Origin of the sequence: Polynucleobacter sp. MWH-Adler-W8, from assembly GCF_001889925.1 — a bacterium.
GTDB lineage: Bacteria > Pseudomonadota > Gammaproteobacteria > Burkholderiales > Burkholderiaceae > Polynucleobacter.
In genome coordinates, this window is sequence record NZ_LZFI01000002.1 from 172,453 (window position 1) to 229,121 (window position 56,669).

A 56,669-nucleotide genomic window follows, 5' to 3' on the forward strand; every position below is an offset into this window, starting at 1 on the left:
GGGAGAGATGCAACTCCCGCCGAAGTTTCTGCATGGGACATTGATGTGCGTCCGGACTTTAAGGGGTTGCCCAAGGGGTCTGGTTCGGTAGAAAAGGGTCAGCAACTATGGGAGGCTAAGTGCTCCGTTTGTCATGGTACGTTCGGCGAGTCTAATGAAATTTTTACGCCTATTATTGGTGGCACCACTGCTGACGATATTAAAACGGGACGTGTAGCATCACTCTCAGATAGAAAACAGCCGCAGCGAACGACTATTATGAAGGTCGCTACGGTATCTTCTTTATGGGACTACATCTATCGTGCAATGCCATGGAATGCGCCTCGCTCCCTTACGCCTGATGACACCTTTGCCTTAGTGGCATACCTTTTAAGTTTGGCTGAAGTTGTACCTGATGACTTTGTGCTTAGTGATGCCAATATTGCAGAAGTGCAAAAGCGGATGCCAAATCGCAATGGTATGACTTTGAAGCATGGTTTGTGGAGCTCAAAAGGGAATCCTGACGTTCATGCAACAGCATGTATGACTAACTGCGTGCAGTTTGTGCAGATTGGTTCAGAGTTGCCTGCATACGCTAGGAATGCCCACGGCAATATTGCCGAGCAAAATCGTCAATATGGCCCATTCCGTGGATCTGACTCTACAAAGCCGCCGCTGACTAAGTTACCAGGTGCTTCAGCAGAAGGGTTGGCTCATGCTTCTGAAACGCATGCTGCTGGCAAAGGACCTGCAGCGCTGTTTAAGAGTGAAAACTGTGCAGCTTGTCATGCGATGAGCGGCAAGCTAGTAGGCCCCTCTGTTACGGATATTGCTGCGAAGTATCAGGGGCAGGCTGGGGCATTAGATAGGTTGATGGCAAAGGTAAAGAATGGTGGCTCAGGAGTTTGGGGCTCCATACCAATGCCTGCTCAGTCTCAATTATCTGAAGAAGATCGCAAAGCGCTAGTGACATGGGTGCTTTCCGGAGGCAAATAAGATGTACCCAATAAATGAATTGCATGGTTTATTGGGTGGTAGATAATATATTCACGTTAAGAGCTAATAAAGGAGTTTTTATGAATCAGCAGCGACGCAGTTTATTGAAATACTCGGCCGTTTTTGGCTTAATGGCTTCTGCCGGCCTCATTAGTGTGGCTCAAGCAGAAGAGTGGAATAAGGCAGCATTTGAGGGTAAGAGCTTAGATGATGTCTTCAAGTCATTGGGCACATCTTCGCCAGATAAATCAGCTGCCGTGACTTTAAATGCCCCTGATATCGCTGAAAATGGTGCGGTAGTTCCCGTTGGTATTTCATCAACTCTGAAGGCTGAGCAGATGGCAATTTTGGTTGAAAAAAATCCAAGCACATTGGCTGCTCAATTTTTCTTGCCTGCTGGCACCGAGGCATTTGTCACGACCCGTATCAAGATGGGTCAAACATCGAATGTTTATGCTTTGGTGAAGGCAGATGGTAAATGGTCAATGGCAGTGAAAGAGATCAAAGTGACTCTCGGTGGTTGTGGCGGTTAATTGACCATAGCAAATATCTATTTATAAATTATTAAGGAAGAAAAATGTCAGATCCAATGCGCGTTAGAGCAACCGAAAAAGACGGTATCGTTGATGTCAAAATTTTGATGAAGCACGATATGGAATCGGGTCAACGTAAAGATGCCTCTGGAAAAGTGATTCCAGCATGGTTTATCAATATGCTGAATGTAAAAGCAAATGGCAAGGATGTATTTAATGCTCAGTTTGGCTCGGCCGTTTCTAAAGATCCTTTTTTGAATTTCAAATACAAGGGCGCTAAAGGTGATAAGTTGGTAGTGAACTGGATTGATACCAAGGGCGATAAGCGAACTGATGAAGCAACAGTTTCTTAATTTTTGAAGAACATAGGCATATCCATGGCTCCAATATCAGTAGTTTTAAAGAGATCTCTAGTGCTATCGCTTTTATTGATGGGTGCGCAAAGCATTCATGCTCAGAGTGCAGCCGACGAGATTGCAAAATATCGAGAGATGATTGCAGATGGAAATCCATCAGAGCTCTATGAAATGTCTGGAGAGGAGTTATGGAAAAAACCAGCCGGCCCTAAAAATGCTTCCTTAGAAAAATGCGACTTAGGTCTTGGGCCGGGCATTGTTGATGGGGCTGCAGCTGCTTTACCAAAGTACTTTAAAGATACCAATCGAGTCCAGGATCTGGAGTCTCGTTTGATGACTTGCATGGAGAAGCTTCAGGGAGTTCCGTCCGAAAGCATTATTGATGCCAAGTTTGGTGTTGGCCCTAAGAAGGATATGGACGCTATTGTTGCTTATGTAGTGACGCACTCTAAAGGCAAAAAAATTAACGTAAGCACGACTCATCCAAAAGAAAAACAGATGTATGAAATGGGTAAGCGTGCCTTCTTCTACGAAGGTGGCCCATTTGATTTTTCATGCGCCTCTTGTCATGGGTCATCTGGTAAACGTATCCGTTTGCAAGACTTACCAAACCTAACAACTCATGATGGCGCGGTTGCAGGGTGGGGTTATTGGCCTGCGTATCGAGTTTCGAGTGGCCAATTCTGGACGATGCAGCAAAGACTGAATGATTGCTTTAGGCAGCAGCGTTTTCCTTATCCAATTTATGGCTCAGATGTGACGATTGCTTTATCAATGTATATGGCTAAGAATGCCAATGGTGGAATTATTCAAACCCCTGGACTAAAGCGCTAAGACTATGAAGACATCTACGATGACATTAATTAAGTTTTATCACCTTCTGTTTCTTGGTTGTGGCGCTATTGCTATGGTGGCCAATGTTTCAGCTCAGCAGAGACCTGATTCGCAGTTCCAAAAAATGATGAATAGCAGCTTCCGTACTGAAGGCATTGCTAATATTGATCGTATTGATCAGGATCCTACCCAGAAATTTTGCTCTGATCCTCAATTTGCATCCAGTAAGGCGGGAGCAGCTAGGGCGCTAGAAATTCAGAAGCAAAACATGGCTTCTATCAAGCCACCTTCGGATGGTAAATACATTGGTGATTGGAAAAGTGGCGAGGCGATTGCGCAAAGTGGGCGTGGTGCTACTTGGACGGATACGGCTTCAACACCTATCGGTGGTGGCTGCTACAACTGTCACGAGATAGATAAAAAAGAAATTTCATATGGAAATATTGGGCCAAGCTTATGGAATTACGGTAAGACGCGGGGTAATTCTCAGGAATTGATCGTCTACACCTGGAACCGTATTAACAACTCTAAGGCATATAACGCCTGCAGCAATATGCCTCGATTTGCTCACTTTAAGCTCTTAAATGAAAAGCAAATTCAAGATTTAATGGCATTGTTGCTAGACCCAGCTTCGCCAGTTAATCAATAAATGAAAGACAGGCCGACAGGTCTGTTTTCTGAAGGGGAATCTTTATGTCTTTAAGTCGTCGTGATTTCTTGCAGGCGCTTGCTTTTGCTTCGGCTGGTGGCATGGCTTTGCAATCCAATTTTGCAGGTGCACAGGTCTCAGCACAAAGGTTTTACGATCTTCCTAAGTTTGGCAATGTTCACTTGTTGCACTTTACTGACTGTCATGCCCAGTTGTTGCCAATTTATTTTCGTGAGCCAAATGTAAATCTAGGGATCGGTACTCAGGAGGGCAAGACCCCTCATTTAGTTGGCGAATATTTCCTCAAGGGAAATGGTGTAGCGCCGGGTACCCGCGATGCTCATGCTTTTACCTATTTAGATTTTGTAGCAGCAGCTCAGAACTACGGCAAGATGGGCGGCTTTGCTCACATGGCAACGCTAATAAAACAATTAAAGTCAGGGCGTCCAGGCGCACAACTGCTTGATGGGGGAGACACTTGGCAGGGTTCTGGTACCGCACTATGGACCAATGGTCAAGATATGGTTGATGCAGCATTGGCTTTAGGTGTTGATGTCATGACGCCTCACTGGGAGATGACTCTTGGTGAAAAGCGTGTTATGGAAATTGTCAATGGTGACTTTAAGGGCAAGGTTTCCTTTATTGCTCAAAATATTAAGACCTCTGACTTCGGGGATATGGTTTTCAACCCCTATGTCATGAAGAATATGAATGGCGTACAAGTTGCAATCATTGGTCAAGCTTTCCCATATACACCGATTGCCAATCCTCGTTATTTCACCCCGGATTGGACCTTTGGAATTCAGGAGGAAAATCTTCAAAAGACCATTGATGAAGTGAAGACTAAGGGTGCCAAAGTGGTGGTACTTCTATCACATAATGGTATGGATGTGGATTTGAAGATGGCATCACGTGTCAGTGGTTTGCATGCTATTTTGGGCGGACATACCCATGACGGCGTTCCAGTTCCGGTGCAAGTGAAGAACCGCGGTGGCATGACCTTGGTGACTAATGCTGGGTCAAACGGTAAGTTTTTGGGTGTTTTAGACTTCGATGTAAAAGGCGGAAAGCCAGTGGACTTCCGTTATAAGCTCTTGCCAATTTTCTCGAATATGATTCCCGCTGATCCAACGATGTCAAAGTTGATCGCTAAGGTACGCGCTCCATACGAGGCAAAGTTAAATGAAAAATTAGCCACAACTGATGGCTTGCTTTATCGCCGAGGCAATTTCAACGGTAGCTTTGATCAATTGATCTTAGATGGGCTAATGTCTCAAAAGAATGCTGAGATTGCCTTTTCGCCAGGTTTCCGCTGGGGGACAAGTTTGCTGCCAGGTCAAGCCATTACTCGCGAAAATTTACTTGATCAGACGGCAATTACCTATCCGTACACCACTGTGACGAGTATGACGGGTGAGACTATCAAAACCATATTAGAAGACGTAGCAGACAATTTATTTAATCCCGATCCTTATTATCAGCAGGGTGGTGACATGGTCCGTGTAGGTGGCATGCAATACACGATTGATCCTGCTCAGAGTGCTGGTAATCGCATTTCTGATATGCGCTTAAATGGTAAATCGATTGAAGCCAGCAAGAGTTACAAGGTGGCGGGATGGGCGCCCGTTAGTGAGGAAGCCAGGAATGCCGGTGGTGAACCTATATGGGATGTGATTGAACGTCATCTCAAGGATGTGAAGGTTGTAAAGGCCGTTAAGCTCAATGAGCCCGTGATAAAAGGCGTTTCTAATAACCCTGGCATGGCGCCAATCTAAATCTTTAATAGAAAGTGATTGAGATGAAAACAGTCTTTAGCTTAATATTTGTAACTTTGCTTGCCTTCGGTTTTAGTTCGGGTGTTCTCGCGCAAAAATCAGGAACAACAAAAGTTGTTTATCACATCGATGATGCTGAAACTCAAGGTCTCAAAGGATTGCGTAATATCCGCAATCACTTAGATACCTCACCCGATACAACGATCATCGTTGTCACTCATGCCAATGGGGTTGATATGCTGATGGAAGGTGCTAGAGACAAAAAAAATAATGTTGAGTATGCGCCATTAATTGGAGCATTAAAGTCTCGTGGCGTAAAGTTTGAAGTATGTGAGATTACCCTGAAGAACCGCAACCTCAAGAAAGATCAATTCATTCTGGATGCGGACTTTACGCCATCAGGCGTGGTTCGGGTGGCCGATCTTCAATATAAAGATGGCTTTGCCTATATCAAGCCATAGTGATTGATTGAAGTGATTTGTTTTGTGAGAAATCTTCTGGGGATCCTTATGGGGTCCCTTGTCTTGTTAGGTATCAGCTATTCTCAGGCAGCTTCATTGCCTGACAATGTTCTTATAAAGCCAGTTCAAGTAGCACCACATACTTATTTTGTTCAAGGTCGTCCAGAAATGGGGAGTAGCGCCAATCAAAACTTCATTTCGAATGCAGGTTTTGTCGTTACTTCTGACGGTGTAGTTCTGGTTGATGCGTTGGGCTCGCCAATTCTTGCGCAAAAGCTAATTGCTGAAATTAAGAAAATTACAAATCAAAAGATTGTTGCGGTAATTGTGAGTCACTATCACGCAGACCATGTATATGGACTGCAGGAGTTTAAGAAGATTGGCGCTAAGATTTACGCACAAGGTGAGGGCAGAAATTATCTATCATCAGAAACTGCTAAGCAGCGATTGATAGCCTCCCGCGTGGATTTTGCTCCTTGGATTAATGGACAAACCAAGTTGATTCCTGCAGACGTTTGGATTGACCAAAAAAGTAAACTCAACATAGGAGGTGTGGAGTTTTTCATTAATCGCGTAGGCCCTGCTCATGCCCCAGAGGATTTAATGGTGTATGTGCCCTCTGAAAAGGTATTGTTTGCGGGTGATTTAGTTTTTAGGGGGCGCATCCCCTTTGTAGGTAACGCTGACAGTAAGGGGTGGTTGCTTGCCTTGGATGAAATTGAGAAACTCAATCCAAGCGTTGTGATTCCTGGTCATGGAGCATATTCGGCAAAACCAGCTGAAGATATAACCTTTACTAGAGCCTATCTCAAATATTTACGCGAATCCATGTCAGCTGCGGCGCTCAATATGGACCCCTTTGAGGATGCGTATCAGCATACAGACTGGTCCGAATACGAAGGTATGCCGTTGTTTAGGGCGGCTAATCGTATGAATGCCTACAACGTCTACCTATCGATTCAGGCTGAATAGGATCGAAATGGTAACTTGGCTCTAAAATGGCTGTTTATGTCTTAAAGTACTGATTTGCAATGAAATTCGCTGCATTGATTCGTAAACCTCTTGCCTTGGCCATTTTTGGCTTAAGCGCAAATGTCTTTGCGTCTCCAAGCCTCGAGAATGGCAAAGACATTGACCAGACTAAGTGTTATTCCTGCCATGCAAAGAAATCAGGGTTTGGTAATGGTGACATGATTTATACCCGTGGCGATAGCAAGGTGAGGTCAATGGCTAATTTGAAGAAAATGGTCGGCCTTTGCAACACTGAGCTACGTTTAGATCTTTTCCCGGATGATGAGGTCGATGTTGTTGCCTATCTTAATCATCAGTTTTATAAATTCAAACCCTAAATATTAGATATAGGCCCCATGGAAGTCGTTGATATTCACTCGTTAGGTAAGTCCGTCCTTTGGGCCACTTTTGCTATTACTTTTACTCTTGGCGCAGTAATGCAGAAAACTGGATTTTGTAGCATGGGCGCTATATCTGATGTATTCATTGTTTCTAGTTGGAATCGATTAAGGCAGTGGTTTTTGGCAATTGGTGTGGCTATTTTAGGGTTTACATTCTTGTCTCACTTTGGGTTGATTGATTCCCTTAAGACCATCTATACCAGCAATAAGTTTCTTTGGCTCTCCACTTTGGTTGGTAGCATCATGTTTGGTTTTGGAATGGTGCTGGCATCAGGCTGTGGCAGTAAGACCTTGGTTCGTATTGGTGGTGGAAATTTAAAGTCTGTCATTGTCTTTATGGTCTTGGGTTTAACAGCTTATATGACCTTGCGCGGATTTTTAGGGGTTATTCGCATCAACACTCTAGATACAGTTTTCATTACATTTGCTACATCACAAGACTTACCAAGTTTGCTGGCTGCTCCTCTTGGGGTTGAAAGGGCAAATCTGCATTTAATCCTTGGCCTGATTATTGGTTGTACGTTCATCGCTTATGCTGTATCCAGTAAAACTTTTAGAACTGCAGAAAATCTTTTCGCTGGTATTGCCGTTGGCTTAGCGATTACAGCTGTTTGGTGGGTATCTGGCAGCCTTGGGCATTTGGCAGAGGATCCCAATACCCTTGAAGAAGTATTTCTCTTAACAAATTCTGGCAAGATGGAGAGTCTTTCCTTTGTTGCGCCATATGCTTACTCATTAGATTGGTTAATGATGTATAGCGACACCTCTAAGGTTCTGACGATTGGTATTGTTGCGTTAGTGGGAATGATTTTGGGATCAGCAACAGTCGCTCTCCTTACCAAAACTTTTCGTTGGGAGTCATTTCGTAATACCGAAGATACGGCTAACCACTTGTTGGGTGCTGCGCTCATGGGTTTTGGTGGAGTTACTGCCTTGGGTTGCACTGTAGGGCAGGGGCTCAGTGGCATATCCACCCTTGCTCTTGGCTCCATATTGGCTTTGCCTGGTTTTATATTGGGTGGATACCTTGGTGTTCGCTACCTTCAACTGCGCTTAGTACCAAATCCTTGCGCTTAATCACCAACTCGGATTCTTAAATGCATATTGATTGGCTTTCCTTTACACCTATTCCATCATTGCTTGGTGGAATGATTTTGGGCATCGCTGCCGCACTCTATGTATTACTTCATGGCCGAATTTTAGGAATTAGTGGCATTGTCTCAGGACTACTACATTCCAAAGCAGGGGATATCGCTTGGCGACTAAGCTTGGTTCTAGGTTTATTGTCGGCCCCAGTATTGGCTGCTCTTTTTTTTGGAATTCGTCCAATAGTAGATATTGAATCGGATTGGTACGCAATCCTATTGGCGGGTTTATTGGTTGGATTTGGGGCCCAATATGGCTCCGGCTGTACTAGTGGTCATGGTATTTGCGGTCTATCTAGACTCTCACCTAGATCATTGGTTGCTACAGCAACATTTATGAGCGCGGGCTTCTTGACTGTCTTTGCAATACGACACATCCTTGGAGCTTAAGATGAGAAAACATATCGGCCTTTTAAGTCAATTTGCAATCGGGGCACTCTTTGGTTGGGGTCTCATCATTTCCGGCATGAGCAATCCCCAGAAGGTCCTGGGATTTTTAGATCTTGCTGGGCTATGGGATCCCTCGCTCATTTTTGTTATGGCTGGCGCAATTTTGGTTGGACTGGCAGGTTTTTATGTCGTCAGCAAACGAAGCGAAGCATTTTTTGGTGGTGCATTACATATTCCAACTAGAAGAGATATTTCAAAGCCTTTAATTATTGGTAGCTTTATTTTTGGTATTGGTTGGGGTATTGCAGGCATTTGCCCTGGTCCAGCCCTTGTTGCTTTAGGTGCTGGCTATTTAAAAGCCTTTGTTTTTGTTGTGGCAATGTTAGTCGGCATGAGAATTTGTGAGAAGTTCTTCACCGCCCATAAACAAAAGCCAGAACAGCCTTAATTTAAACTCTTATTAATTTTTAAAAAACCTATTTAAAGAAGAGGGTGCAATGAGTCTTCCTATTACTTGTCATAACGATCAATTCGGCACTCTTGGCCAGATTGATCCCAGTCATTTAGCTGAAATTGCTCAGCAAGGCTATAAAAGCGTTATTAATAATCGTCCCGATGGTGAGGGCGGCCCTGATCAACCAAGCAGTGCCAGCATTCAAGCTGAGGCAGAGAAGTTAGGTTTGAACTATGCCTATTTACCAGTTGTGCCTAGCGCTATGACAGTTGAGCAGGTACGAGAAATGGCGCTCTTATTAAAAACGATGCCTGGTCCAGTGCTGGCATTTTGTCGCTCTGGTGCGCGCTCAAGCAATCTGTATCAACTTGCATTGCAAGTGAAATAAAGCAGCAGCACTCAATCGTAATGCGCATCACCATTCCTGAAGAACGTAAGCTAGTTCATGAAATGATCATGCCAATTCGTTGGGGTGATATGGATGCATATGGTCACGTCAATAACACCGTGTACTTTCGGTATATGGAGCAAGCGCGTGTTGAATGGATTACCTCTATTGGTTATGACGTAGCTCCCGGTCGTGAATCCATGTTGATGATGAATGGCTTCTGCAATTTCTATAAACAGCTCTCTTATCCTGGAGAGTTGATTCTGAAAACCTCGATTGGTGTTATTGGTAGGACCAGTATGGATGTCTACACCAGCATGGCTTTGGCGGCTACGCCTGATGAAGAGGTGGCAATTGGTGGTGCAACTATGGTGTGGGTAGATCTGACTACCAATAAATCCGCACCTTGGCCCGAGCATATTTTGCAGAAGATTGTCTAACCCTGCGGTATGCAACCTAGCAATCCACACATTCTTAAGCTAGATCAATTTCTGTCAGAGTTAGATCGCTTTGATCTCATTATTGATGTGAGGTCTCCTGCTGAGTTCGCTCTAGACCATATACCGGGTGCAGTGAATTTCCCCGTTCTCGATAATGAAGAGCGCGCGAAGATCGGCACACTATACAAACAAGTTTCACCATTTGCTGCAAAGAAATTAGGCGCTGCTTTGGTTTCTCGTAACATTGCGAACCATCTTGAAAATAATCTACTCGAGCTGCCACGTGAATGGCGACCTCTCATTTATTGCTGGCGTGGTGGCGAGCGAAGCGGGGCGTTTACACACATCCTCAACCGCATTGGCTGGAAAGCCATGCAACTAGAAGGCGGTTACCAAGGATTCAGGCGCACTGTGATTGATGGTCTTGAGGAGGCTGCTCAGCAGTTCTCCTTCCAGGTAGTTTGCGGCATGACCGGCAGTGGCAAAACCAGGATTCTTCAAGAGGCTCAAAAGCTAGGCGCCCAAGTCTTGGATTTAGAGGCTTTAGCCATTCACCGTGGTTCTGTGTTGGGTAATGAGCCTAACATCGAGCAACCCTCGCAAAAAGGATTTGAGACTGAGTTATGGAATGCCCTGCGCTCTTTGGATCCCTCTAAGCCTGTGCTAGTGGAGTCAGAAAGTAAGAAGGTAGGCGGTGTTCATATCCCCGATGCCTTGATGGAAAAGATTCGCAATGGTGCTTGTATTGAATTGAGGTCAAGCACTCAAACGCGAGTGTCATGGCTTATGCGTGAATATCATCACTTTTTGAGCGATACCGATAACTTTAAAAGCAAGCTTGCTTTGCTAACAGCGCATTATGGAAAAGTCCAAATTGCTAAATGGAATGATGACATTGATGCAGGTCGGTTTCCAGAACTGGTGGAAGAGTTATTGGTCAAGCACTATGACCCATCCTATCAGTCTTCGATTGTGCGTAATTTTCCTCAATACAAGATTGAGCACTTTGTCCTGCTTGAGGATGATAGTGACAACGCCTTCGCCAAGGCGGCAAAGGCTATCGTCGATAAGCTAAAAGCGTAATCAGCTAAAAGCCTGTATTCCTGTTTGTGCACGACCCAAAATCAGGGCGTGAATATCGTGAGTGCCCTCGTAGGTGTTTACAACCTCTAAGTTCATCATGTGACGAACGACACCATACTCGTCAGAGATGCCGTTGCCGCCGTGCATATCACGCGCCATTCGTGCGATGTCCAAAGATTTTCCACAAGAATTACGTTTCATGATGGAGGTAATTTCAGGAGCAGCAATGCCTTCATCTTTCATTCGACCTAAGCGCAGGCATCCTTGCAATGCCATGGTGATCTCAGTTTGCATATCAGCTAACTTCTTTTGAATGAGTTGATTGGCGGCTAATGGCTTACCAAACTGTTTACGATCTAAGGTGTAGTGACGTGCTGCATGCCAGCACCACTCGGCAGCACCTAATGTGCCCCATGAAATTCCGTAGCGAGCAGAGTTTAAACAAGTGAACGGACCCTTTAAGCCGGAGACTTCAGGAAATTCGTTTTCGGCGGGGATGAATACTTCATCCATCACGATTTCACCGGTGATGGAGGCGCGCAGACCCATCTTGCCACTGATTTTTGGGGCGCTTAAGCCTTTCATGCCCTTTTCAAGGATGTAGCCACGAATGACTCCTTCATCATTTTTGGCCCACACTACAAATACGTCGGCAATTGGAGAATTTGAGATCCACATCTTTGAACCCGTCAAAGAAAAGCCGCCGGGAACTGTCTTAGCGCGAGTAATCATGCCGCCAGCATCAGAGCCATAGTTTGGCTCAGTCAAGCCAAAGCATCCGATCCACTCGCCACTGGCCAATTTAGGCAGGTACTTCTGTTTTTGCGCCTCTGTGCCAAATTCGTTAATTGGAACCATGACCAATGAGGATTGCACGCTCATCATGGAGCGATAACCGGAATCTACGCGCTCGATTTCACGGGCAACCAATCCATAGGAAACATAATTTAAATTTGAGCCACCATATTGCTCGGGGATGGTGATGCCTAAAAGGCCAAGCTCACCCATTTCGCGAAAGATGGCTGGGTCGGTAGTTTCATTACGATAGGCATCTTGAATGCGCGGCATTAAACGGCCTTGGGCATATTCTGCAGCTGCATCACGAATCATGCGCTCGTCTTCGGTTAACTGTGTATCGAGGAGAAGTGGGTCTTCCCAATTGAAGCTGGCTTTACTCATGGTTTTTGCTCATCCTGTCATAAATTTTGCCTGCATCCTGCGTAATTTCAGGAATGCAGATATTCTTCTTTCTATTATCCATTTTTCTAGACTTATGGACTCACCAAGACGTCACCATCGCTATTACGACCTGATTCTGGCTGCCTTTGTGGTTGTTCTCCTGTGCTCGAACTTTATTGGGGCAGGGAAGGCTGCCGTAGTCGACCTGCCTTATTTTGGACGGGTACCTTTTGGTGGCGGTATCTTGTTCTTTCCCATCTCTTATTTCTTTGGCGACATCCTGACTGAGGTCTATGGCTACGCGTATGACCGTCGAGCCGTATGGGCTGGTTTTGCAGCCTTGGCATTTGCGGCCATCATGGCACAAATTGTGATTGCCTTGCCGGTTGCGCCTGGGGCCTATATGGCGAACTATCAACAAGGCTTAGAGACTGTTTTTGGAAACTCTTGGCGTATTGCCCTGGCCTCAATGTTTTCTTTCTGGTGCGGCAGTTTTGCCAATAGCTTTGTATTGGCGAAGATGAAGATATGGACTCAAGGCCGCTTCTTATGGATGCGCACTATTGGATCAACCGCAGTAGGGGAGTTGGTGGACTCCTCATTCTTTTATATGCTCGCTTTCTACGGTCTATGGCCTACCCATGAGGTTATTCAGGTGGCTTTAGCTCAATACGCCCTGAAAACAGCCTGGGAGATCCTAGCTACGCCTTTGACCTACTGGGTTGTGAATTTCCTCAAGCGTAAAGAAAATGAGGATTATTACGATATTCATACGAATTTCACGCCATTTCGGGTCAAACTCTAATCAGTTCCTAATTTCAGGCTTTCCCCGCCCTAAACCGTTAAAATAACGGTCTTTGCCCCCAGTCTAGGGGGTATCTATTGAATTGAATTTCAGAAAGCTAGAAAACATCCGTGCTGTCCGCATCTAATATCACCATGCAGTTTGGGGCAAAGCCTCTGTTTGAAAATATCTCCGTGAAGTTTGGTGGCGGTAATCGTTATGGCCTCATTGGAGCAAACGGTTGCGGTAAATCTACCTTCATGAAAATTCTGGGTGGCGAATTAGAGCCCACCAGCGGCAACATCAGTCTAGACCCAGGCGTTCGTCTAGGTAAATTGCGTCAAGATCAATTCGCATACGAAGATGTGCGTGTTCTGGATGTGGTGATGATGGGTCACGAAGAAATGTGGAAAGCTGCTGCTGAGCGCGATGCGATCTATGCAAATCCAGAAGCGACTGACGAAGACTATATGAAGGCTGCAGAGCTCGAAGGTAAGTATGCCGAGTACGGTGGCTACACCGCAGAAGCAAAAGCAGGCGAGTTGTTATTAGGAATTGGTATTCCAATCGAACAACACAATGGACTAATGAGCAATGTTGCTCCTGGTTGGAAGCTCCGTGTATTGCTTGCTCAAGCCTTATTTTCAGATCCAGATGTTTTGCTCTTAGACGAGCCAACCAATAACTTGGATATTCACTCTATCCATTGGTTAGAAGACATTCTGAATCAGATTAAAAGCACTATCATCATCATTTCCCATGATCGCCACTTCTTGAATGAAGTCTGTACGCATATGGCTGATATGGACTACGGAACACTGAAGGTCTATCCAGGCAACTACGACTCCTACATGCTTGCCTCTGTACAGGCAAGAACGCAACAACTTAGTTCTAATGTGAAGGCCAAAGAAAAAATTGCTGAATTGGCTGCTTTCGTAGCCCGCTTCTCGGCAAATGCTTCCAAGGCGCGTCAAGCAACTTCACGTCAACGTCAGTTAGAGAAGATTGAAATCGTAGAGGTAAAACCTTCATCACGTCAAAACCCATTTATTCGTTTTGATACTGAGAAAAAATTGCATAACATGGCAGTAGAGTGCAATGCGCTTACCAAAGCCTATGACCGTGTGATCTTTAAAAACTTCAAGCTCGGTGTTCGTGCTGGTGAAAAAATTGCCATTATTGGTCAGAACGGTGCTGGTAAGACAACACTTCTAAAAACGATTCTGAGTAAGCGTTTTGACGGTATCGCTGCTGATAGTGGCGATGTGAAGTGGGCTGAGAATGCTAACGTTGGTGTTATGCCACAAGACAATACTGAGATGTTTGCAAAAGACGAATTGCTCATGGATTGGATGAATAACTGGCGCAACACTGGCGATGACGATCAAGTAATCCGCGGTACCTTAGGACGCCTTTTGTTCTCCGGTGATGACATTGGTAAGTCTGTTAAGGTTCTCTCCGGTGGTGAAAAGGGTCGCATGATTTGGGGCAAGTTAATGCTCCAGAAATATAACGTCCTAGCAATGGACGAGCCAACCAATCACATGGATATGGAGTCGATTGAGAGCTTGCAAATCGCTCTTGAAAAGTTTGACGGCACTCTCATCTTTGTTTCTCACGACCGTGAGTTTGTTTCTGCTTTGGCTAATCGCATCTTGGAAGTTAAGATGGATGGCACTATCGTTGATTATTCTGGAACTTATGAGGAATACTTAAGAAGCCAGGCTTTGGCTGGATAAATCAGTTAATGCAGTGAAGTGAGTTAAAAAATAAGCCCATCAAATGGGCTTATTTTCTTTAGCTTGTCGCTGAAAACGGGTTGCCGTTCCATCCTCGCGAATACGCTTCCAAACAGAAGCCTTTTCTTCATCCGAGAAAAAGACCCAATTACTCACCTCATTTAAAGTGCGGCCACAACCTTGGCAAATCTCATCGTATAGAGTCGTGCAGACGCCGATACAAGGAGAATCAGATTCGTCATCTCCAGTAGAGAGTGAATGTGAGCCGTCTTGTGATGCTTGATTGTTATTGCTTCCAGAATTCATGGGAGTACTTTAGTCGATTTCAGCGGACTATGCTCGGCGAGCTCATCAACATAAGCCCCAATGCCTTGGTGCTCACGTTCCAGGAAATGAGCAATCGCCTTTGAAAACCTAGGGTCTTTAATTAAATGGGCCGATCGGATTGTGGTTGGCAAGAATCCTCGCGCCATTTTGTGTTCACCTTGCGCACCGCCTTCAAAGGTTTGAATGCCTTCTTTAATGCAGTATTCAATCGCTTGGTAGTAAGCGGTTTCAAAGTGTAAACAGGGCACATGTTCAAGCGCACCCCAATATCTGCCATAAACCTTAGATGATTGTTTATCCACCAACAGTAGGGAGGCGGCAATAGATATCCCGTTACGCTCAGCAATAATGAGGTGCAAATTGTTTGGGATTCGTTTGGCCAATAGTTTGAAGAATGAGTCATTGAGATATGGACTTGATTGATGCTCTAGGTAGGTATTTTGATAGCAATCGAAAAAGAATTCCCAATCCTGATCTTTGGAGTCTTCTCCAGGAACATGCCTAAATGAAATTGCTTCCCTTGCAACCTGTTCTCGTTCACGACGAATATTCTTGCGACGCTTCATCGTTAATATTGATAGAAACTGTTCAAAGCTCTGAAAATTTTGGTTGTGCCAATGAAACTGCACAGAATCTCTTAGCAATAGGCCTTGTTCCCTGAGAAATTCTGCTTCATCCGTTATGGGAAACAAGATATGTGCAGAAGAGAGATCGTTATCTATCATCAAGGATTTCAGTCCGCTGAGGAGTGCTTTCTGAATCTCGAGCGCATTGCATTGTGGTGCGCTCAAAATACGCGAACCCTGCACAGGCGTAAACGGAATGGCGCATAGTATCTTTGGATAATAATTCATGCCTTGCTGCTCGTAGGCTTGTGCCCAAGACCAGTCAAAGACAAACTCACCATAGGAATGTTTTTTTAAGTACAAAGGCATTGCACCAACCAACTGCTTGCCTTGCCTTAAAACAAGATGGGCCACTTGCCATCCTGTATTGCCGCCAACACACCCGGTCTCCTCAAGAGAGCTTAAGAACTCATATGTGAGAAAAGGGCCGGCGTCACAGGTGAGCAGGGTATTCCAGTCTGAAGCAGATACATCCGATAGGCTATCGAGAATTTCTAGATGGAATGTATCTGAGCTTGTCACTTTAGCGCTGAATTAATTCAATTTTGTAACCGTCTGGGTCGGTCACAAAGGCAATGATGGTGTCGCCACCCGCAACCGGGCCTGCTTCACGCGTGACATTTCCGCCGGATGCATTAATTTTGTCGCATGCCGCATAAGCATCAGAAACGCCGATGGCGATATGACCATAGGCAGTACCTAAATCGTAAGAATGAACTCCATGGTTATAGGTCAACTCAATCTCTGCTTGCCCATCGGCATTACCTTTGCCAAAGCCAACAAAGGCTAAGGAATATTTTTGCTCTGGGCGCTCAGTAGTGCGCAAAAGATTCATACCGAGCACTTTGGTGTAGAAATCAATCGAGCGCTGGAGATCTCCAACGCGCAACATTGTGTGTAGCATCATCATGGCTTACATTGCTCCATAGTTGGGGCCACCGCCGCCTTCAGGTGTCACCCAAACAATATTCTGGCTTGGATCTTTAATGTCGCAGGTTTTGCAATGGACGCAGTTTTGTGAATTGATTTGTAAACGTGGCTGACCATCCGCTTCAACGTACTCATAAACACCAGCAGGGCAGTAGCGTTGCTCAGGCCCTGCATAGGTTTTGAGATTCAAGCTAACTGGGATTGCCACATCTTTTAAAGTGAGATGAATCGGTTGATTCTCGGCATGGTTCGTATTAGAGATAAACACGGAAGATAGGCGATCAAAGCTGATCTTGCCGTCGGGTTTGGGATAGTTAATCGGTTTGTGCTGGGCTGCGGGCTCCAGGCACTCGTGATCAGCATGCTTGAGATGTACTGTCCAAGGCATATTGCCACCCAATACCTTTTGCTCCAATCCAACCATCAGGGTGCCGATATATAAACCTTTAGACATCCACGGCTTGAAATTACGTGCTTGATTTAGTTCAGTATGTAACCAGCTATTTTGGAAAGCAGTTGGGTAGCCGGCCAAGACATCGGCAGAGCGATTGTCATTGAGGGCGGATACTGCTGCTTCTGCAGCTAGCATGCCAGTTTTAATGGCGGCATGACTGCCTTTAATACGTGAAGCATTTAAGAATCCTGCATCACAACCAATCAATGCGCCCCCTGGAAACACCATTTTTGGAAGACTATTTAATCCGCCCGCGGTGAGCGCACGTGCACCATATGCAATACGTTTGCCACCTTCAAAAGTTTCACGAATTTTTGGGTGCAACTTATAGCGTTGGAATTCTTCAAAAGGAGAAAGGTAGGGATTCTTATAGGACAGTCCAACAACCAAGCCCACCGCAACCTTGTTATCGCCAAGGTGATACAGGAATGAGCCGCCATAAGTATCGCTCTCTAAGGGCCAACCAGCGGTATGAACCACCAGGCCAGGCTTACTCTTAGAAGGCTCTACCTCCCACAACTCTTTGATCCCAATAGCGTAACTTTGTGGATCGGCATCTTTATCTAAGTCAAACTTAGCAATGAGCTGCTTACCTAGATATCCGCGAGATCCTTCGGCAAAGAGTGTGTATTTACCGCGCAACTCCATACCCAATTGAAATTGATCGGTAGGATTCCCTTCTTTATCCAGGCCCATAGACCCAGTAATAACTCCGCTAACTACGCCTTGCTCGTTATACAAAATATCTGCCGCAGGGAAGCCTGGAAAAATTTCTACTCCAAGTGCTTCAGCTTGTTCGCCCAACCAACGAGTCACATTGGCCAAGCTCACAATAAAGTTGCCTTCATTCTTAAAACAGTGTGGCAGCATCAAATTAGGAACTTGATACGAATTATCGGAAGTTAAAAACAGAAATTGATCTTGTGTCACTTCAGTATTCAGTGGTGCACCCATTTCTTGCCAGTTCGGAAAAAGCTCGGTGAGTGCTTTAGGGTCCATGACAGCGCCAGACAGAATATGGGCGCCGATTTCTGAACCCTTTTCTAAAACACAAACGCTGATTTCTTTGCCTGAATCATGAGCAAGTTGTTTGGCTTTGATGGCAGCAGCGAGGCCAGCAGGTCCGCCCCCAACAATGACCAGGTCGTAATCCATGGATTCCCTGGGTCCAAATTGTTCTAGTAGCTGCTCCTGATTCATGCAATTTCTCCGAGATTTCTTAAAAAAGAGGGTATTTCAGCCTTGATAGTTTAGTTCTAACTGCCAAAAACCAATTTAGTGCCGAGACACCCTAGGCTATAGGATCTAAGGCGTTATGATTACTTTTTTACCTTTTTTGGCAATCTTAGGACAAAAGTTATGAATAAAACTTACCCATCGGCAGTCGATGCCCTGCGGGACATCTTAAAAGATGGACAAAAACTGGCTGTCGGCGGTTTTGGTCTGTGTGGTATTCCTGAGGCGCTCATTCAGGCGGTGAAAGATCTCGGCGCACAGAATTTGACTGCTATTGCGAATAACGCTGGTGTAGATGGATTTGGCTTGGGCCTTTTATTGAATTCCCGTCAAGTCAAAAAGATGATTGCCTCTTATGTAGGTGAGAACAAAGAATTTGAGCGCCAGTTTTTAGCAGGTGAGTTGGAATTGGAATTCACACCACAAGGCACCTTAGCTGAAAAATTACGCGCTGGTGGCTGCGGTATTCCTGCGTTCTATACCAAGACTGGTGTTGGAACATTGGTAGCTGAAGGCAAAGAAGTAAAAGAGTTTGATGGTGAAAAATACATCATGGAGCGTTCTATTGTCTCTGATATTTCTTTGGTGAAGGCATGGAAAGCAGATAAGTCAGGAAACTTAGTCTATCGCTACACTGCACGTAACTTCAATCCTGTTGTGGCAATGGCTGGCAAGATTACAGTTGCCGAGGTGGAAGAGATTGTGGAAAACGGTCAACTCCATCCAGATGAAATTCACACTCCGGGCATTTATGTACATCGCCTGGTGCTTCACAAAACGCCAGAGAAGCGCATTGAACAGCGCACTTTGACTGCAAAAGCTTAATTTAGGAAGATCGAGATGCCTTGGACAAGAGATGAGATGGCAGCACGTGCTGCTAAAGAATTAAAAGATGGCTATTACGTCAATCTTGGTATTGGTATGCCTACTTTGGTGGCCAACCATGTACCAAAAGATATGGAAGTGTGGCTTCAGTCTGAAAATGGTTTGCTGGGCATTGGCCCATTTCCCACCGAAGAAACCATTGATGCCGACTTAATTAATGCTGGCAAACAAACCATCACAACATTGCCTGGCTCTTCCATTTTTTCATCTGCCGATTCTTTTGGAATGATTCGCGGTGGAAAAATCAACATTGCTATTTTGGGCGCAATGCAAGTGAGCGAACATGGTGACCTAGCCAACTGGATGATTCCAGGAAAAATGGTGAAGGGTATGGGCGGTGCAATGGATTTGGTTGCTGGTGTAAAACACGTCGTGGTATTGATGGAGCATGTAGCCAAGAAAAAAGATGGCACAGAAGAGCTCAAAATTTTGCCTAAGTGCACATTGCCACTCACTGGTGTAGGTGTCATTAGTCAGATCATTACTGATCTTTGCGTTCTTGACATCACTCCTAAGGGCTTGAAGTTGGTCGAATTAGCTCCTGGTGTAAGCAAAGAAGAAGTGATTGCCAAAACAGGTGCCCCTGTTGATACAACGGGTTTCTAACCAGCGTCATCAATTAATGGAATAATGGGTTCACCATGTCGGGCTCCCATCATTTCCATTCTCATTCAAAGCCATCAAAGCCCCAGAATCACTCTGGAGCAGATCATTCACTGCATGCCCACAAAAAAGGGGATGCAAAGCACTCCCATAGTAAAGAAGTCTCAAATCAGAACTTGCTATTAATTGCATTAGTGCTCACCCTAGGATTTTCTGGGGTTGAAGGTGCGGCAGCCTACTTCGCTAATTCCTTAGCGTTGATCTCCGATGCTGGTCATATGATCACTGATGCTGCAGCACTTGGATTGGCACTCTTAGCGCAAATTATTTCTCGCCGCCCACCATCACCAAAACATTCATTTGGATTCGGAAGAGCTGAAGCGTTGGCGGCATTTGTCAATAGTATTGCAATGCTTGGGCTGGTGTTGTGGATTGTGATTGAGGCTATAAGCCGCTTTGCTAATCCGCACAAAGTAGATGGCCTCACTGTCACCATCGTAGCGGCGATTGGTCTGTTAATGAACATCGTAGTTGCCTATGTGCTCTCACGTGATAAGAAGAGCGTCAATACCCGTGCAGCCTTAGTGCATGTGATGGGTGACTTATTGGGATCAGTTGCTGCTTTGATTGCGGGTGTGGTGATTCAGCTTACTGGCTGGATGCCAATCGATGCCATCCTTTCTATTTTGGTCTCTTTGCTCATCCTGAAGTCGACAATCTCGATCCTGCATGAGTCCTATCACTTTTTGATGGAAGGCGTCCCACTCCATATTGATTATTTAGAAGTGGGTAAAGATCTCAAAAGCATTCCAGGTGTTTTAGCAGTTCATGATCTGCATGTCTGGGAGATGACACCGAGTTTTCCTGCATTAATCGGCCATATTGAAATTGCGGATATTCAAGAATGGCCAGGAATCATGGCCAAGATCAATAGCATGCTGCTTGATAAGCATGGAATTGATCATGTTACTTTACAGCCAGAAGAGGTTGGCGACGCACATGAACATAATGAGTCTTGTGATGATGTAGGGCCTGCCGATGTGATGCATGATGGTGATACGTTTTATGTGCAATGCTCGAGTGGCAAGACTGTGCATCGGATGGCCTATCACGCCTGGGGTAATCCTAATAATGCAAAAGTATTGTTCTGTGTTCATGGTTTAACCCGTCGAGGCAGCGATTTCATGACTCTGGCAAAAGCCTTGTGTAAAGATTATTACGTTGTATGTCCAGACGTAGTGGGTCGGGGAGATTCTGATCGCTTGAGCAATCCAATGCAGTATGCCGTTCCACAATACGTTGCGGATATTGCAGGGCTTGTAAAACAGTTGGGGGTGTCGCAGATTGACTGGTTTGGCACCTCGATGGGTGGATTGATTGGTATGGTCTATGCAGCTATGCCAAATTCTCCCATTCGCAGAATGCTGATTAATGATGTGGGTCCAACAATTGAGCCTGAAGCAATCAAGCGCTTAGGCTCTTATGTAGGCCAACCCTTTACCTTTGCCAATCGAGCTGATGCACTTACTCGCCTTAATCAAATTTGCGCTACCTTTGGGGAACATACCCCCGAGGAGTGGGAAATTTATAACGGTCCCATGTTAGTTCAGCGTGATGGAGCGTGGGTCATGCATTACGACCCGAATATCTCAGTGCCATTTGCTGCTGTTAACCCCATCATGGCTAAGGCCTGTGAGATGGCGATGTGGCATGCCTTTAAACAAATTCATATTCCCATGCTGATTGTGCGCGGAGGTGATTCAGATTTATTGTCTGCAGCAACAGTAGCGGAGATGTGCAAAGTCAATCCTTATGCACGTAGCATTGAAATTCCGAACGTAGGGCATGCACCTGCATTTGTGAAACCAGAGCAAATCGCTTTAGCAAAAGAATTCTTTAGTTAATTTCATAAGTAAATTTTGCCAATGGCAAATACTCCTAGCAAATCAGCAGCGTTAGAAAAACCCGCGATCTTTGCGGATGCTTGGTATGGCGAATCAGCTGAGTTACACGCTGCCGGGGTTGCTCAGGTTCTGCAATCTCTTAATCTGGATGAAGCCACTTTAGTTGCCGCTAAGAATATCGCTCGAACACATGGCAAAGAAGCTCTGATTAAACTCATTGATGAAGAGCCAGCCAAGCTTTTAATTGGTTATCGCGGCTTAAGACAAGCTCAAGCAAAGCTGGTGCGCGAGGATGGAGGTCTGAGCGTATCTGGTCAAGAAGAGATGCTGCGTAAGATGCTCTTAGCGTTTGGTGATGACCTGCGTGTTGTTCTGATTTATCTGGCATCACGTCTGCAAACCTTGCGTTGGGTGACCCAAGAAAAAATGGAGATGCCCGCAGCATGGGCTCAAGAGATTCTGGATATCGATGCCTCTTTGGCTAATCGCCTGGGCATCTGGCAGATGAAGTGGGAGATGGAGGATTTAGCCTTTCGGGTACTGTCGCCAGTGCTTTATCGCGATATTGCGCAGATGCTCGATGCCAAGCGTATTGAGCGCCAAGCTTTTATTGAGCGCATCGTTCGAGAGCTCGAAGCAGAATTAAAGACGGCACATATTGGTGGTGACGTATTAGGACGACCAAAGCATATCTATAGCATCTGGAAAAAGATGCAGGGTAAGTCCCTCGACTTTGCTAACTTGTATGACGTAAGAGCATTTCGGGTTTTGGTGGAGGACGTTAAAACTTGTTATGCCGTATTGGGAATCGTCCATAACGTGTGGCAGCCGGTCCCACGTGAGTTTGATGATTACATTGCAAGACCTAAACCTAACGGATATCAATCGCTTCATACCGTTGTTATGAATGAAGACGGCACGGCATTTGAAATTCAAGTACGTACCCATGAAATGCATCAACAAGCTGAGTATGGTTTAGCTGCACACTGGCGCTATAAAGAGGGCGCTTATCTTGGCATGGCCACGCCACCCAATCCAGCCAAATCCAATAAGCCAAGCGTTGGTCATCAGCAGGGTACTCATAGCGCTGAAGTAGCTTACGAGCGCCAGATAGCTTGGGCGAGGCAACTGATCTCCTGGAAAGAGGATGCCTGGGAACAACTCAAGCACCATGAGATTGATGACCACATCTATGTCCTTACCCCTTTGGGGAAAGTGATCTCTTTAGAGAAGGGATCGACGCCCATTGATTTTGCTTATGCAGTGCATACCAACCTCGGTCATCGCTGTCGTGGTGCGCGTGTTGATGGCGCCATGGTTCCGCTTGAGACGGCTTTGCAAAATGGGCAAACCGTTGAAATTATCGCTGTCAAGCATGGCGGGCCATCACGGGATTGGATTAGTCCGGATAAAAATTATTTGCGCTCACAACGAGCGCGTCAACGAGTGCGCGCTTGGTTTAATGCGCTTGATGATGAAGAGACGGGGCAAGTTGTAAAAACTCCAGAGGCTAAGCCAGAGATCAGTGCTGAGGCTAAACCAATAAACCCAGAGATCATATTGCGTGACAGTAGTCGCAAAACAGGTCAGGGTGGTGATGTCTTGGTTGTTGGGGTTGATTCTTTATTGACTCAACTAGCGCGTTGTTGCAGACCTGTTCCACCAGATTCGATTGCGGGCTTTGTAACGCAAGGTAGGGGTGTATCGATTCATCGCCGATCCTGTAAAACATTCAGAGGCCTTCTCGATCGCGCGCCTGAGCGTGTGATTCAAACCGCATGGACTGCTTCTGCGGCAAATCCAATAGTCAGTTCTGAACAAAAAAGGGTATTCCCAGCCGATTTGGTGGTAACCGGCCTTGATCGACCTGAACTCATGAGAGAGTTATTTGAGATTCTGACTCGCCAAGGGGTGCATGTGACTGATTTGCGTAAATCCGCCAAAAAAGGCCTGACTCAGATCCTTTTAACGGTTGAGGTTAAGGATTCTGAAGTGTTACGAGTGGTTCAAAACAGCTTGGAAGAGGTCAAAGGGGTCACCCAAGTGCGTCGCCGGTGATAAACTCTATGGCTGTATAGGCTCGTAGCTCAGCTGGTTAGAGCACCACCTTGACATGGTGGGGGTCGTTGGTTCGAGTCCAATCGAGCCTACCAACGAATAATGACCCAAAAAGGGAGGCCCAAAGGCCACCCAAGAGGCGCGGATGCCCTAAAGCTACCGCGCTTTCTTTTTAGGTCAATGAAGTGAAACTGAAGTTCAGTTAATAAGATGGAGTTGTTATGCCAGTAGTTACTCTGCCCGATGGATCAAAACGAGAGTTTGAAGCTCCCGTTCGTGTAGCGGATGTTGCCCAAAGCATCGGCAGTGGTCTCGCTAAAGCTGCCTTAGGTGGCATTGTTGATGGCAAGATGGTCGATACCAGTTTTGTGATTGATAAAGATAGTCAGCTCGCCATCATCACTGATAAAAGTCCTGAGGCTTTAGAGATTGTCCGTCACTCCACAGCGCACTTATTAGCCTACGCTGTGAAAGAATTATTTCCAGAAGCGCAAGTCACAATCGGCCCAGTAATTGATAACGGTTTCTACTACGACTTTTCTTATCACCGTCCATTTACGCCAGACGACTTAGTTGCTTTAGAAAAGAAAATGACTGAGCTCGCTAAGAAAGATGAGCCTGTTACTCGCACTGTAATGGCGCGCGATGATGCGGTTGAGTTTTTCAAGAAGCAGGGCGAAAACTACAAAGCAGAATTGATTGCCAGTATTCCGCAGGGCGAAGATGTTTCTTTATATGCTGAAGGTAAGTTCACCGATTTATGCCGTGGACCCCATGTGCCATCCACCGGTAAATTAAAAGTGTTTAAGCTAATGAAGCTTGCTGGTGCTTATTGGCGTGGCGATAGTAAGAATGAGATGTTGCAGCGAATCTACGGTACTGCTTGGCTGCGCAAAGAAGATCAAGATGCGTATCTGCATATGCTTGAAGAGTCTGAGAAGCGCGATCATCGCCGCTTAGGCAAACAGCTCGATTTATTTCATTTTCAAGAAGAGGCGCCTGGCCTTATTTTCTGGCATCCAAAAGGCTGGTCAATTTGGCAGGAAGTTGAGCAGTACATGCGTCGCGTGTACCAGCAGGAAGGCTATCAAGAAGTCAAAGCCCCGCAGATATTGGATCGCGCCCTTTGGGAAAAATCGGGGCACTGGGAAAACTATAAAGAAAATATGTTCACAACCGAGTCAGAGAATCGCGCTTATGCATTAAAGCCGATGAACTGCCCTGGACACGTACAAATTTATAACTCAGGTTTACATAGCTATCGCGAATTGCCATTACGTTTTGGTGAGTTTGGTCAATGTCACCGTAATGAACCATCGGGAGCATTGCATGGTTTGATGCGTGTGCGTGGCTTTACGCAAGATGACGGTCATATTTTCTGCACCGAAGATCAGATTCAATCTGAAGTGGCCCAGTTCGATAAAGCAGTACGCGCTGTGTACCAAGATTTTGGTTTTACTGAGGTTGCGGTGAAGTTGGCTTTGCGTCCTGCTAAGCGTGTTGGTGATGATGCAATTTGGGATAAAGCGGAAGAGGCTCTCCGTGGCGCCCTCAAAGCCTCCGGCCAAGAGTGGGAAGAGTTACCGGGTGAGGGCGCTTTTTATGGCCCCAAGATCGAATATCACCTAAAAGACTCTATTGGGCGGACATGGCAGTGCGGCACGATTCAGGTCGATTTTTCTATGCCAGCCCGTCTCGGGGCGGAATATGTGGCCGAAGATAACAGCCGTAAGACTCCAGTCATGCTCCATAGGGCGATTGTGGGCTCTTTAGAGCGTTTTATCGGTATTTTGATCGAAAACCACGCTGGAAACATGCCTGTTTGGCTGGCTCCAACCCAGGCTGTAGTCCTTAATATCTCCGGAAATTCTGCTGCATATGCACAACAAGTGCAGCAATTGCTGAAAAAACAAGGGTTTAGAGTGGAATCCGATTTGCGGAACGAGAAAATTACGTATAAAATACGCGAGCACGCATTACAGAAGACTCCATTTTTGCTAGTTGTAGGTGATAAAGAGTCTGAAAGCAATACGGTGGCCGTTCGTGCCCGTGGCGGAGTGGATTTAGGTGTAATGCCTCTTGATGCCTTCGTTGCCCGACTCCAGCAGGATATATCCCAGAAAGTCGGACCCGAGCTTAGCTAGGGTTAGAACGGTTTTTATTGTTTTTTTAAAGGAATTAAGAAGATCGCTACTGAAAAATTGCAGCGCATTAACCGGGAAATTACTGCTCCTGAAGTGCGTTTGATTGGAATTGATGGAGAGCCCATCGGTGTAGTTAAGTTGAGTGAAGCCTTGGCTTTGGCGGAAGAGAAAGAGACCGATTTGGTTGAAATTGCTCCGACGGCTGTGCCACCTGTAGTCCGCATCATGGACTTCGGCAAATTCAAATACCAAGAAGCCAAGCGGATGCATGAAGCTAAGCTGAAGCAAAAAGTCATTCAGGTGAAGGAAGTGAAGTTCCGCCCTGGTACTGATGATGGTGACTACGGTGTGAAGCTACGCAATCTAATCCGCTTTTTGGAAGATGGCGATAAGACAAAGATTACGCTGCGGTTTCGGGGTCGTGAAATGGCCCACCAAGAAATCGGAGTCAGAATGTTGGAACGTTTGAAGTTGGATCTCGTTGAATACGGCCAAGTCGAACAGTTTCCAAAGATGGAAGGCCGCCAGATGGTGATGGTATTGGCCCCCATTCGTAAGGCTAAGTAATCAGGCTAAACCTGGTTCTTATGTAGGGAGGTATCTGAGGTGAATAACTGAGGATGCCGGTAGTTTGAAGTGCTTCTGGGTACAGGAAGAGTAACCGTCGGTTACCACCTATGTTGCACAAGTAATTGAAGGGGTGCTTTATGCCCAAGATGAAGAGCAAGAGTAGCGCTAAAAAGCGCTTCACGGTTCGCGCAGGCGGAACGATTAAACGAGGACAGGCTTTCAAACGCCACATCCTCACCAAGAAGACCACAAAGAATAAGCGTCACCTACGTGGTACTACCGAAGTTGCGAAAGCTGACGTTAAGTCAATTCGCTCCATGCTTCCATACGCTTAACCTCAGACTAGATTAGGAGAAATAAATGCCAAGAGTCAAACGTGGGGTTACAGCAAGAGCCCGTCATAAGAAAATTACCGATGCCGCTACAGGTTACCGTGGCCGTCGTAAGAACGTATTCCGTATTGCTAAGCAAGCGGTTATGCGTGCTGGTCAATATGCATATCGTGACCGTCGCAATAAGAAACGTGTATTCCGCGCATTGTGGATTGCTCGTATCAATGCGGCAGTACGTCAACATGACATGACCTATAGCGTATTCATGAATGGTATGAAGAAAGCTGCGATCGAACTCGACCGCAAAGTACTTTCTGATATGGCCATTGCTGACAAAGCGGCTTTTGCTGCTTTGGTTACTCGGATCAAATCCGTAGTAAACGCTGCAGCTTAATCTTAGTTTTCTAAACTAAGCTGCAATGGTTTCTCTCGACCACATTGTCGAGGATGCTAAACGTGATTTCCTCGGGGCTGCCGATGCGGCAGCTCTAGAGGACGCGAAAGCCAAGTATCTCGGTAAGTCAGGTGTTCTCACTGAGCGTTTAAAAGCGCTTGGTGGAATGTCGCCTGATGAACGTAAGAGTGCTGGCGCCCAAATTAATCAAATCAAAACCCAAGTAGAAGCTGCATTACAAGAGCGTCGTCAAGCTTTAGCTGATGCCATCTTGTTGCAACGTCTTGCAGCGGAGTCTATTGATGTGTCCTTGCCTGGCCGTGGTCAAGCAGTAGGTAGCTTGCATCCGGTGATGCGCACCTGGGAACGTGTTGAAGAGATCTTCCGCTCAATAGGTTTTGATGTAGCAGATGGTCCTGAGATTGAAACCGATTGGTTTAATTTCACAGCCTTAAATAGTCCTGAGAATCATCCTGCACGTTCAATGCAGGATACCTTTTATATCGATGGCAAAGATTCTAACGAGAAGCCCTTGCTATTGCGTACGCATACCAGCCCCATTCAGGTTCGTTATGCGAGCGAGCATGTTAAGAAGTACACTAATGCAGATGTAATGCCGCCAATCAAAGTGATTGCGCCAGGCAGAACCTATCGTGTTGATAGCGACGCAACCCATTCACCAATGTTCCATCAAGTTGAAGGCTTGTGGATTGCTGAGAGTGTTTCGTTTGCAGACCTCAAAGGCGTATATACAGATTTCTTAAGAACCTTCTTTGAAACAAACGAGCTTAAGGTTCGTTTCCGACCTTCATATTTCCCATTCACTGAGCCATCGGCTGAGATTGATATGGCCTTCGGTAGCGGCAAACTTGCCGGCCGTTGGTTAGAGATCTCTGGAGCAGGGCAGGTTCATCCAAACGTCTTACGTAATATGGGTATCGACCCAGAGCGCTATACCGGCTTCGCATTTGGATCTGGTCTAGAACGCTTAACAATGCTGCGTTACGGCGTAGATGACTTGCGCCTCTTCTTTGAAAACGATCTGCGTTTCTTAGCGCAGTTCCCTGCATAAAAATATTATTACTACTTAACCTTAGATCGCGCTATGCAATTTTCTGAATCTTGGCTTCGTCAGTATGTAAACCCATCACTCAATAGTGATGCGCTTGGTCATGCAATGACAATGGCTGGTTTAGAGGTTGAAGAGCAACATTCAGTAGCGCCTGCATTTACTAAGATCGTGATTGCGCAGATATTATCTGCAGAGCAGCATCCTGATGCAGACCGTTTACGTGTTTGTAAGGTAGACGCTGGTACTGGTCAAGAGTTACAAATTGTTTGTGGTGCGCCTAATGCGCGTGCCGGGATCAAGATTCCGTGCGCTATGGTTGGCGCTGAATTGCCTCCCGCTGAAGCCGGCGGTAAGCCATTCATGATCAAAGTAGGTAAGCTACGCGGTGTTGAAAGCCAAGGCATGTTGTGCTCTGGCCGTGAGATTGGTCTCGGCGATGATCACGAAGGCATCTTAGAGTTGCCAGCCGATGCGCCAGTTGGAAAAGATATTCGTGAATATCTGGATCTTGATGATCAAATCTTTGTTATTAAGTTAACCCCGAATAAAGCCGATTGCCTCTCATTAATGGGTATGGCAAGAGAAGTCTCTGCAATCACTGGCGCTGTGCTCTGCGCGCCTAAATGGACTCCACCAGCGGTATCAATAGAAGACAAGCGCAAAGTTACTGTAGAAGATAAACAGCTCTGTGGACGTTTTGCTGGTCGTGTGATTCGTGGCGTTAATCCTCAGGCTAAAACACCCGAGTGGATTGTGCAGCGTTTATCCCGCGCAGGTCAAAGAAGTATTTCTGCATTAGTAGATCTCTCTAACTATGTGATGTTAGAAATGGGTCAGCCAACACACGTATTTGATATTGATAAGTTAACTGGCGATATCACTGTTCGTTGGGCTAAAGCAGGCGAAACTCTTGAATTATTAAATGGTCAGACCGTGACTTTGCAGGGCCCCGACTCTGCAGGCAAGATGCAGGAAGCTGGCGTGGTTGCTGATCAGAATGGTCCGGTAGCTCTTGCGGGAATTATGGGCGGCAATCATTGCGCCGTATCTGATGACACCAAGAATATCTATGTTGAGGCTGCTTATTGGGTGCCATTAGCTATTCAGGGGCGTGCGCGTCGCTTTAATTTCAGTACCGATGCAGCTCATCGCTTTGAGCGCGGTGTAGATCCACAAAATACGGTTAATTGTCTAGAGTATCTCAGCGCCTTAATTATTGAGGTCTGCGGTGGCCAAGCTGGTCCAGTGGATGATCAAGTTTTAAATGTGCCTGAACGTAATCCAGTCAAAATGCGTTTGGCTAGAGCAGAAAAAGTAATTGGTATTCCACTGACAAATGAAGTGGTTGCCGATGTATTTCAGCGCCTTGGTTTTCAGTTTAAGCAAGAGGGTGATACTTTTGTCGTCACACCCCCAAGCTATCGTTTCGATATTGAGATCGAAGAAGATTTAATTGAAGAAGTCGCACGTATGTACGGCTTTGAAAACATTCCCGATCAACCGCCAGTAGCCTCATTGAAGATGAGTGCTAAAGCAGAAGCAAAACGCGGTGTGCATTTATTGCGCCAGCGTTTGGCTCTCCAAGGTTATCAAGAGGCGGTAAATTTTGGTTTCACAGATCTCGAAAGTGAAAAGCGTTTAACTGGCGCCACTGAAAAGGACATCATTGAAGTGCTAAATCCTATTGCTAGTCAATACGGTGTGATGCGCAGCACGCTTTGGGGTGGTTTGTTAAATAACCTCAAGGCGAATTTGAACCGTGGAGCAGGGCGTGTACGCCTGTTTGAGACTGGCCGTGTATTTAAGCGTGACGCGAATGCTCAAGAAGAAGCTGGCAAAGTGGCCGGGTTTCATCAGCCCCAGAAAATTGGTGGCCTAGCTTATGGATCTTTTGTTCCAGAGCAATGGGCTAATGCAACCCGTGCGGTTGATTTCTTTGATGTGAAGGGTGACCTGGAACGTGTTTTAGATCCCCTGCATTTTGTCACTGAAGCTGCACAGCACCCAGCATTACATCCGGGTCGCAGTGCGAAGATATTCTTGACTACAGCCAAGAATCGCATTGAAGTAGGATTCATTGGAGAGTTACATCCAGGATTGCAGCAAGCGTATGAGTTGCCACAAGCGCCAGTTTTATTTGAATTAGACTTAGATCCGATTCGCGAACTTGGGCTCCCTGTACCTGAGGAGTTGAGTAAATTCCCTGCTGTGCAGCGTGATTTGGCCTTAGTAGTCAAGCAAAGCGTATCTGCACAGTCATTGCTAGATGCAATGACTGCAAGTAAGCAAAATTTTGTGCGCAATATTGAACTCTTTGATGAATTCAAGCCTAAGGCTGGATCAAGCAGCATGGCAGATGATGAGAAGAGCTTGGCTTTTCGAGTAACCCTCTTAAACCCTAATGAGACATTGCAGGATCCCCAAATTGATGCAGTAATGGCTACTTTATTGGGCGCAGTAGAGAAAAAGTGCGCGGCCCGTTTGCGCTAGGTTTAATATTAGGCATAAATCAAATAATTAATTAGTTACCAAAGAGACAAGCAATGACTGAATTGATTTCTAACGACACCGTTACCAAGAATGAGCTATCTGAAGCTCTTTTTGATCAAGTTGGACTAAATAAGCGCGAAGCAAAAGATATGATCGATGCCTTTTTTGATCGTGTTGGCCAATCTCTTGAAGCAGGCGTAGAAGTTAAGATTTCCGGTTTTGGTAATTTCCAGTTGCGCAATAAGTCGGCTCGTCCTGGCCGAAATCCAAAGACAGGTCAAATGATTCCGATTGCAGCTAGACGCGTAGTTACATTTCACGCAAGTCAAAAGCTTAAAGATGTAGTGGAGTCACATGCTCGAGAAAACCGAGTTTGATGCTAGCTCAGCGCTGCTGAGCTCTCAACTTCCCCCGATACCAGCAAAGCGCTATTTCACCATTGGTGAAGTTGCTGATCTTTGTGGTGTGCGCTCACACGTACTGCGTTATTGGGAGCAGGAGTTTGCTCAACTCAGCCCACAAAAGCGCCGCGGTAACCGTCGCTACTACCAGCATCATGAAGTGGTCTTGATCAGAAAGATTCGCTCTCTCCTCTATGAAGAGGGCTTCACGATTAGCGGTGCTCGTAATCGCCTTGAAGAGGCTCGTGGCGATCTCCGTCTGCGTGAAGAATTGCAAGCGGTTCTGCAGATTCTCTCTAAATAGTTACTGCTACAATTTTGCTTTCGTCGGGGCGTAGCGCAGCCTGGTAGCGTACATGCATGGGGTGCATGTGGTCGGAGGTTCAAATCCTCTCGCCCCGACCATTCAAACTAATCCCACCATCTCAAAAGCACCATCTCCATGACAAGCGATACAAAACCCGTTGAATACTTTGGTCTCAAAATTCCTTTTTTGGCGCATTTGGGCGTAGTTCCTGAGTATGCGAAAGAAGGTAAGTCCCGAATTAGCCTTGACCTTAAGCCTGAGTATGAGAACAGCTTTGGTATTGCCCATGGCGGTGTCATCATGACACTTCTGGATTTTGCTATGGGCGCTGCAGCTCGTAGCATTTCCGAGGTTCCCTTGGGGGCCATGACGATTGATATGTCGGTAAGCTTCCTGCGTCCCAGCACCGGCAAAATCGTGGTGGAGGGCACCATCCTCAAACCCGGAAAGACGATTAACTACTGCGAAGCTGTTGTTTTGAATGAAACAGGGGAGATAACCGCCAAATCCAGCGGTACTTTTATGCTCAGAAAATCAAAATCAGTTTAATTAAATATAATATTTATAAAGATTATGTCTTTTATTAACCTGAGCTGATATAGCCCTAATAAATATAGTTAATTATTCCGAATAATATATATTGCCTTATTGATTAATGTATATATAATCATCATCTAATATGGCTTATATAAGCCCTATAAAACAACCTATTATTCGGAGAGTGAAAAGAATATGTCTTCTTATAAAGAGCTTTTAGCCCAACGCGAGCAGTTGGATAAACAGATTAAAGAAGCAATTGCCCTTGAAAAGGCTGATGGCATTGCCAAGGCCAAAGTCATTATTGAGCAATATGGCTTAACTGCATCCGATCTATTTAGCCGTAAAGCCGGCGTAAAGAGCGCTGGCGGTAAAGTGGCTCCTAAATACCGTAATCCTTCAACAGGCGAAACCTGGACTGGTAGAGGTAAGGCGCCAAAGTGGATTGAAGGCAGAGATCGTAGTAGCTATTTGATCTAAGTGCTTGTTTTTATTAATTTTTATCACTAAAGGCCGCTGATAGCGGCCTTTTCTTGTGCTCCTTTCTTAATCTGAATTGCCCTCTAAGCGCACTTCCTAGCCAAAGCTTCTACAAATAGGGGTTCTAGTAACTCATGCCGACTACCATGAGGCCAGTTTGCCTCAGCCTCTGGATTGGTTGCGGGGTAGCCAATAATGAGTGGATTGAGGTCAATTAAGCCGTTTTCAAGCTCCTGTTTGATGCTTTCGCTCAAAGGATGCTTACCGCCAGAGTTCTCGTCTGCCAGTGCAACCACACCAGGGTGCAGTTTGATAAAACCTTCATCTACTAGAATAGGTATACGCTGTGTGTCCTTGTTTTTGCTCAAATAATGGATTAAATGGACTTGCTCTACAGGTGGAATAAGAGCATCTAAAAAGATCAAATCGGGGGCAATGGAAACAGCCTTCATTAAACCCTCTAGGCTGTCTACTGCCATTTCCATGTCTACTTTTAGCTGCCAGTCAGCAATGGACTCTAATAATTCTTGGCCATTCTCAGACCTTCTAAATATCCCCATGGCTACGCAGTTTTGCGTGGTCTTTTGACGCATAGCCCTTTTTCTCCGTTGTAATTGCTGTTCTAAAGAGCTGGCCAATATTCGTCTATGGCCGCCACGAGTTTTCCAAGCAATGAGTTCGCCTAATTCCACCATTTTCTGAACGGTGCCTAGGGAAACCTGTAAAACCTTGGCGCTTTGGCGAGTACTGAGATATTCCGTTTCTGGGGTAATTAATTTCATATTTCCCTTAATTTCATTTAATTGTTTGAAGATTTAGAGAATAAAAATCAAATTCATTTGAATCTGTCGGTAAACCTTTAAAGCGGGGTAGGAAAGTTCTTATTAATTCTCATTTATAGGGAGATACCCCAAAATTCCTTGAAATCAGGGAATGCCCTTTATGTATCAATGGTCATTCGTGTTAAATTACACCTGTAGCACCAGTATTCGCACAGATCAATTCGCTAAACGGTAGAGCCGTGTAACGAATGGTTTTAACCACAGTTTTTATTCGGGAAACCCGATGAAAGGTGAGCATCATGATGCAGGATCAAAGAGATAACTCCTATCTCTTCGGCGGAAACGCACCCTACGTAGAGGAACTCTACGAATCCTACTTGCACGATCCAGCTTCGGTAGCTGATCATTGGCGAGATTATTTTGATAACGTGAAACAGGTTCCTGCGGTTGACGGTTCATCTCGAACTGACATTGCCCATGCACCTATTGTTGCTTCATTTGCTGAGCGCGCTAAGCAAGGTCCAATCAGAACGATTTCTGATTCGGCTGACTCAGAGATGGGCCGCAAACGCGTTGCTGTTCAGCAGTTAATTGCCGCGTATCGTAACGTCGGCAATCGCTGGGCAAACTTAGATCCATTAAAGCGGACAGAGCGCCAGGATATTCCTGAGTTAGATCCCGCTTTCTATGGCTTTACTGATGGCGATATGGATATCGTCTTCAATACAAGTAATACATTCTTCGGTAGAAACGAAATGTCCTTGCGCGATTTGCTCCAAGCATTGCGCGAGACATATTGCGGCACGATCGGTGTCGAGTTTATGTTTATTGCCGACCAGAAGATTAAGAAGTGGTGGCAAGAAAAATTAGAGTCTATTCGCTCAACCCCACAATTTAATGTGGATGAGAAGCGTCAAATCTTGGATCGCGTAACTGCTGCTGAAGGCTTAGAGCGTTACCTCCAAGCTAAATATGTTGGTCAAAAGCGCTTCTCCCTTGAGGGTGGCGAAAGCTTTATTGCCTGTATGGATGAGTTGGTCCGTGACTCAGGTAATAAAGGTATTCAGGAAATCGTGATTGGTATGGCTCACCGTGGTCGTCTCAATGTATTGGTCAACACCTTGGGCAAAATGCCTAAGGACTTGTTTGCGGAGTTTGAGCACAAGGGACCAGAAACATTGCCTGCAGGTGATGTTAAATACCACCAAGGTTTCTCAAGTGATATTTCTACTCCCGGTGGTCCAGTTCACTTGTCATTGGCATTTAACCCATCCCATTTAGAGATCGTTAACCCAGTGGTAGAAGGTTCTGCACGCGCTCGTATGGAGCGTCGTGGTGATATGTTGGGTGAGCAAGTCATGCCGGTGTTAGTTCACGGTGATGCTGCGATTGCAGGTCAGGGCGTGATGCAAGAAACATTAGCAATGTCAGAAGTTCGTGGTTACTCCACGGGCGGCACAATGCACATAGTGATTAATAACCAAATTGGTTTCACAACCTCAGATCCGCGTGACTTGCGTTCGAGCTTGTATTGCACGGACATCATGAAGATTGTGGATGCCCCGGTATTGCACGTAAACGGCGACGATCCTGAAGCAGTAGTTTTAGCAACAAAGTTGGCTGTTGAGTTCCGTATGAAGTTTCATAAGGATGTAGCAGTTGACATCATCTGCTTCCGTAAATTGGGTCACAACGAGCAAGATACGCCTGCAATGACTCAGCCTTTGATGTACAAGATCATTGCTGCACATCCTGGCACACGCAAGTTGTATGCCGATAAATTAGAAACTCAAGGAGTGTTGCCTGCTGGTACTGGTGACCTCATGGTCAAAGAGTACCGCGCTGCTATGGATGAAGGTAAGCAAACCTCCGATCCAGTATTGAGCAACTTCAAAGGCAAGTTTGCAGTCGATTGGTCTCCTTTCTTAAATAAGAAGTGGACCGATGAAGCCGATACAGCAATTCCATTAACAGAGTGGAAGCGTTTGGCTGAGAAGATCTCTACCATTCCTGAAGGTTTCAAGGCGCACCCATTGGTTGCTAAGGTCTACAACGATCGTGCTGCCATGGGTCGTGGTGAGGTTAACGTTGATTGGGGTATGGGCGAGCATATGGCTTTCGCATCCTTGGTTGCGAGTGGCTACCCAGTGCGCTTATCTGGCGAAGATAGCGGACGTGGAACCTTCACCCACCGTCATGCGGTATTGCATGAGCAAAACCGTGAAAAGTGGGATACCGGTACTTATGTCGCTCTTCAGCACGTAACAAAAGATCAAGCGCCATTTGTGGTGATTGACTCGATTCTTTCTGAAGAGGCTGTCCTGGGTTTTGAATATGGCTATGCCGCTGCAGAGCCAAACACCCTGACGATTTGGGAGGCCCAGTTCGGTGACTTCGCTAACGGCGCTCAAGTAGTTATTGATCAGTTCATCGCCTCAGGTGAAGTGAAGTGGGGTCGCGCGAACGGTTTGGTCATGATGTTGCCGCACGGTTACGAAGGTCAGGGCCCAGAGCATTCTTCCGCACGTCTTGAGCGCTTTATGCAGTTATGTGCTGATACGAATATGCAAGTGATTCAGCCGACCACTGCAGCGCAGATCTTCCATGTATTGCGTCGTCAAATGATTCGTCAGTTCCGCAAGCCGCTAATCTTGATGACTCCAAAATCATTGTTGCGCAATAAAGAAGCTGCATCACCTTTATCTGAATTTACTAAAGGCGGTTTCCAAACCATTATTGGCGAGCGTGATGATTCTATCGATGCGAAGCAAGTGACTCGTTTAGTCATGTGCTCTGGCAAGGTCTATTACGACTTGGTTAAGCAGCGCGCTGAGAAGAAGATTTCTGATATGGCGATCATTCGCTTAGAACAGTTGTATCCATTCCCGCACAAAGCATTGACTGCTGAGATGAAGAAGTATCCGAAATTGGAAGACGTAGTGTGGTGTCAAGATGAGCCGCAAAACCAAGGTGCCTGGTTCTTTGTTCAGCACAACATCTTGGAAAATATGTCTGATGGTATGAAGTTGGGCTATGCAGGACGTCCTGCATCAGCATCACCGGCTTGTGGTTATGCCCATCTCCACCAAGAACAGCAGAAGTCTTTACTGAATGCGGCATTTGCCAAACTCAAAGGTTACGTGATCACGAAATAATCGTCTTCATTACTCAACATACACACATACATACATACAAACAGGATTAATCATGGCTATTTTCGAAGTTAAAGTTCCACAACTCTCAGAGTCAGTTGCTGAAGCAACTTTGTTGCAATGGAAAAAGAAGGTTGGTGACGCTGTTGGTCAAGACGAGATCTTGATCGAAATCGAAACAGATAAAGTGGTTCTCGAGGTACCAGCTCCTTCCGCTGGTGTTTTGACAGAAATCGTTGTTGCTGACGGTGGTACCGTTGTTGCTGAGCAATTGATTGCAAAGATTGATAGCACTGCTGTTGCCGCTGCTGCTCCTGCACCTGCCGCTGCTCCTGCAGCAGCACCAGCAAAAGCAGCTGCTCCTGCCGCTAAAGCTGGCGCAGCTGCCGCTCCTTCCGCTGCAAAAATTCTTGCAGAGAAGGGTGTCGACGCTGGTCAAGTTGCTGGTTCAGGACGTGATGGTCGTATCACTAAGGGTGATGCATTGAATGCTTCTGCAGGCGGCGCTAAATCTGCTGCATTACCAAGCGCGCCAGTGCCAATGGGTGATCGCCCAGAAGAGCGCGTACCAATGAGCCGCTTGCGTGCTCGTATTGCTGAGCGCTTGCTTGAGTCCCAGGCTAACAACGCCATCTTGACTACATTCAACGAAGTCAACATGGCTCCAGTAATCGCTATGCGCAATAAGTACAAAGATCAGTTTGAAAAGGTCCATGGTGTGAAGTTGGGCTTTATGTCTTTCTTCGTTAAAGCAGCTACACATGCTTTGAAGAAATTCCCACTCTTGAATGCTTCAGTTGATGGTAATGACATCGTTTACCACGGCTACTTTGATATTGGTATTGCTGTGAGCTCACCCCGTGGCTTGGTAGTTCCAATTCTGCGCGATGTTGATCAAATGAATTTAGCTGACATTGAGAAGAAGATTGCTGAATTTGGCACTAAAGCTCGCGAAGGTAAGTTGTCAATTGAAGAGTTGACTGGCGGCACATTCTCGATCTCTAACGGCGGCGTATTCGGCTCCATGCTTTCCACTCCGATCATCAACCCGCCGCAATCCGCTATTTTGGGTATCCACGCTACTAAAGATCGTGCTGTAGTTGAAAACGGTCAAGTAGTTGTTCGCCCAATTAACTACCTTGCTTTGTCATATGATCACCGCATCATTGACGGTCGCGAGGCTGTGCTTGGTTTGGTTGCTATGAAGGATGCTTTAGAAGATCCTTCACGTCTTCTCCTTGATTTGTAAGAAGGAAAGATCATGAGCCAAGTATTTGACGTAGTGGTTATTGGTGGTGGCCCTGGTGGCTACATCGCCGCAATTCGGGCAGCGCAACTCGGTTTCAAGGTTGCTTGTGCTGAATCTCAATCCTATGATGATCCTAAGGGTGAGCCACGTTTGGGCGGTACCTGCTTAAACGTTGGTTGTATTCCTTCCAAGGCATTGTTGGCTTCTTCTGAAGAGTTTGAGAAGATTAACCATTATGCTGCTGATCATGGTATCAAAGTGGGCGCTGTTAGCATCGACTCTAAAAAGATGATTGCTCGTAAAGACGACATCGTTACCAAAATGACCGGTGGTATTCAGTACTTATTCCGCAAGAACAAAATCACTTTGCTAAAAGGCCACGCTACATTTGAAGGCAAGGGCGCCGATGGTTATCAAGTGAAGATTGATGGCAAAGATAAAGAAACGGTTACTTCAAAAAATGTGATTATTGCGACTGGTTCTAAAGCACGCCACCTCCCAGGCATTACTGTGGATAACGTCTTGATCTGTGATAACGAAGGTGCACTCAAGTTTGATTCTGCTCCTAAGAAATTAGGCGTAATCGGTGCTGGCGTTATTGGCTTGGAATTGGGGTCTGTATGGCGCCGTCTCGGTGCTGAAGTGACTGTACTCGAAGCAATGCCTTCATTCTTAGGCGCTTGCGATATCAGCATTGCTAAAGAGGCTCAAAAACTATTTGCTAAGCAAGGCTTGAGTATCAACACTGGTGTAAAAATTGGCGACGTTAAAGCTGATAAGAACGGTGTAGTGGTTAATTACACTGATAGCGCTGGTAAGGCCGCTAAGTTGGAATGTGAGCGCTTAATTGTTTCTGTTGGACGCGTGCCTAACACTGATAAATTGGGTTTAGATAATATTGGTCTCAAAGTGGATGAGCGTGGCTTCATTCCAATCGATGACCATACTTGTGCCACTGCAGCGCCTGGTGTTTACGCTGTTGGTGACGTAGTGCGTGGCCCAATGTTGGCGCACAAAGCAGAGGACGAAGGTGTCTTGGTTGCTGAAGTAATCGCCGGCCAAAAACCACACATCGATTACAACTGCATTCCTTGGGTAATCTATACAGATCCTGAAATTGCCTGGGTTGGTAAGACTGAACAAGCACTGAAAGAGGCTGGTATTGCTTATAAAGCAGGTCAGTTCCCGTTTGCTGCTAACGGCCGTGCATTGGGTATGGGTCGCGCTGATGGTTTCATCAAAGTATTAGCTGACGCTAAGACAGATGAGATTCTTGGCGTACATATTATTGGCGCCAATGCTTCTGACTTAATCGCTGAGGCAGCGGTTGCAATGGAATTCAAAGCAGCAGCAGAAGATATTGCTCGTATCTGTCATGCACATCCAAGTTTGTCTGAAGTGATGCGCGAAGCAGCGTTAGCGACAGACTCACGTGCATTAAATATGTAATTGAAAACCATTGAGTTTTACCAACAAGAGTTAAAAGCGCGCGGGTATCAAAGCGATCCCGCGCAGCTTTGTGCTGTAGAGCGTCTTCAGGAATGTGAAGATCAATGGATTGCTTATAAAGAAATCCGCAGCAATACCTTAAAGAAAAAAATATTTAAACCGACGCTTCCCCGCGGTATTTATCTATGGGGTGGGGTGGGTCGTGGCAAATCCTTCTTAATGGACTGCTTTTATGCGGCCTCACCATTAGAAAAGAAAATCCGTATTCATTTTCATGAGTTCATGCGTGAAGTGCATCGTGAATTGCATGAGCTATCGGGTTTATCGGATCCGCTAGATGAGTTAGCAAAACGCATTTCAAATCGTTATCGCTTAATTTGTTTTGATGAGTTTCATATCAATGACATCGCCGATGCAATGATTCTCTACCGCTTACTCAGCGCACTCTTTGCTGACCGCGTACAGTTTGTGATGACTTCCAACTATCGTCCAGATCAGCTCTATCCTAATGGTTTACATCGGGATAGATTGATTCCTGCTATTAAGCTGTTGGAAGAAAAACTCGACGTTTTGAACGTAGATGCAGGTAATGATTACCGCCGCGTGCAGATGGCGCAAGTAGAGGCTTATCTGACTCCGGTCAATGCGGAGACGCAAGCAACGCTCGGTCAAATGTTTCAAACCTTAATTGGCAATCAAAAAGAAGCGCGTAATCCAGTTCTCAATATTGAGAACCGTGAGTTACGACCGCTTCACATGGCTGACGGTGTAGTTTGGTTCGACTTCAAAACTTTGTGTTGCGGTCCACGCTCACAAAATGATTACTTAGAGATTGCGAACCAGTTTCATACGGTGATTTTGTCTGGGGTGCCCTATATGCCCCCAAGAATGACAAATGAAGCTCGCCGCTTTATTTGGCTAATCGACGTCTTGTATGACCACAAGATTAAGTTAATCATGTCTGCTGAGGTCCCAGCCCCAGATTTGTACACTGAGGGCCAAATTACGGCTGAATTCTCTCGAACCGTTTCCCGTTTGATTGAGATGCAGTCTCGTGACTACCTAGATGCACCGCGCCGGGTAATTGACACCAGCTTGACCTAAAATAGGGTTATGAGCAGCTTTTCACCCCTAAACGCCGACTTGCATTGCCATTCAGTGATTTCTGATGGCACTTTGACGCCCGAACAATTAGCGGAGCGTGCTAAAGCCAATGGAGTGCATTTGTGGGCCCTGACCGATCATGATGAGTTGGGCGGTCAGAAACGTGCTCGAGAAGCAGCAAGCGCATTAAACATCGATTACCTTGCTGGTGTAGAAATTTCTGTCACTTGGATGGGTGAGACGATTCATATTGTTGGCCTTGGAATTGATGCTGAGCATGCTGGCATCATCGAAGGACTTCGTTGCACTCGTGATGGCCGAGGTAATCGCGCCAAACTGATGGCAGAACAGTTACTCAAAGCAGGTATACCTGGCGCTTATGAGGGCGCACTTCATTTTGCAGGCAATCATGATTTGATTTCAAGAACACACTTTGCGCGTTTCTTAGTAGAGCAGGGCGTATGTCGCAATACCGAGCACGTATTTAAAAATTATTTAATTGAAGGTAAACCAGGATATGTACCTCATCAGTGGGCTACCCTAGATGACGCTGTTAGCTGGATTAAATCAGCAGGTGGTGTAGCGGTGATTGCCCATCCTGGCCGCTACAGTAGACTCAATGCCATGCAAATGGACGAGCTCTATAAACACTTCAAGGATATTGGTGGCCTAGCAATTGAGGTGATTACGGGTAGCCATAGCCCTGACCAATACAAAACCTTTGCAAAGATTGCGCAGCAATATGGCTTTTTAGCCTCTCGTGGCTCCGATTTTCATGACCCAAGCGAGAGTCATATAGATTTAGGCAATTTGCCGCACTTACCGGATCACCTCACGCCAGTATGGTCTGCATTTCATTAAACGATTAATTCATTAACTCCATCATTACTTAACCACTTAGAAAAAGAATACAGATGTTTGCTGAACGCGTTCTCTCTGGCATGCGACCAACCGGTAGCTTGCACTTGGGTCACTACCATGGTGTATTAAAGAACTGGGTGCGCTTGCAGTCCGAGTATCCATGCTTCTTTTTTGTGGCAGATTGGCATGCATTAACTACGCACTACGAGACTCCGGATGTCATTGAGCAGTCAGTATGGGAGATGGTGATTGATTGGTTGGCAACGGGCGTTGATCCAAATCAGGCGACCTTGTTCATTCAAAGTAAAGTACCTGAGCACGCCGAACTTTTTCTATTACTCTCCATGGGAACCCCGCTGGGCTGGCTTGAGCGGGTACCCACCTATAAAGATCAAATTGAGAAACTCAAGGAAAAGGATCTCCAAACTTATGGTTTCTTGGGTTATCCATTGCTACAGGCGGCCGATATATTGATGTATCGCGCACAGTTGGTTCCGGTTGGTGAAGATCAGGTGCCACACGTAGAGATGACTCGTGAAGTAGCGCGCCGCTTTAATTATTTATACGGACGCGAGCCCGGCTTTGAAGAAAAAGCCTTAGAGGCAGTTAAAAAATTAGGCAGCAAACGCGCCAAGATGTATGCGGAATTACGAGTGGCATTTCAAGAGCGTGGTGATGATGAGGCGTTGGAGCAAGCTAAAGCATTGCTGCAAGAAGCGCAGAGTTTATCGATGGCTGATCGCGAAAGACTCTTTGGCTTTTTAGAAGGTGCCCGCAAAATTATTCTGCCTGAGCCACAAGCACTTCTCACAACGGCATCACGTATGCCTGGTATCGATGGTCAGAAGATGTCTAAGTCTTACGGCAATACCATCAGCATTCGTGAAAATCCCGAAGATGTTATTAAGAAGATTCGTACGATGCCAACCGATCCAGCCCGCGTCCGAAGAACCGACGCCGGAGATCCAGCACGTTGCCCGGTATGGCAACTGCATACTGTTTACTCCAATGAGGAAACAAAACAATGGGTTGATAAGGGTTGTAAATCCGCTGGTATTGGATGCCTCGAGTGCAAGCAACCGGTAATTGATTCAATTTTGGCTGAGCAACAACCGATGTTTGAACGTGCGCAGAAGTATTTGGATGATCCTAGTTTGCTGCGTTCCATCATTGCCGATGGTTGCGACAAAGCACGCAAGGTTGCCCAGGAAACCATGCGCGAGGTTCGCGAAGCAATGGGCCTTGCTTACGATTGAGTCTTGATCTTGCCTAACCCGCATGATGCCATTTTGAATGCCTCTCCTTGGGTAAGGAGATTTGCGCCCCTCATTCAAGTGGATGGAGTGGTGCTAGATTTAGCTTGCGGATCAGGTCGACATTCTGAGTTATTGGCAAGCATGGGTCATGATGTCTTGGCGGTTGATCAAGATGTCACAGCAGTAGGTTCTGTTGGTAACCCTTTAATCACCCCAAAGCATCTCAATCTTGAACAGGCTGATTGGCCTCTGATAGGTTCAGAGTTCAGTGCGATCGTAGTGACAAACTACCTCTATCGACCGCACTTAGACCAATTACCCAAAATGCTGCAAAAGGGTGGTGTTTTGATCTACGAAACCTTCGCCCTGGGAAATGGGGAATTTGGTAAGCCATCCAACCCCAATTTCCTGCTAAATCCAGGGGAATTGCTCGCTTTTGCCTCTCGTCATGGTCTTAAGGTAGTGGCTTATGAGGATATTTACGTAGATCAACCCAAACCAGCCATGGTTCAGCGCCTATGCGCAGTAAAAGGTGAGCTAAAACAGCGCATTCCGTTACAATTTCAGGGTTAAGACAGCTAAAAATCGGTGCATATTCGGTGACAAATACAGCTCATTCCAAAGGTAGCAAAAAGCCCATCGCTGGCAGTATGCCGGCTATCGTGACTCCCATGTTCGAAGATGGCAGCTTGGATTATGCTAGCTTGCGTTCCTTGTTGGATTGGCATGTGTCTGAAGGCACTGACGGCATTGTGATTGTTGGCACTAGCGGTGAGTCTCCAACAGTTTCTGTTGAAGAGCACTGTGAGCTCATTCGTGTGACAGTGGAGCAGATTGCTGGACGCATTCCAGTGATTGCTGGTACCGGCGGTAACTCTACGATTGAAGCGATTGAATTAACTAAATTTGCTAAGCAGGTTGGCGCAGATGCCAGCTTGCAGGTAGTACCGTATTACAACAAGCCAACGCAAGATGGCATGTTTGCTCACTTTAAAAAGATTGCAGAGTCGGTGGATTTGCCAGTGATTTTGTATAACGTCCCCGGCAGAACGGTTGCTGATTTGGCTGGCGACACGGTGGTCCGTTTAGCGGGTGTGCCAGGCATTATTGGCATTAAAGAAGCAACAGGTAGCCTAGAGCGTGGCACCTTATTGATTAATGATCTCAAGCGTGCTGGCCATCAAGACTTCTCTGTATTTTCGGGCGACGATCTGACTGCGGCCTTGTTGATGTTGATGGGTGGCAAGGGCAATATTTCTGTTACGGCTAATATTGCTCCGCGTTTGATGCATGAGCTCTGCGTAGCCGCCATGTCAGATGATGTGAAAAGAACCCGTGAAATTCAATATCAACTGATTGCAGTCCATAAAGCTATGTTCACAGAGGCTAACCCAATCCCCGTGAAGTGGGCATTGCATGAGATGGGCAAGATTACTGCTGGCATTCGTTTGCCATTAACACCTTTAAGCAATTCCTTGCGCGAGCCTTTGAAGGCAGCGTTAAAACAGGCCAACCTATTATGATGAATTTGCTCAAACTATCCCGTCGATATTTATCGATTCTCTCTTTAATTGTTATTGCTTCTACTGCATTGACTGCTTGTAAGTCAGTTACGAGTAGCGATACCGTTGACTACAAGAGTGCAGGTGCAGTGCGCGGTCCTAATTTGTCATACCCGCCAGACTTAATCACGGCGCAGGCGGATCGCCGCTACATCGTTCAGGACGGTACAGCGACGATGTCTGAATACAATTCTGCCGTTAAGAAATCGACGCAGATGCGTAGCAACGTCATGACGGGTATTCCTGGCATGCGAATTGCGCGTGATGGTGAACGTCGTTGGTTGGTAGTGGAAAAACCAGCTCCTGAGCTCTACCCACAAGTAAAAGATTTCTGGCAAGAGAATGGCTTCTTGTTGGTAATCGATTCGCCATCAACCGGCATTATGGAAACCGACTGGGCAGAAAATCGCGCAAAGATTGCACAAGATTGGATTCGCTCAACTATTGGCGGTGCAATCGACTCTATTTATGACACTGGTGAACGCGATAAATACAAAACTCGTCTTGAGGTATCTAAGCCAGGCGAGACAGAAATTTATATTACTCAGCGCGGCGCGATTGAGAAATGTACAACCGACGCTACAGGCGCTTGTTTATCTACTATTTGGACTCCTCGCCCTAACGACCCAGAATTGGAAGCTGTATTTTTGGCTCGTTTGATGGAGCGCTTAGGCATGACGCAAGAGCAGGCTAAAGCAATGGTTGCAGTGCCTCTTGGTCCTAAAACGCCTAAAGCGAAGTTTGTTCAGGAGGGCACTAACCAAGCCTATATCGAGCTCAGTGCTGGCTTTGATCGCTCTTGGCGTGATGTTGGATTGGCTCTGGATCGCTCTAACTTCACGGTTGAGGATCGGAATCGCTCAAGTGGTGTTTACTATGTTCGTTACGTGAATCCTAAAGACTTGGGCGATACCAAGGGCTTCTTCTCCAACCTCTTTAGCAGTAAAGATGAGTCTGGTATGAAGGCCAAAAAATATCAGGTGCTAGTGAAGAGTACTGGTGAGAATTCTGCAAATGTTTATGTACAGAACGCGGATGGCAAACCAGAAAATACGCCTGCTGGTTATCAATTGCTGACTTTGTTAACAGAGCAACTAACAAAGTAGTGGTTTTTGAAGGCAAATAAAAAAGCCGCTTTTCAGCGGCTTTTTTTCTTCATGAAGAAGATTACTTCTTAGCGTCGGCAGCAGGAGCAGCTGGAGCTGGAGCAGCAGCAGGAGCTTCAGCAGCAGGTGCAGCTGGAGTAGCAGCAGCTTCAGCAGGTTTTGCTTCTTCTTTTTTACCGCAAGCGGCCAAGGCGATTGCTAACATAGCAGCGAATACGAGTGACTTCTTCATTTGTAAATTCCTTTAAAAAAATTAATAACAATTACCGGTAATTGTTCTTTGGATATACCGAGGGAATGCCCCTAAGTAGTTTCCAGTAAATATTATATCCATCTCCGTATTCAGTGTTCAAAAACCAACCATCCGGCTAAATAAGCCTCATAAAGGCTGGATTGATCAGGCTGTTTGAGCCTGCCCACCCTGAGTTCTTTATGTGCCGAGAGGGTCTGCCAGGCCGAAAGAATAGCTGGAGCTTGTCCCTGGGTCATGGATTCTCCGTTGCAATACACCTGTTTTCCAAGGCTTAAAATACGGGTTTGTGGATGGGGGAGAAGTCTGCTAGCCCCAAGTTTTTTAAGGAATGCATTCGGTTTTAGGGGTGTATCGGGGGCGTCAAAAAGGGCTTGTTGTTTGGGTTCTGATAGATAGGCAGTAATCCCGGGTAGAAATCCATCAATTTTGTCTAGTTTCAGCTCTTTGAGTTTTGAGTCTAGCTGTTTGATGAGCTCTTCCGGCAATTGCTCTGCACTATGGGTTGCACCTTGTTTAGGATCTGCAAACTTGCTCTCTAGGGCGGGAATATTCTCCAAAGATTCTGCTAGGCGCCACAAACCTTCTTGCAGTAATTCTTTAAAGCTGGGGGAGCGAAATCCAACAGACCATGTTTGGCAACCCGCATCTAGCGCAATACCATTATGAGCAACATGTGGCGGTAGATACAACATATCGCCAGGCTCTAGCGTCCACTCCCGCTCAGGCTTAAAGTTACGCAGAATTTTTAGCGGTAGATTAGGGTTGAGGCTCAGATCTTTTTGTTCTGAAATTTTCCACTGCCTTCTACCAGACATTTGAATCAGGAAGACGTCGTAAGAATCAAAGTGGGGGCCAACACCGCCTCCAATACCAGCAATGCTAATCATTAAGTCATCTAAGCGCGCATCAGGAATAAAGCGGAACCAGGACAGAATGTTTGCAGCTGCTGGATGATGTGCCTCCATTCCTTGAAGCAATAAAGTCCAGTCGGGCTTGTTGATCGATGGAATTGCCCTTTTAGAAAACGGTCCGCCATCAAAGCTCCATGGATTGGATTTAACCAAGCGTGCCTCTACCTCATCTTGTAGAGCAAATTTGAGTAACTCTTTGGTGGGAATAGGGCTATCCAAGGACCCACCTTTGTTGGCCGAAAGGGCAAATGCCGGAATCGCCCTGCGTATGAGAAGGGGCTTTTTATGCCAATACCGCGCCATGAACTGGTCTGGGCTAATACCCCCAAATAAGGCCCAGGGCTCGCCTAAAGGGAGCTTTGAGGGAGCCCGAGGTGGCTCATAGGGTTTGCTCAAGTAAAATGAGGTCATAAAGTAAAAAGCTGTTTAGAAACTGATTAAAAACGAATGTTCGACAAATTCCGCATGAAGATTGAAAAAAATACCATCGTATCCCTTCGCTATAAGTTAACCGATGCGCAAAATAATGTCATCGAGGAACCCGATGCTCCGATGGTATACCTGCACGGTGGTTATGAAGGCACTTTTCCTAAAATCGAGACTCTGCTTGATGGCCAAGATATTGGTTATGAGGCAACGATTCAGCTAGAGCCTAGTGAAGCCTTTGGTGAATATGATCCTGAGTTGTTAAAGATCGAGCCACGTACCCGTTTCCCGGAGCCTTTAGAAGTGGGGATGCAGTTTGAAGGCGTGCCTGATGCGGATGAAGATGCGACTGTGCATGATTCTGAAGATGATGAACCTTTAATCTATACCGTTACGGATGTTGCAGACAGTCAAGTGGTGTTAGATGGTAATCATCCGTTAGCAGGCATGGCGTTACGTTTTTGGGTTCAAGTTGAAGATGTTCGCGCAGCTACTGATGATGAAATTGAAAATCGTCATCCAGAAGGTGGCGAAAGTTTTTCATTTGGGATGCCTAATGATGAGGGCGATGATGAAGATGAAGAATTTCCAGGCGGCGTATTAGGTGGTGATAGCACGGGCCCACGTACGCTACATTAATTAAAACCAAGTTTGAATAAAGAAAGGAATAGCATGCTATTCCTTTTTTATTGCATCATTTCTTCCGCATGACCCTTAATGGGTAACCGCAAATCACTACTCCCTCAACCACTGTTTAATCGCATCAAGGTCGCGTTTGGTATCGCTAGAGCCTTCAGCATCAACGCCAGCAGAGGTGTTGCTTAACTTGGCTAACGCCTTCTCTAGCGCTGCAATCTTGGCTTCCTGTTCGATCGTGGCATCAATTAAACCTTTGAGCGCCATTGATACAGGATCATCTACATTCGGGGTCACTCCATAAGCAGAAAAATATTCCTTTGTTTTGCTATCAGGACTTTGCGGTAAATCTGGATGCAAGATGCGAGCAGGAATACCAACCGCAGTCGCACCTGCAGGAATTTCTTTCAATACCACCGCATTGGATCCAACGCGTGCTCCATCGCCCACAGTAAATCCACCGAGAACTTTTGCGCCAGCACTGACGACAACACCTTTGCCAAGAGTAGGGTGGCGCTTAACGCCTTTATAAAGCGAAGTGCCGCCCAAGGTAACGCCTTGATAAATCGTGCAGTCATCACCAATTTCAGTGGTCTCACCAATCACAATACCGAGCCCATGATCCAAAAATACTCGGCGACCAATCTTTGCACCAGGATGAATTTCTATCCCAGTGAAAAAACGCGCAAACATGGACAACACACGGGCAAGCCATTTCAGACCAAGATTCCATAGAAAATGGGAGATGCGATGCAGCCAAACTGCATGCAAGCCTTGATAGCAAGTGATGACCTCGAGACGATTCCGGGCTGCTGGGTCTCTGGCAATAATGGAGTCGACTTGGTCGAATAGGGGATTTGACATAGCTTGATTTTAACGGGATGCGCTTATTTTCTCAGGAGCATCTGTTTTGCAATACCGCGCAGCAGATCAATCTCTTCTTTATGAAGGCGGCTACGAGCAAACAGCGCTTGGATACGGGGCATCAGTTTCTTGGGGTTGGCTGGATCTAAATACCCAATGGCCTCCAGACCTTCGCGCCAATGTTCCAGCATCGCTGCAACGGCGGCAGGATCGGCAAAATCAGCCATTTCTTCCCGGCTAGATAAGGCATTTCGTCCCCCCAAATGCCGAGAGAGTGTTTCCCTAAGGGTGTAGGCGCAGACCATGATTGCCTGGGCCAAGTTAAGAGACGGGTAGTCTGGATTGGCATCTAACCAGACTCTATGGGTGCATAAGGCCAAATGATCGTTATCCAAGCCAGTTCTTTCTGGACCAAAGAGCAAGGCAACCCGTCTTCCACTTGATGTCGTATCGGCTATTAAGGTCCGAGCGGTCTCCCAGTTTAAGGCTGGTGGGCCAAACTCTCGATCACGGCTGGTTAAGCCTAAAACTAGTGAGCAACCCTCTACGGCGGAGGCTAATGAACTGCTTTCTAAGGAGTGCTCAAGGATATCTGCCGCACCGCTGGCTAGAGCAATGGCATCAGTATTGGCTGCTACGTCTTTGATCTTGGGATTAATAAGGCGCAGATCGCTATAGCCCATCGTTTTGAGGGCGCGAGCAGCTGAACCCACGTTTCCAGGGTGACTGGTTTCGACTAAAACCCAGCGCAATAGTTCAGATTTGTCGATATTCATCAATGCCAATGGGGGTGTTTATAGGGGGTAATAGATGCTAATCGTTTAGAATCAGGCTGTTAGCTTCGTATTGTCATGCAATTTTCCTTTTTGCAGGCATTACAAGGAGCTTGTTCTTATTTAATTTGTCCATCAATACTATGCATCCCATGTTAAATGTGGCCGTCAAGGCCGCCCGTCGCGCTGGAACAGTCATTAATCGTGCTTCTTTGAATTTAGAGCGCTTGCAAGTTGACCGTAAGCAGCACAACGATTTCGTCACCGAGGTGGACAAAGCCGCAGAAGCGGCCATCATTGAAACGCTTAGCGAAGCCTATCCAACCCATGGATTTTTAGCTGAAGAAACAGGCGAACACAATGCGGATGCAGAAAACGTTTGGATCATTGATCCACTAGATGGCACAACTAATTTTATTCACGGCTTTCCGCAGTATGCGGTTTCGATTGCGCTCGCAGTAAATGGCGTGACTCAACAAGCCGTAGTTTATGACCCAACACGTGATGAGTTATTCACCGCTACCCGTGGTGCAGGCGCATATTTGGATCGTCGGCGTTTGCGTGTAGCCACGCAAGATCGCTTGGCAAATTCTTTGCTCGGTACTGGCTTTCCGTATCGTGAAGACCAGGACTTAGAAAAGTATTTAAAGATCTTTGCTGAAATGTCACGTCAATGCGCGGGCTTACGTCGCCCAGGCGCTGCATCATTGGATTTGGCTTATGTAGCAGCTGGTCGTTACGATGGATTTTTTGAGAGCGATCTCAAGCCATGGGACATGGCTGCTGGTGCTTTGCTGATCACTGAAGCGGGCGGACTGATTGGTAACTATCGTGGAGAAGAGGGCTTTCTGAAAAGCGGTGAAGTCATGGCTGCCAATCCACGTATCTTTGCACAGATGGTGCAGTCACTCTCTAAATACTCAGTTTCTTAATTCAAATTCTCGACCCGAGAAGTCAGTAGTGCTTAGTGCTTAATAAGGTCGAGATAGCGCGCTCCAGCACTATCGATCAGTAGGGCGCTTGCCCGAGGATGAAGGCTCTCAGGGTGATCGAGATCCCAGTCAGATAAAACCCAGCGCTGCCAAGCCTGGGTATCCATAGATTCTTTATGATGGGCCGGCAAGTGAGTATGCCCATGAATTAATCTGTCTCCAGATTGATCTTTCATCACAGCTGCACAAGCTTCTCGCGTGACATCCATTCTGAGTTGACTTGCAGCAGAGCGATGCTGTGTTTGATATTGGCTATGGCTATTGCTACGTAGATGCTGGGCAACACCTTTGCGCCAATTGAGGGGTAAGGTTAAAAAGAGTTTTTGCACCCAAGGTTTTCTAACCCAACTACGAAATACCTGATAGCCTAAGTCTGCGGTACATAAAGCATCACCATGGGCTAAGACCCATTTGTGTGAAGCTAATTCAACTACGCTAGGATCTGGCAAGAGTGTCATGCCAGTCTTTTTAATAAAACTTTTGCCGATTAAAAAATCTCGATTGCCATGGATGTAATACGTTTTTACTTTGGTAGAAAGGTTAGCGATGGCGCGCTGAACTTCTTGTTGAAAAGGTGAAGATGCGGATGCATCGTCACCAACCCAATACTCAAATAAGTCACCTAGAATAAATACTGCCTCAACTTTAGGAGCGTCTTTTTCACAGAAGTCAAAAAAGCGTTGCGCCGTCAAGGGCATTGACAGCGTGAGGTGTAAGTCTGATATGAGCAGCGCGCTCGCGTGTTGCGGAATCATTCCTCGAGAACGGTAGCCTTCTCAATCACAACATCTTCAGCAGGAACATCTTGGTGAAAGCCGGAGCTACCAGTTTTGACTTTGCGAATGGTGTCAACGACATCCATGCCGCCAGTAACTTTGCCGAATACCGCATAACCCCAGCCTTGGGCATTCGGAGCAGTGTGGTTTAAGAAATCGTTGTCATTCACATTGATAAAGAATTGAGCAGTTGCAGAATGTGGGTCGCTGGTACGCGCCATGGCTACCGTGTAGCGATCATTCTTGAGGCCATTATTGGCTTCGTTTTCAATTTCTGCACCTGTTGGCTTTTGCTTCATGCCAGCAGTCATGCCGCCGCCTTGAACCATAAAGTTATCAATGACGCGGTGGAAAATCGTGCCATCGTAATGACCGCTTTTTACGTATTGCAAAAAGTTAGCAACACTTTTCGGTGCCTTAGCCACATCAAGAGTGAGGGTAATCTCACCCTTATTGGTTTTTAAGAGTACTTTCGCCATTATTAGGTCTACTTTCTAGAGGGTTAGTGAATGAAGTGTTGCTAGGCAGAGAATCTGCAGAATTGAGGGCGCGATTAACAGGGCGCTTTGCAGGGGGCTTGAGCACATCTAAGAGTGCTTTAGCGCGGTTGGAGTATTGACGCTGATTCAGCGTTGTATTTTTCGCGGCATCTTCATACGCTTGAGCGCCAAGGCGAATATAGATCTCACCCAGATTGGCTGAGGCAATGGCATAGCTAGGGCGTAGCTTTAATGCAAGTTCTAAATAATCTCGCGCCTCAATCCATTGACCTTGGTTGGCAGCTATCGCTGCAAGATTGTTATATGGCTCTGGCAATTCAGGGAACTGCTGGGTAATTTCAATCAACGTTTTTTTGGCTTGATCGAATTGGCGCATCTCAATTTGTAAGCGCGCTTTTACAAAACGCAATTGCACATTGCGTGGCGTCTTCTTGAGGTCCGCATTGATTTGGGTAACCGCATCTTGGTATTTGCGTGCCTTGATCAGTTTTTCTACATCGGATGGCACCGCATTTTTGGTGATGGGGTCCGGCTCAATAATCAAGAAGGATAAAAACGGGACGCCAACGGTCTCTGATAACTCTGGGTTTAATGGGTCATAACCCATATCCGCCGATAACCTAGGGGGATCAGTTGGGCTGTAACCGCCTAAATAGGGTTGTGGAGCCAATTGGCCTGACTTCATTTCCTGGGCATGTAATGCCTGAATTTCAGCATCGGCACGTTGCTGGGCAGGCGTGCTGCAGCCTGTCATCAGTACCAGTGATACCAAAGCGGCAAAAGCTGGGACTAAGACCTTATTCAGGGCAAGGTGTGGCGCTGGGGCGTTGTGGGGCATAGAGGAAGGGGTGTGAAACGGGCTCATTCGATATACTCAGCGCTCAGTCTAACAAATTGGCGCTACTTGCCCCACCTTTATAGCCCTATGCTGCAAATCTATAACACCCTTAGCCGTTCTAAACAGGTCTTTAAGCCCATAGTGCCGGGCAAGGTCAAGATGTACGTCTGCGGCATGACGGTTTATGACTTTTGTCATATTGGCCATGCCAGGGTCATGATCGTCTTTGATATGGTGGTGCGTTGGCTTAGGGCTAGCGGCTATGAAGTGCTTTATGTGCGCAATATCACTGATATTGATGACAAGATCATCAACCGTGCCATTGAGAATGGTGAGCCCATTTCTGCATTAACCAATCGCTTTATCGATGCGATGCATGCCGACTCGGATGAGTTGGGTTTAATGCATCCCGATCAAGAGCCGCGCGCTACCGATTACATTGCACAAATGCAGGGCATGATTGGCAAGCTGATTGAAAATGAATTGGCGTATCAAGCTAATGACGGCGATGTAAATTTTGCTGTGCGTTTATTGCCACGTTACGGTCAGCTATCCGGTAAAACATTAGATGAATTGAACGCTGGCGAGCGCGTAGCAATCGGTGATGGCAAGCGTGATCCACTAGATTTTGTTTTATGGAAAAGTGCTAAAGCCGAAGAACCGGCTGATACTCGTTGGAAATCGCCCTGGGGCGAAGGCCGTCCAGGCTGGCATATTGAGTGCTCAGCCATGTCTTGTGACTTACTGGGCGAGCATTTTGATATTCATGGTGGCGGTGCTGATTTGCAATTCCCGCATCACGAAAATGAAATTGCGCAAAGCGAAGGCGCTTTGTATGGCAAAGATCGCAAAGAAGATGATGCTCCCTTTGTTAATTACTGGATGCATAACGGCCATATTCGTGTGAACGAAGAGAAAATGTCCAAGTCATTGGGCAACTTCTTTTTAATACGAGATGTCTTAAAAAGTTTTGATCCAGAGGTATTGCGTTTCTTCATGCTCAAGGCGCATTACCGTAGCCCGATCAATTACAGCGATGCACAGCTAGAAGAGGCACGCTCAGGGCTCAGTCGTCTATACACTGCCTTGGCTCAAGCCCCAAAAGCGCAAGCAATCAATCTAGATCGACATAACCCATGGGCCAAGCGCTTTGCGGATGCCATGAATGATGATTTCAATACGCCCGAGGCGATTGCAGTCTTATTTGACCTGGCCAGTGAAGTCAATCGTGCGCAAGGTGACGAAAAGCAATTACTCGCCAATACAATGAAGGCTCTCGGCGCTTCCCTGAACTTCTTGCAGCGTGATCCAACCGCATTTTTGCAATCAGGCTCTAAAGATCGGGATGGCTTAAGTCCTGCACAAATTGAAGAGCGTATTGCTGCACGTGTAGCCGCTAAACAGGCAAAAGATTTTGCCCAGGCAGACTTAATTCGTAAGACATTACTAGAGCAAGGAATTATTCTGGAAGATAAACCCGGCGGCTTAACAGAATGGCGTAGGGCTTAATGACTGTAGTAAAAGAAATAAAAGTGGAAAAAGCAGAATCAATCTTGCAAGAAATTGCTCCAGACTATTGGGAGCAGGCTTGCAGAGAATTGATGAAGCACGATCGTATTCTGAAAAAACTGATTCCTAAAATTGGATCCGGATTTCTAGTGACACGCGGCGATTCATTTAATACTTTGGCGAGATCAATTGTGGGGCAGCAGATTTCAGTGGCAGCAGCCCAATCCGTTTGGAATAGAGTGGTTGCCGCCAGTAAAAAGAAAGTCACCCCTAAAAATATCCTAGCGCTCTCCGTAGAAGAATTGCGCGCCGCCGGATTGTCTGGGCGCAAGGTGGAGTACATCCGCGATTTAGCAGATCACTTTGATTCTGGACGTCTGCATGCTAATCAGTGGAAAGATATGGATGATGAGAGCGTGATCAAAGAATTAAGCTCTATTCGGGGAATTGGCCGCTGGACTGCTGAAATGTTCCTCATTTTTAATATGGTTCGCCCTAATATCCTCCCCTTAGACGATGTTGGTCTAATTAAGGCTATTTCCCTCAATTACTTCAGCGGTGAGCCTGTTAGCCGCCATGAGGCGAGGGAGGTGGCTGCCAATTGGGCCCCGTGGCGTACGGTAGCTACCTGGTATATGTGGAGAAGTCTCGACCCCGTCCCAGTTGAACATTAAAATCAGACTATGAAAACGACTTTCCTGGATTTTGAGCAGCAAATCGCCGAATTAGAGTCAAAGATTGAAGACCTGCGTTTTGTACAAGACGAGTCATCGGTAGACATCTCCGATGAGATCAAAACGCTTGCCGAAAAAAGTCAGCAGTTAGCAAAAGATGTTTATGCCAATTTGACCCCTTGGCAGGTCTCTCAAGTAGCGCGTCATCCTCAGCGTCCTTATACCCTGGATTATGTTGGCGCTTTATTTACCGACTTCCATGAGCTACATGGTGATCGCACTTTTGCAGATGATCAGTCAATCATTGCTGGATTAGCCCGTTTTGAAAATCAGCCTTGTATGGTGATTGGTCATCAGAAGGGCCGCGATACTAAAGAGCGTGCTCTCAGAAACTTCGGCATGAGCCGTCCAGAGGGTTACCGCAAAGCAATGCGCCTCATGCGCCTTGCAGAAAAGTTTGGCATTCCGGTATTTACTTTTGTAGACACTCCTGGGGCATTCCCTGGCATTGATGCGGAAGAGCGCAATCAGTCTGAAGCGATTGGCCGCAATTTGTTTGTGCAAGCAGAGCTTGAGGTTCCAATCATCGCTACCATTATTGGTGAAGGTGGTTCCGGTGGTGCGTTAGCAATTGCGATGGGCGATGTTGTCTTAATGTTGCAGAACTCCACTTACTCAGTAATCTCTCCCGAGGGCTGTGCATCTATCCTCTGGAAGACCGCCGATAAGGCTCCTGAGGCAGCTGAGCAGCTGGGCCTCACAGCGCAACGCTTAAAGGCTTTGGGTCTAATCGATAAGATCGTTGCTGAGCCTATTGGTGGCGCACATCGTGATTACGATAATATGATGAGCAATATGCGCAAAGCACTTGCTGAATCCTTAAAAACTTTTGATGGCATGAAGGTAGATGCATTACTTGAACGTCGTCATGAGCGTTTGATGAGCTATGGCAAGTTCAAGGAAATCACAGCAAAGTCCTAAGCCGGGAAAACGAATTGCGGTTGCCTTAAGTGGCGGCCTCGATTCGGTTGTGTTGCTCGACACGGTTTGCAAAGCACAAGCTAAAGCAACAAGACAAAACAAAGACCAGATTTACGCTTTTCATATTCATCATGGCTTACAAAAACCAGCAGATGAGTGGTTAATCTTTTGTGAGAAGCTGGCAAAAAAATACAAGATCCATTTTGATTTTCGACTCTTGCATCTAGACAATCCACACGAGCAAGGCAATATCGAGGCTCGAGCAAGAGCAGGGCGTTACGAAGCGCTTGCCGATCTCTGTGAAGAATATGGCATTGAAGATTTACTCTTGGCTCATCACCAAAACGATCAAGCAGAAACCGTTCTCCTGCAACTCCTGCGCGGCTCGGGAGTAGCTGGCTTGTCTGGTATGCCAACAAGTAGGGGAGTTTCAAGCAATCAAAGTCTCACCCTATGGCGCCCACTCTTAAATCAAAGTAGAAAAGAGCTTGAGGCGTACGCAAAAGAATATAAGCTCCAATGGATTGAAGATCCCAGCAATCAAGATACAAAATATCGCCGTAATGCCGTTCGCAAAAGAATCATTCCAGCACTAGAAAAGATTCAACCAGAAGCATTAGCTAATATGGCCCGCAGTGCAGAGCTTCTTGGCGAAGCACAAACACTACTTAACCGACTAGCAACACAAGATGGCAAAAGTATTCTCAATAAAGATCAATTGAAAGTAAGCTCATTACTAGCTCTTGCTAAAGATGATTTACCGGCAGCAAACAATGTCTTGCGCTATTGGTTGCAAACGCAGCAGTTGGCGATGCCATCTCAGGAGCGCCTACAAGCTTGGTGGCGTGATCTTGCTAAAGTCAAAGCAGATGCCAAATTAGAGTGGTTGCATGATGAGAGAAAAATCTATCTATGGCGTGGGACACTGCAAGTATCCAATCCAGAAGAAGGGCGCTGGGTTCTCAAATTACTTCCAGCGAATTCCAAGCAATTAGGCCTGCCTGCAGATTGGGTAAAAGCTGCCCAAGAGAATAATCAAATCACCCTTAGAGAGCGCCTAGGCTCGGAGAAGATCCAGGTTAAGCCTAAGACGCCCCGTAAAACCCTTAAAAACCTCTACCAGGAGGCTGATATCCCACCCTGGGAGCGTCAGGCCCCCTTGCTCTATATCAACGATGAATTGATCGCGGTGGCGGGTATTGGGCTCAGTTACCCACATCTGACTTCAGCTGGCAAGCGTGTCCTGCCAATTTGGACTAAGGCGTAATCCCAGATTCTTTTTGATGGCGTATGGTGCAAATGATCACGGCATTTTTAGCTTCATCAAAGCTATATAGCGCTACATAGCCAGACTTTCCACGGGAGATAATTAACTCTCTGATGTGGGCATCACAGGTGCGACCGATAAAAGGGTGTTCCGACAATATCTGAATTGCGCCCTCAATAATCTCTAATGTAGCTAGAGCAGCATTTTTGTCAATTTCAACTAAAAAGTCAGTAAGTCTCTCGAGATCTAATAGGGCTCTTGGGGAGAAAACAATTCTTACCAATTCGTTGCTTTCAAGGTTGACTTCTTACCGGCAATGCGTGCTTTTAAATGTTTGAAGACTTTTTCTGCATCATGCACTTTACCTTCTTGTAAAACCTCCTTGCGAGCATTGTTAGCGT

The 56,669-nt window shown here is 46.2% G+C and carries 61 protein-coding genes and 2 tRNA genes (2 of these 63 only partly in view); 48 read left to right on the forward strand and 15 right to left on the reverse strand.

What is annotated here, in order from left to right:
* The 15 genes from AOC28_RS01665 to mnmH form a co-directional block, all read left to right on the forward strand.
* Window positions 1-975, forward strand: the 3' portion of a protein-coding gene (locus AOC28_RS01665; RefSeq protein WP_072582265.1) for a c-type cytochrome. 108 nt of this gene lie to the left of the window's left edge; only the last 975 of its 1,083 coding nucleotides appear in the window; its start codon lies beyond the left edge, outside the window; it ends in the stop codon at window positions 973-975.
* An 80-nt stretch (window positions 976-1,055) separates the two neighbouring features.
* A complete protein-coding gene (gene soxY / locus AOC28_RS01670) occupies window positions 1,056-1,508 on the forward strand; it encodes a thiosulfate oxidation carrier protein SoxY (protein WP_071465596.1) in 453 nt (150 codons plus the stop codon).
* A gap of 44 nt (window positions 1,509-1,552) precedes the next feature.
* Window positions 1,553-1,861 carry a thiosulfate oxidation carrier complex protein SoxZ gene (soxZ, locus tag AOC28_RS01675; RefSeq protein WP_071465597.1) on the forward strand — a complete coding sequence of 103 codons (309 nt, stop codon included), beginning with the start codon at window positions 1,553-1,555 and terminating at the stop codon, window positions 1,859-1,861.
* A gap of 24 nt (window positions 1,862-1,885) precedes the next feature.
* Entirely contained in the window at window positions 1,886-2,698 is an 813-nt protein-coding gene (gene soxA, locus AOC28_RS01680) for a sulfur oxidation c-type cytochrome SoxA (protein WP_072582266.1), read from the forward strand.
* A 4-nt stretch (window positions 2,699-2,702) separates the two neighbouring features.
* A complete protein-coding gene (gene soxX / locus AOC28_RS01685; RefSeq protein ID WP_071465599.1) occupies window positions 2,703-3,347 on the forward strand; it encodes a sulfur oxidation c-type cytochrome SoxX in 645 nt (214 codons plus the stop codon).
* Window positions 3,348-3,391: 44 nt separating this feature from the next.
* Window positions 3,392-5,122 carry a thiosulfohydrolase SoxB gene (gene soxB, locus AOC28_RS01690; RefSeq protein WP_072582267.1) on the forward strand — a complete coding sequence of 577 codons (1,731 nt, stop codon included), beginning with the start codon at window positions 3,392-3,394 and terminating at the stop codon, window positions 5,120-5,122.
* A 23-nt stretch (window positions 5,123-5,145) separates the two neighbouring features.
* Window positions 5,146-5,583 carry a DsrE family protein gene (locus AOC28_RS01695; protein WP_072582268.1) on the forward strand — a complete coding sequence of 146 codons (438 nt, stop codon included), beginning with the start codon at window positions 5,146-5,148 and terminating at the stop codon, window positions 5,581-5,583.
* Between the two features lie 48 nt (window positions 5,584-5,631).
* Window positions 5,632-6,555 carry an MBL fold metallo-hydrolase gene (locus AOC28_RS01700; RefSeq protein ID WP_071465602.1) on the forward strand — a complete coding sequence of 308 codons (924 nt, stop codon included), beginning with the start codon at window positions 5,632-5,634 and terminating at the stop codon, window positions 6,553-6,555.
* 59 nt (window positions 6,556-6,614) lie between these two features.
* Window positions 6,615-6,932, forward strand: coding sequence for a hypothetical protein (locus AOC28_RS01705; RefSeq protein ID WP_071465603.1), 318 nt, complete (start codon window positions 6,615-6,617; stop codon window positions 6,930-6,932).
* Window positions 6,933-6,950: 18 nt separating this feature from the next.
* Window positions 6,951-8,072 (forward strand): YeeE/YedE family protein, encoded by a 1,122-nt coding sequence (locus tag AOC28_RS01710; protein ID WP_071465604.1) that lies wholly within the window; start codon window positions 6,951-6,953, stop codon window positions 8,070-8,072.
* A 20-nt stretch (window positions 8,073-8,092) separates the two neighbouring features.
* Window positions 8,093-8,530: a YeeE/YedE thiosulfate transporter family protein gene (locus tag AOC28_RS01715; protein WP_071465605.1), complete on the forward strand. Its 438-nt coding sequence runs from the start codon at window positions 8,093-8,095 to the stop codon at window positions 8,528-8,530.
* Between the two features lies 1 nt (window position 8,531).
* Window positions 8,532-8,978 carry a YeeE/YedE family protein gene (locus tag AOC28_RS01720; protein WP_071465606.1) on the forward strand — a complete coding sequence of 149 codons (447 nt, stop codon included), beginning with the start codon at window positions 8,532-8,534 and terminating at the stop codon, window positions 8,976-8,978.
* Between the two features lie 49 nt (window positions 8,979-9,027).
* Window positions 9,028-9,372, forward strand: a complete 345-nt coding sequence (locus AOC28_RS01725) for a TIGR01244 family sulfur transferase (protein WP_072582269.1) — start codon at window positions 9,028-9,030, stop codon at window positions 9,370-9,372.
* A 20-nt stretch (window positions 9,373-9,392) separates the two neighbouring features.
* Window positions 9,393-9,812, forward strand: coding sequence for a thioesterase family protein (locus AOC28_RS01730; RefSeq protein ID WP_072582270.1), 420 nt, complete (start codon window positions 9,393-9,395; stop codon window positions 9,810-9,812).
* Between the two features lie 9 nt (window positions 9,813-9,821).
* Entirely contained in the window at window positions 9,822-10,895 is a 1,074-nt protein-coding gene (mnmH, locus tag AOC28_RS01735; RefSeq protein ID WP_072582271.1) for a tRNA 2-selenouridine(34) synthase MnmH, read from the forward strand.
* On the opposite strand, the gene AOC28_RS01740 is transcribed toward mnmH, so the two are convergent.
* Window positions 10,896-12,074: an acyl-CoA dehydrogenase gene (locus AOC28_RS01740; RefSeq protein WP_072582272.1), complete on the reverse strand. Its 1,179-nt coding sequence runs from the start codon at window positions 12,072-12,074 to the stop codon at window positions 10,896-10,898. It abuts the gene before it with no gap.
* 94 nt (window positions 12,075-12,168) lie between these two features.
* Here AOC28_RS01740 and AOC28_RS01745 point away from each other — a divergent pair, with 94 nt between their 5' ends.
* Window positions 12,169-12,879, forward strand: coding sequence for a queuosine precursor transporter (locus AOC28_RS01745; protein WP_072582548.1), 711 nt, complete (start codon window positions 12,169-12,171; stop codon window positions 12,877-12,879).
* A gap of 110 nt (window positions 12,880-12,989) precedes the next feature.
* Window positions 12,990-14,597 carry an ABC-F family ATPase gene (locus tag AOC28_RS01750; protein ID WP_072582273.1) on the forward strand — a complete coding sequence of 536 codons (1,608 nt, stop codon included), beginning with the start codon at window positions 12,990-12,992 and terminating at the stop codon, window positions 14,595-14,597.
* Window positions 14,598-14,636: 39 nt separating this feature from the next.
* Here AOC28_RS01750 and AOC28_RS01755 read toward each other — a convergent pair whose 3' ends face one another.
* Genes AOC28_RS01755 through AOC28_RS01770 form a run of 4 tightly spaced genes read right to left on the reverse strand, consistent with a single transcriptional unit; the run spans window position 14,637 to window position 18,134 of the window.
* Entirely contained in the window at window positions 14,637-14,903 is a 267-nt protein-coding gene (locus AOC28_RS01755) for a DUF1289 domain-containing protein (protein ID WP_192846840.1), read from the reverse strand.
* The gene (locus AOC28_RS01760) at window positions 14,900-16,072 is read right to left on the reverse strand and encodes a GNAT family N-acetyltransferase (protein ID WP_072582274.1); all 1,173 of its coding nucleotides are present in this window, start codon (window positions 16,070-16,072) and stop codon (window positions 14,900-14,902) included. The genes AOC28_RS01755 and AOC28_RS01760 overlap by 4 nt, the downstream gene beginning before the upstream one ends.
* Before the next feature lies 1 nt (window position 16,073).
* Window positions 16,074-16,460 carry a lactoylglutathione lyase gene (gene gloA, locus AOC28_RS01765; protein ID WP_072582275.1) on the reverse strand — a complete coding sequence of 129 codons (387 nt, stop codon included), beginning with the start codon at window positions 16,458-16,460 and terminating at the stop codon, window positions 16,074-16,076.
* 3 nt (window positions 16,461-16,463) lie between these two features.
* Window positions 16,464-18,134 carry an electron transfer flavoprotein-ubiquinone oxidoreductase gene (locus tag AOC28_RS01770; protein WP_072582276.1) on the reverse strand — a complete coding sequence of 557 codons (1,671 nt, stop codon included), beginning with the start codon at window positions 18,132-18,134 and terminating at the stop codon, window positions 16,464-16,466.
* Between the two features lie 159 nt (window positions 18,135-18,293).
* On the opposite strand from AOC28_RS01770, the gene AOC28_RS01775 reads away from it, so the two are divergent.
* The 16 genes from AOC28_RS01775 (at window position 18,294) to AOC28_RS01850 (ending at window position 32,347) form a co-directional block, all read left to right on the forward strand.
* Entirely contained in the window at window positions 18,294-18,995 is a 702-nt protein-coding gene (locus AOC28_RS01775) for a CoA transferase subunit A (protein WP_071465615.1), read from the forward strand.
* 15 nt (window positions 18,996-19,010) lie between these two features.
* Entirely contained in the window at window positions 19,011-19,661 is a 651-nt protein-coding gene (locus AOC28_RS01780; RefSeq protein WP_072582277.1) for a CoA transferase subunit B, read from the forward strand.
* Between the two features lie 35 nt (window positions 19,662-19,696).
* Window positions 19,697-21,562 (forward strand): alpha/beta fold hydrolase, encoded by a 1,866-nt coding sequence (locus AOC28_RS11640; RefSeq protein WP_072582278.1) that lies wholly within the window; start codon window positions 19,697-19,699, stop codon window positions 21,560-21,562.
* 21 nt (window positions 21,563-21,583) lie between these two features.
* Window positions 21,584-23,620 (forward strand): HD domain-containing protein, encoded by a 2,037-nt coding sequence (locus tag AOC28_RS01790; RefSeq protein ID WP_072582279.1) that lies wholly within the window; start codon window positions 21,584-21,586, stop codon window positions 23,618-23,620.
* An 18-nt stretch (window positions 23,621-23,638) separates the two neighbouring features.
* Window positions 23,639-23,715 (forward strand) — tRNA-Val (locus AOC28_RS01795).
* A 126-nt stretch (window positions 23,716-23,841) separates the two neighbouring features.
* Complete coding sequence (gene thrS, locus AOC28_RS01800) at window positions 23,842-25,764, forward strand: threonine--tRNA ligase (protein ID WP_072582280.1); 1,923 nt, start codon at window positions 23,842-23,844, stop codon at window positions 25,762-25,764.
* A gap of 42 nt (window positions 25,765-25,806) precedes the next feature.
* Window positions 25,807-26,331 carry a translation initiation factor IF-3 gene (gene infC / locus AOC28_RS01805; protein WP_174249837.1) on the forward strand — a complete coding sequence of 175 codons (525 nt, stop codon included), beginning with the start codon at window positions 25,807-25,809 and terminating at the stop codon, window positions 26,329-26,331.
* Window positions 26,332-26,471: 140 nt separating this feature from the next.
* Complete coding sequence (rpmI, locus tag AOC28_RS01810; protein WP_046330084.1) at window positions 26,472-26,669, forward strand: 50S ribosomal protein L35; 198 nt, start codon at window positions 26,472-26,474, stop codon at window positions 26,667-26,669.
* A gap of 25 nt (window positions 26,670-26,694) precedes the next feature.
* Window positions 26,695-27,060 carry a 50S ribosomal protein L20 gene (rplT, locus tag AOC28_RS01815; protein WP_011902675.1) on the forward strand — a complete coding sequence of 122 codons (366 nt, stop codon included), beginning with the start codon at window positions 26,695-26,697 and terminating at the stop codon, window positions 27,058-27,060.
* Window positions 27,061-27,085: 25 nt separating this feature from the next.
* Window positions 27,086-28,132 carry a phenylalanine--tRNA ligase subunit alpha gene (gene pheS / locus AOC28_RS01820; protein ID WP_072582281.1) on the forward strand — a complete coding sequence of 349 codons (1,047 nt, stop codon included), beginning with the start codon at window positions 27,086-27,088 and terminating at the stop codon, window positions 28,130-28,132.
* A 33-nt stretch (window positions 28,133-28,165) separates the two neighbouring features.
* Window positions 28,166-30,622, forward strand: coding sequence for a phenylalanine--tRNA ligase subunit beta (gene pheT / locus AOC28_RS01825; RefSeq protein WP_072582282.1), 2,457 nt, complete (start codon window positions 28,166-28,168; stop codon window positions 30,620-30,622).
* A gap of 53 nt (window positions 30,623-30,675) precedes the next feature.
* Window positions 30,676-30,999, forward strand: coding sequence for an integration host factor subunit alpha (locus AOC28_RS01830; RefSeq protein WP_072582283.1), 324 nt, complete (start codon window positions 30,676-30,678; stop codon window positions 30,997-30,999).
* On the forward strand, window positions 30,977-31,327 hold the full coding sequence (locus AOC28_RS01835; protein ID WP_072582284.1) for a MerR family transcriptional regulator: 351 nt from the start codon (window positions 30,977-30,979) through the stop codon (window positions 31,325-31,327). Before AOC28_RS01830 ends, AOC28_RS01835 begins: the two co-directional genes overlap by 23 nt.
* A 24-nt stretch (window positions 31,328-31,351) precedes the next feature.
* Window positions 31,352-31,428, forward strand: a tRNA-Pro gene (locus AOC28_RS01840).
* Window positions 31,429-31,465: 37 nt separating this feature from the next.
* Entirely contained in the window at window positions 31,466-31,879 is a 414-nt protein-coding gene (locus tag AOC28_RS01845; RefSeq protein WP_072582285.1) for a PaaI family thioesterase, read from the forward strand.
* Between the two features lie 183 nt (window positions 31,880-32,062).
* A complete protein-coding gene (locus AOC28_RS01850; protein WP_072582286.1) occupies window positions 32,063-32,347 on the forward strand; it encodes an H-NS histone family protein in 285 nt (94 codons plus the stop codon).
* A gap of 83 nt (window positions 32,348-32,430) precedes the next feature.
* On the opposite strand, the gene AOC28_RS01855 is transcribed toward AOC28_RS01850, so the two are convergent.
* Window positions 32,431-33,129: an excisionase family DNA-binding protein gene (locus AOC28_RS01855; RefSeq protein WP_072582287.1), complete on the reverse strand. Its 699-nt coding sequence runs from the start codon at window positions 33,127-33,129 to the stop codon at window positions 32,431-32,433.
* Window positions 33,130-33,428: 299 nt separating this feature from the next.
* Here AOC28_RS01855 and AOC28_RS01860 point away from each other — a divergent pair, with 299 nt between their 5' ends.
* From AOC28_RS01860 to bamC, 9 genes are all read left to right on the forward strand, one after another.
* Window positions 33,429-36,284 carry a 2-oxoglutarate dehydrogenase E1 component gene (locus AOC28_RS01860; protein ID WP_072582288.1) on the forward strand — a complete coding sequence of 952 codons (2,856 nt, stop codon included), beginning with the start codon at window positions 33,429-33,431 and terminating at the stop codon, window positions 36,282-36,284.
* Between the two features lie 52 nt (window positions 36,285-36,336).
* Window positions 36,337-37,530, forward strand: coding sequence for a 2-oxoglutarate dehydrogenase complex dihydrolipoyllysine-residue succinyltransferase (gene odhB, locus AOC28_RS01865; RefSeq protein WP_072582289.1), 1,194 nt, complete (start codon window positions 36,337-36,339; stop codon window positions 37,528-37,530).
* Between the two features lie 12 nt (window positions 37,531-37,542).
* The gene (lpdA, locus tag AOC28_RS01870; protein WP_072582290.1) at window positions 37,543-38,979 is read left to right on the forward strand and encodes a dihydrolipoyl dehydrogenase; all 1,437 of its coding nucleotides are present in this window, start codon (window positions 37,543-37,545) and stop codon (window positions 38,977-38,979) included.
* Entirely contained in the window at window positions 38,980-40,083 is a 1,104-nt protein-coding gene (zapE, locus tag AOC28_RS01875) for a cell division protein ZapE (RefSeq protein WP_072582291.1), read from the forward strand.
* Window positions 40,084-40,092: 9 nt separating this feature from the next.
* Window positions 40,093-40,944, forward strand: coding sequence for a 3',5'-nucleoside bisphosphate phosphatase (locus AOC28_RS01880; protein ID WP_072582292.1), 852 nt, complete (start codon window positions 40,093-40,095; stop codon window positions 40,942-40,944).
* Between the two features lie 53 nt (window positions 40,945-40,997).
* Entirely contained in the window at window positions 40,998-42,200 is a 1,203-nt protein-coding gene (locus tag AOC28_RS01885) for a tryptophan--tRNA ligase (protein WP_072582293.1), read from the forward strand.
* 3 nt (window positions 42,201-42,203) lie between these two features.
* The gene (locus tag AOC28_RS01890) at window positions 42,204-42,773 is read left to right on the forward strand and encodes a methyltransferase domain-containing protein (RefSeq protein WP_237767711.1); all 570 of its coding nucleotides are present in this window, start codon (window positions 42,204-42,206) and stop codon (window positions 42,771-42,773) included.
* 77 nt (window positions 42,774-42,850) lie between these two features.
* Entirely contained in the window at window positions 42,851-43,723 is an 873-nt protein-coding gene (gene dapA / locus AOC28_RS01895; protein ID WP_072582550.1) for a 4-hydroxy-tetrahydrodipicolinate synthase, read from the forward strand.
* Window positions 43,723-44,868: an outer membrane protein assembly factor BamC gene (gene bamC / locus AOC28_RS01900; protein ID WP_202816815.1), complete on the forward strand. Its 1,146-nt coding sequence runs from the start codon at window positions 43,723-43,725 to the stop codon at window positions 44,866-44,868. The genes dapA and bamC overlap by 1 nt, the downstream gene beginning before the upstream one ends.
* Before the next feature lie 61 nt (window positions 44,869-44,929).
* Here the strand turns inward: bamC and AOC28_RS11455 are convergent, their stop codons facing one another.
* Window positions 44,930-45,100 (reverse strand): hypothetical protein, encoded by a 171-nt coding sequence (locus tag AOC28_RS11455; RefSeq protein ID WP_192846841.1) that lies wholly within the window; start codon window positions 45,098-45,100, stop codon window positions 44,930-44,932.
* Window positions 45,101-45,210: 110 nt separating this feature from the next.
* Window positions 45,211-46,335 (reverse strand): cupin domain-containing protein, encoded by a 1,125-nt coding sequence (locus AOC28_RS01905; RefSeq protein WP_237767712.1) that lies wholly within the window; start codon window positions 46,333-46,335, stop codon window positions 45,211-45,213.
* A gap of 162 nt (window positions 46,336-46,497) precedes the next feature.
* Between AOC28_RS01905 and AOC28_RS01910 the strand changes: the two genes are divergently transcribed.
* Window positions 46,498-47,097, forward strand: coding sequence for a peptidylprolyl isomerase (locus tag AOC28_RS01910; protein WP_072582296.1), 600 nt, complete (start codon window positions 46,498-46,500; stop codon window positions 47,095-47,097).
* A gap of 96 nt (window positions 47,098-47,193) precedes the next feature.
* On the opposite strand, the gene cysE is transcribed toward AOC28_RS01910, so the two are convergent.
* Both cysE and AOC28_RS01920 read right to left on the reverse strand, forming a co-directional pair.
* Complete coding sequence (gene cysE / locus AOC28_RS01915) at window positions 47,194-47,958, reverse strand: serine O-acetyltransferase (RefSeq protein WP_072582297.1); 765 nt, start codon at window positions 47,956-47,958, stop codon at window positions 47,194-47,196.
* A gap of 23 nt (window positions 47,959-47,981) precedes the next feature.
* Complete coding sequence (locus AOC28_RS01920; RefSeq protein WP_072582298.1) at window positions 47,982-48,734, reverse strand: RNA methyltransferase; 753 nt, start codon at window positions 48,732-48,734, stop codon at window positions 47,982-47,984.
* Between the two features lie 140 nt (window positions 48,735-48,874).
* Between AOC28_RS01920 and AOC28_RS01925 the strand changes: the two genes are divergently transcribed.
* Entirely contained in the window at window positions 48,875-49,663 is a 789-nt protein-coding gene (locus AOC28_RS01925; RefSeq protein WP_072582299.1) for an inositol monophosphatase family protein, read from the forward strand.
* A gap of 32 nt (window positions 49,664-49,695) precedes the next feature.
* On the opposite strand, the gene AOC28_RS01930 is transcribed toward AOC28_RS01925, so the two are convergent.
* Genes AOC28_RS01930 through AOC28_RS01940 form a run of 3 tightly spaced genes read right to left on the reverse strand, consistent with a single transcriptional unit; the run spans window position 49,696 to window position 51,864 of the window.
* The gene (locus AOC28_RS01930) at window positions 49,696-50,478 is read right to left on the reverse strand and encodes a UDP-2,3-diacylglucosamine diphosphatase (RefSeq protein WP_072582300.1); all 783 of its coding nucleotides are present in this window, start codon (window positions 50,476-50,478) and stop codon (window positions 49,696-49,698) included.
* Window positions 50,475-50,978, reverse strand: a complete 504-nt coding sequence (locus AOC28_RS01935) for a peptidylprolyl isomerase (protein ID WP_072582301.1) — start codon at window positions 50,976-50,978, stop codon at window positions 50,475-50,477. The genes AOC28_RS01930 and AOC28_RS01935 overlap by 4 nt, the downstream gene beginning before the upstream one ends.
* The gene (locus AOC28_RS01940) at window positions 50,950-51,864 is read right to left on the reverse strand and encodes a tetratricopeptide repeat protein (protein WP_072582302.1); all 915 of its coding nucleotides are present in this window, start codon (window positions 51,862-51,864) and stop codon (window positions 50,950-50,952) included. The genes AOC28_RS01935 and AOC28_RS01940 overlap by 29 nt, the downstream gene beginning before the upstream one ends.
* 60 nt (window positions 51,865-51,924) lie before the next feature.
* Between AOC28_RS01940 and cysS the strand changes: the two genes are divergently transcribed.
* The 4 genes from cysS to tilS are packed head-to-tail and all read left to right on the forward strand — an operon-like array spanning window position 51,925 to window position 56,268.
* Window positions 51,925-53,346 (forward strand): cysteine--tRNA ligase, encoded by a 1,422-nt coding sequence (cysS, locus tag AOC28_RS01945; protein ID WP_072582303.1) that lies wholly within the window; start codon window positions 51,925-51,927, stop codon window positions 53,344-53,346.
* 23 nt (window positions 53,347-53,369) lie between these two features.
* Window positions 53,370-54,020, forward strand: a complete 651-nt coding sequence (locus tag AOC28_RS01950) for a DNA-3-methyladenine glycosylase (RefSeq protein WP_237767713.1) — start codon at window positions 53,370-53,372, stop codon at window positions 54,018-54,020.
* 9 nt (window positions 54,021-54,029) lie between these two features.
* Window positions 54,030-55,001: an acetyl-CoA carboxylase carboxyltransferase subunit alpha gene (locus AOC28_RS01955; protein WP_072582305.1), complete on the forward strand. Its 972-nt coding sequence runs from the start codon at window positions 54,030-54,032 to the stop codon at window positions 54,999-55,001.
* Window positions 54,967-56,268 carry a tRNA lysidine(34) synthetase TilS gene (gene tilS / locus AOC28_RS01960; RefSeq protein ID WP_072582306.1) on the forward strand — a complete coding sequence of 434 codons (1,302 nt, stop codon included), beginning with the start codon at window positions 54,967-54,969 and terminating at the stop codon, window positions 56,266-56,268. Before AOC28_RS01955 ends, tilS begins: the two co-directional genes overlap by 35 nt.
* On the opposite strand, the gene AOC28_RS01965 is transcribed toward tilS, so the two are convergent.
* Together AOC28_RS01965 and AOC28_RS01970 are read right to left on the reverse strand one after the other, a co-directional pair.
* Window positions 56,258-56,551 (reverse strand): type II toxin-antitoxin system RelE/ParE family toxin, encoded by a 294-nt coding sequence (locus tag AOC28_RS01965; protein WP_072582307.1) that lies wholly within the window; start codon window positions 56,549-56,551, stop codon window positions 56,258-56,260. The genes tilS and AOC28_RS01965 overlap by 11 nt on opposite strands.
* Window positions 56,545-56,669: the 3' portion of a hypothetical protein gene (locus tag AOC28_RS01970; protein WP_072582308.1), read on the reverse strand. The gene runs 160 nt beyond the window's last position; the window shows 125 of its 285 coding nt (coding positions 161-285); its start codon lies off the right edge, out of view; it ends in the stop codon at window positions 56,545-56,547. Before AOC28_RS01970 ends, AOC28_RS01965 begins: the two co-directional genes overlap by 7 nt.

Coding starts and splice junctions, on each gene's coding strand:
- soxY (WP_071465596.1), top strand. CDS start 1,056: ATGAATCAGCAGCGACGCAGTTTATTGAAATACTCGGCCGTTTTTGGC.
- soxZ (WP_071465597.1), top strand. CDS start 1,553: ATGTCAGATCCAATGCGCGTTAGAGCAACCGAAAAAGACGGTATCGTT.
- soxA (WP_072582266.1), top strand. CDS start 1,886: ATGGCTCCAATATCAGTAGTTTTAAAGAGATCTCTAGTGCTATCGCTT.
- soxX (WP_071465599.1), top strand. CDS start 2,703: ATGAAGACATCTACGATGACATTAATTAAGTTTTATCACCTTCTGTTT.
- soxB (WP_072582267.1), top strand. CDS start 3,392: ATGTCTTTAAGTCGTCGTGATTTCTTGCAGGCGCTTGCTTTTGCTTCG.
- AOC28_RS01695 (WP_072582268.1), top strand. CDS start 5,146: ATGAAAACAGTCTTTAGCTTAATATTTGTAACTTTGCTTGCCTTCGGT.
- AOC28_RS01700 (WP_071465602.1), top strand. CDS start 5,632: ATGGGGTCCCTTGTCTTGTTAGGTATCAGCTATTCTCAGGCAGCTTCA.
- AOC28_RS01705 (WP_071465603.1), top strand. CDS start 6,615: ATGAAATTCGCTGCATTGATTCGTAAACCTCTTGCCTTGGCCATTTTT.
- AOC28_RS01710 (WP_071465604.1), top strand. CDS start 6,951: ATGGAAGTCGTTGATATTCACTCGTTAGGTAAGTCCGTCCTTTGGGCC.
- AOC28_RS01715 (WP_071465605.1), top strand. CDS start 8,093: ATGCATATTGATTGGCTTTCCTTTACACCTATTCCATCATTGCTTGGT.
- AOC28_RS01720 (WP_071465606.1), top strand. CDS start 8,532: ATGAGAAAACATATCGGCCTTTTAAGTCAATTTGCAATCGGGGCACTC.
- AOC28_RS01725 (WP_072582269.1), top strand. CDS start 9,028: ATGAGTCTTCCTATTACTTGTCATAACGATCAATTCGGCACTCTTGGC.
- AOC28_RS01730 (WP_072582270.1), top strand. CDS start 9,393: ATGCGCATCACCATTCCTGAAGAACGTAAGCTAGTTCATGAAATGATC.
- mnmH (WP_072582271.1), top strand. CDS start 9,822: ATGCAACCTAGCAATCCACACATTCTTAAGCTAGATCAATTTCTGTCA.
- AOC28_RS01740 (WP_072582272.1), bottom strand. CDS start 12,074: ATGAGTAAAGCCAGCTTCAATTGGGAAGACCCACTTCTCCTCGATACA.
- AOC28_RS01745 (WP_072582548.1), top strand. CDS start 12,169: ATGGACTCACCAAGACGTCACCATCGCTATTACGACCTGATTCTGGCT.
- AOC28_RS01755 (WP_192846840.1), bottom strand. CDS start 14,903: ATGAATTCTGGAAGCAATAACAATCAAGCATCACAAGACGGCTCACAT.
- gloA (WP_072582275.1), bottom strand. CDS start 16,460: ATGATGATGCTACACACAATGTTGCGCGTTGGAGATCTCCAGCGCTCG.
- AOC28_RS01770 (WP_072582276.1), bottom strand. CDS start 18,134: ATGAATCAGGAGCAGCTACTAGAACAATTTGGACCCAGGGAATCCATG.
- AOC28_RS01775 (WP_071465615.1), top strand. CDS start 18,294: ATGAATAAAACTTACCCATCGGCAGTCGATGCCCTGCGGGACATCTTA.
- AOC28_RS01780 (WP_072582277.1), top strand. CDS start 19,011: ATGCCTTGGACAAGAGATGAGATGGCAGCACGTGCTGCTAAAGAATTA.
- AOC28_RS11640 (WP_072582278.1), top strand. CDS start 19,697: ATGTCGGGCTCCCATCATTTCCATTCTCATTCAAAGCCATCAAAGCCC.
- AOC28_RS01790 (WP_072582279.1), top strand. CDS start 21,584: ATGGCAAATACTCCTAGCAAATCAGCAGCGTTAGAAAAACCCGCGATC.
- thrS (WP_072582280.1), top strand. CDS start 23,842: ATGCCAGTAGTTACTCTGCCCGATGGATCAAAACGAGAGTTTGAAGCT.
- rpmI (WP_046330084.1), top strand. CDS start 26,472: ATGCCCAAGATGAAGAGCAAGAGTAGCGCTAAAAAGCGCTTCACGGTT.
- rplT (WP_011902675.1), top strand. CDS start 26,695: ATGCCAAGAGTCAAACGTGGGGTTACAGCAAGAGCCCGTCATAAGAAA.
- pheS (WP_072582281.1), top strand. CDS start 27,086: ATGGTTTCTCTCGACCACATTGTCGAGGATGCTAAACGTGATTTCCTC.
- pheT (WP_072582282.1), top strand. CDS start 28,166: ATGCAATTTTCTGAATCTTGGCTTCGTCAGTATGTAAACCCATCACTC.
- AOC28_RS01830 (WP_072582283.1), top strand. CDS start 30,676: ATGACTGAATTGATTTCTAACGACACCGTTACCAAGAATGAGCTATCT.
- AOC28_RS01835 (WP_072582284.1), top strand. CDS start 30,977: ATGCTCGAGAAAACCGAGTTTGATGCTAGCTCAGCGCTGCTGAGCTCT.
- AOC28_RS01845 (WP_072582285.1), top strand. CDS start 31,466: ATGACAAGCGATACAAAACCCGTTGAATACTTTGGTCTCAAAATTCCT.
- AOC28_RS01850 (WP_072582286.1), top strand. CDS start 32,063: ATGTCTTCTTATAAAGAGCTTTTAGCCCAACGCGAGCAGTTGGATAAA.
- AOC28_RS01855 (WP_072582287.1), bottom strand. CDS start 33,129: ATGAAATTAATTACCCCAGAAACGGAATATCTCAGTACTCGCCAAAGC.
- AOC28_RS01860 (WP_072582288.1), top strand. CDS start 33,429: ATGATGCAGGATCAAAGAGATAACTCCTATCTCTTCGGCGGAAACGCA.
- odhB (WP_072582289.1), top strand. CDS start 36,337: ATGGCTATTTTCGAAGTTAAAGTTCCACAACTCTCAGAGTCAGTTGCT.
- lpdA (WP_072582290.1), top strand. CDS start 37,543: ATGAGCCAAGTATTTGACGTAGTGGTTATTGGTGGTGGCCCTGGTGGC.
- AOC28_RS01880 (WP_072582292.1), top strand. CDS start 40,093: ATGAGCAGCTTTTCACCCCTAAACGCCGACTTGCATTGCCATTCAGTG.
- AOC28_RS01885 (WP_072582293.1), top strand. CDS start 40,998: ATGTTTGCTGAACGCGTTCTCTCTGGCATGCGACCAACCGGTAGCTTG.
- dapA (WP_072582550.1), top strand. CDS start 42,851: ATGCCGGCTATCGTGACTCCCATGTTCGAAGATGGCAGCTTGGATTAT.
- bamC (WP_202816815.1), top strand. CDS start 43,723: ATGAATTTGCTCAAACTATCCCGTCGATATTTATCGATTCTCTCTTTA.
- AOC28_RS11455 (WP_192846841.1), bottom strand. CDS start 45,100: ATGAAGAAGTCACTCGTATTCGCTGCTATGTTAGCAATCGCCTTGGCC.
- AOC28_RS01905 (WP_237767712.1), bottom strand. CDS start 46,335: ATGGCGCGGTATTGGCATAAAAAGCCCCTTCTCATACGCAGGGCGATT.
- AOC28_RS01910 (WP_072582296.1), top strand. CDS start 46,498: ATGAAGATTGAAAAAAATACCATCGTATCCCTTCGCTATAAGTTAACC.
- cysE (WP_072582297.1), bottom strand. CDS start 47,958: ATGTCAAATCCCCTATTCGACCAAGTCGACTCCATTATTGCCAGAGAC.
- AOC28_RS01920 (WP_072582298.1), bottom strand. CDS start 48,734: ATGAATATCGACAAATCTGAACTATTGCGCTGGGTTTTAGTCGAAACC.
- AOC28_RS01925 (WP_072582299.1), top strand. CDS start 48,875: ATGCATCCCATGTTAAATGTGGCCGTCAAGGCCGCCCGTCGCGCTGGA.
- AOC28_RS01930 (WP_072582300.1), bottom strand. CDS start 50,478: ATGATTCCGCAACACGCGAGCGCGCTGCTCATATCAGACTTACACCTC.
- AOC28_RS01935 (WP_072582301.1), bottom strand. CDS start 50,978: ATGGCGAAAGTACTCTTAAAAACCAATAAGGGTGAGATTACCCTCACT.
- AOC28_RS01940 (WP_072582302.1), bottom strand. CDS start 51,864: ATGAGCCCGTTTCACACCCCTTCCTCTATGCCCCACAACGCCCCAGCG.
- cysS (WP_072582303.1), top strand. CDS start 51,925: ATGCTGCAAATCTATAACACCCTTAGCCGTTCTAAACAGGTCTTTAAG.
- AOC28_RS01955 (WP_072582305.1), top strand. CDS start 54,030: ATGAAAACGACTTTCCTGGATTTTGAGCAGCAAATCGCCGAATTAGAG.
- tilS (WP_072582306.1), top strand. CDS start 54,967: ATGGCAAGTTCAAGGAAATCACAGCAAAGTCCTAAGCCGGGAAAACGA.